This window comes from Streptococcus entericus DSM 14446, assembly GCF_000380025.1.
In the GTDB taxonomy this organism is placed as follows: domain Bacteria; phylum Bacillota; class Bacilli; order Lactobacillales; family Streptococcaceae; genus Streptococcus; species Streptococcus entericus.
The window spans coordinates 1-57,671 of record NZ_KB904187.1; the positions used below are offsets into that span (position 1 = coordinate 1).

Consider the following 57,671-nt stretch of genomic DNA (forward strand, 5'->3'; position numbering starts at 1 on the left):
AAAATGTTACAACCGCAACGAACTACCTTGAAAAAGAAAAAGTCCAAAAATCACTTCGCATTTTATCAAAGTTTACCGATAATAAACAGATAAATATCATTTTTTATCTCCTTGCTGTTGAAGAACTCTGTGTCTGCGATATAGCCTGTTTACTAAATCTCAGTATGGCATCTGCCTCCCACCATCTTCGTAAACTAGCCAATCAAAACATCTTGGACACCAGAAGAGAGGGGAAAATTATATATTATTTTATAAAAGATGAGGAAATCAGAGATTTTTTTAATCAACTAGGATAACAATCGCTCTATTCCAGTTCCTTTATCTATACTTGAAGAACTTCGAGATTTTCACAATGAAATGAACGAGTATCTTAAATTACACAATAGACCTGAAACAAAATTGATTTTCCCAACAATATACGGAAACTATATGTGTGATAGAAACGAGCGAACAACTCTCAAGAAAAGATTAGCTGGTCTAGGATTACCAGATTATGGTTTCCATTTATTCCGACACACTCATGCTTCAATGTTGCTTAATGCTGGCACAAATTGGAAAGAGCTTCAAGTGAGAATGGGACATAAATCAATTTCAACCACAAAGGATACTTACGCTGAATTAGCACCTCAACGAAAGTTAGAAGCTGTTGGTATTTATCTTGATAAGATTGCTGAACTAACGCAATAACTACTCTACCTTTTACTCTACCTTTTTTAGGTAGCACTCAATAAACGTTGATACATCAATGTTTCTAATAGCTAAAATAGAAAATACTTAACCTTTACTGAGGTAAAATAATTGAGATAAGAAAAGCCCTTGAAATCAACGTTTCTAGGCTTTTTTCTTTTGAATTTAGCAAAACAACTGAATTTTATTTGTTCTATCAAATCAAAAAGCGATAACACTTTTCAAAAATGGCATTATCCGCTATAATGAAACTTATGAAAAAACGCATATTTTTGAAGATTTTAGGAGCTCTCTGTGTCGTAGCAGTTTTGGGCTCAGTCGCTGCTAGCTTTTACTTTTTTGATGTCGCACAGGTGAGGGGCGAAAAATCGTTTGTGTCTAGTGATGAGACCCCTGCGGATAGCCCCCTTTATGCCTACCAAGAGGCTTTTGATAAACTGCCCAAAGAAGAACGCCAGATGACCCATCAAAATTTGAAGCAGGTGGCCTGGTATGTTCCAGCAGCGCAGGAAACAGATAAGACCGTTATCGTTGTTCATGGATTTGGTCAGACAAAGGCGCGGATGAGACCTTATGCCTACCTCTTTCATAAGTTAGGCTACAATGTTCTGATGCCGGATAATATCGCTCACGGTGAGAGTGACGGGCAGCTTATCGGCTATGGTTGGAATGATCGGTTGAATGTGATCCGATGGGCAGAGCTTCTGGTTGAAGAAAATCCGACGAGTGAACTGGTGCTGTACGGTTTGTCTATGGGGGGTGCAACTGTTATGATGGCAAGTGGTGAGAGCAGCTTGCCTGAGCAGGTAACAGCAATTATCGAAGATGCGGGTTACACCAGTGTTTGGGATGAACTTGTTTTTCAAGCCAAAGACATGTATAACTTACCAGCTTTTCCGCTCCTGTACCAAGTTTCAGCCTTGTCTAAGTTACGGGCAGGCTTTACTTATGGCGAAGCTAGCGCAGTCAAGCAACTTCAGAAAAATACCTTACCAACCCTCTTTATCCACGGTGATCGTGATAACTTTGTCCCAACTCACATGGTTTATGACAACTATGAGGCGACAGCAGGCGATAAAGAACTCTATATCGTGAAGGGGGCAGATCACTCGGAGACCTTCCAAACAAATGTCGCAGCTTATGAGGCGAGGATTGAAGCATTTTTGAAAAGTGTGAATTAAACCGGGCTGAATAGTCGCGATGACACATTGAAAATCCGCACAAGCACGCTGTTCTAACTATTTTTGCTAAGTGAGTTAGTTTTTGGGAACGATTGCGCTATGCTTCTCAGGGGATTATGTTAGGCTTGACCAACATTCTCGTCTAAGTTAGAGTAAAAGAAGAAAACTGATTGTTTTGGTGGAACAGTTAAGCCATAAAAAAATCAGTTTAACCCCTTGCCAAGTCTCTTCTTTTTTGGTAGAATGGTTGGGTATGTGGTGCTAGCACATCCTTATATATTCTACGTAGGAGGAAACACAAATGGCTAAAGTATGTTACTTTACAGGTCGTAAGACTGTATCAGGCAACAACCGTTCACACGCGATGAACCAAACCAAACGCACTGTAAAACCAAACCTTCAAAAAGTAACTGTCTTGATTGACGGTAAAAAGAAAAAAGTTTGGGTTTCAGCTCGTGCGCTTAAATCTGGTAAAGTTGAACGCGTTTAATAAAAAAGTCCGTTAGGGCTTTTTTATTTTTGCCTCATAAGGTTGAATTTGTGGTAAAATAAAAGGGATACTAGTGGCTTGATACAAAGTTGAGGGTGGTTTTGGGGCAATAGCAGAGCAACTGCCTTGACCTTTGTAGCAAACCTAGTATCAGACCTTGTCCTCAATGGAATTGACTTCTTAAGCGGCTACGTTATAGCTAGCCGTTGTATTGGAACCGGTCTATTGAAGGGCGTGTCTTAATACTACATTTATAAGGAGACACTCATGTCCAAACAAGTTTTTGAAACAACCTTTGCTGGTCAGCCACTCGTGGTTGAGGTTGGTCAGCTGGCCAAGCAGGCCAATGGTAGCGTGGTGACCCGCTACGGTAACTCAACTGTCCTGACCGCTGCAGTCATGTCCAAGAAGATGTCCACAGGCGACTTTTTCCCTCTCCAAGTCAACTACGAGGAAAAAATGTATGCGGCTGGTAAGTTTCCAGGTGGCTTCCACAAGCGCGAAGGTCGTCCGTCAACGGATGCAACCCTGACTGCTCGCTTGATTGACCGTCCGATTCGCCCAATGTTTGCCGAAGGCTTCCGCAACGAGGTGCAGGTCATCAACACGGTCCTTTCCTATGATGAAAATGCTAGCGCTCCAATGGCAGCCATGTTTGGTAGCTCGCTGGCTCTGTCTATTTCAGATATTCCTTTCAATGGGCCGATTGCTGGGGTACAGGTGGGTTATGTCGATAGTCGCTTTATCATCAACCCGACCAAGGAAGAGCAGGAGAAGTCTCTGCTTGACCTGACCGTTGCTGGCACCAAAGAAGCCATCAACATGGTGGAGTCTGGCGCTAAGGAATTGTCAGAAGACATCATGCTGGAAGCTTTGCTATTGGGCCACCAAGCCATCCAAGAACTGATCGCTTTCCAAGAGCAAATCGTGGCTAGCGTCGGTAAGGAAAAGGCGGATGTGGAGCTCTTGCAGGTCGATCCTGAACTTCAGGCTGAGATTGTCGCTGCCTACAACGCCGACCTCCAAGCTGCTGTTCAAGTTGAGGAAAAGCTGGCGCGTGAAGATGCGACCAACGCCGTCCGTGAGCGTGTGACAGCTGTCTATGCGGAACGCTACGCTGACCATGAGGACTACGACCGCATCATGCGTGACGTGGCGGAAATCTTGGAGCTCATGGAGCATGCCGAAGTGCGTCGTCTCATCACCGAGGACAAAATTCGTCCAGATGGTCGTCGTGTCGATGAAATCCGTCCGCTGGATGCGGAAGTGGACTTTTTACCACAGGTACATGGTTCTGGTCTCTTTACGCGTGGGCAGACCCAAGCCCTGTCCGTCTTGACCCTTGCTCCGATGGGAGAGACCCAAATCGTTGACGGTTTAGAGCCTGAATATAAGAAACGCTTCCTACATCATTACAACTTCCCGCAGTACTCTGTCGGCTCAACTGGACGTTACGGTGCACCTGGTCGCCGTGAGATTGGTCACGGGGCACTTGGTGAACGAGCTCTGGAGCAAGTCTTGCCGAGCCTTGAGGAGTTCCCTTATGCCATTCGTTTGGTCGCAGAGGTCTTGGAATCCAACGGTTCCTCCTCACAGGCCTCTATCTGTGCAGGCACGCTGGCGCTCATGGCTGGTGGGGTGCCGATTAAGGCACCTGTCGCAGGGATTGCCATGGGGCTGATTTCAGACGGGAACAACTACACCATCTTGACCGACATTCAAGGTCTGGAAGACCACTTTGGCGATATGGACTTCAAGGTGGCGGGTACACGTGAAGGGATTACAGCCCTGCAAATGGACATCAAGATTGAGGGCATTACGCCGCAAATTTTGGAAGAAGCTCTCGCGCAGGCTAAGAAAGCTCGCTTTGAAATCCTGGATGTGCTGCACGAGGCTATCCCAGCTGTTCGTCCAGAATTGGCGCCGACTGCACCGAAGATTGACACCATCATGATTGATGTGGACAAGATTAAAGTGGTCATCGGTAAGGGTGGTGATACCATCGACAAGATTATCGCTGAGACAGGTGTGAAAATTGACATCGAAGAAGACGGTTTGGTGTCCATCTTCTCTAGCGATCAAGCTGCCATCAACCGTGCCAAGGAGATTATTGCAAGTCTGGTGCGTGAAGCCAAGGTGGGTGAGGTCTACAAGGCCAAGGTTGTCCGCATTGAAAAATTTGGTGCCTTTGTGAATCTCTTTGAGAAAACAGATGCCATGGTGCATATCTCTGAGATGGCATGGAACCGCGTGAACCGTGTTGAGGACTTGGTGGAAATCGGTGACGAAGTGGATGTCAAGATTATCAAGATTGACGACCGTGGTCGTGTGGATGCCTCTATGAAAGCCTTGCTGCCACGTCCGCCAAAACCAGAAGGCAAGGATGGCGAACGCAAACCACGCCGTGAAAAAGCTGACCGTCCTGCAACTGGCTCTGCTGAAAACTAAACTCATTACCAAGATAAGGGAAGTTGGGCATGTTCGTTCTGTTGACCGTTTCTGTTTAGCTGGCTTTAGCGTCATCGTTAGTGAACAGATAGGCTTAATCGTGTCGAACCAGTTTCTGATGACTGAACTCCGCCCATTTCCCGCCTTTTAAGGAGAATATGATGAAAATAAAACTAACCAAGGAACTAGATAAGCGCCTGCGTGCCTTTATCGCTGACCCGACTAATTTTTTGGATGCCTTGGGTTTGGTCAATGCTTTTCATGGTGAAACTGTACTTGCCAGTGATAAACCCTATGCTATCGAGGTTGAAGGTCAAAAGGTCGTTCCGGTTTTTACAGATGTCGCTGACCTGAATCAATTTAAAGCCCTGCAAGCCAGTGCGAACCAACAGAACTGGGTCGATTGTTCGGCGCTGGATGTCTTGCGTGAAGCGATTGAAAAACAGCTGGCAGGACTGGCCTTCAACTTGAAGAAGTCAGGCGACGGAGGCAACTCCACATTGATTAAGACTAGTGATATGATTACTTTTGTCAATCACCACACGCAGGTTCTGAATCGGGTGCTAGGAGAGGACAATCAGGCTGCTGATAAACTGGATAAGACCTACCTAATCCCTGCCTATCATCGCAAGGACGAGGATGGTAATCTGGTGCGGATTTTTGCCATGATGACCAATCCAGAAGGGCAGCACTACGTCCCTGTCTTTTCTAACCTTGTCAGCTTTGCGAGATGGTACAACGATGAGAATTTTGGTGGCTTTTTCCGTCAACAAGAAGGTGTCATTATGGTCTGGGAATTGAGTCGGTTTAAGACCCCGCCAGCCGGGAAAAATATCCTAGATGAGACGACAGGGATTGCCATTAATCCTTTCGACGAGGGGATGGAACTTTTGCTATGGGAACAGCTAGAGCCGAAATCTTAGTCTGGATATAAGTTTATCCAGCTCAATGTCAGAGTGAATAGCTAACATCCTGAAGCTCTCTGGTGGACGTTGTTCATTTTTGATACACGGTTTAAACTGATTACTGATATGATATTAAAGGAGAGGAAGATATGGGCTGGTGGGCAAAAACGATTGCGATCATCAAACAGCTAGATCCTGCGGCGAGGACAACGGCGGAGGTTCTTTTGACCTATCCTGGTGTCAAAGCTTTAGCTGCCCATCGCCTGTCCCACTGGCTCTGGCAACGTGACCTCAAGCTCTTAGCACGTATGCATAGTCAGTTCTGGCGGTTTTGGACGCAGATAGAGATTCATCCAGGAGCTGAGATTGCGGCTGGGGTCTTCATCGACCACGGAGCAGGTCTCGTCATTGGGGAGACTGCTGTCATCGAGGAAGGCGTCATGCTCTACCACGGGGTGACACTTGGTGGCACAGGCAAAGACACGGGTAAGCGTCACCCAACCATACGGCGAGGGGCCTTGATTTCGGCTCATTCGCAACTGATTGGTCCGATAGAGATTGGGGAAAATGCTAAAGTGGGAGCAGCTTCTGTGGTGCTTGCCGATGTTCCTGCTGATGTGACGGTTGTCGGTGTTCCAGCACGTGTTGTTCGGGTGCACGGTAAAAAAGATGATCAGGTCATTCATCAGATTGAGGAGGAGCGTGAGTCGCTCTATTACACGTCTAAGTTGGAACAGCTGAAAGAAAGCAGTCACCAGTCATCGGAGTTGTAAGATAGGGTAGATATGGAGGTATAGAAAATATGTTATTAACGGAATTTAATCCGATTCCTGCGGTTATCGAACCAGATAATCTGGGACTCAGCCATCGTGTGGATGAGGTCTGCTCGACCTTGATTTACTCGTTTAATGGGGAAATCGTGGAGCGGGTGCGTCAGATGGTAGGTGTCAGGCAAATTGGCTACATGAACAGTATCAACGGGCACAATCCCATCTACCTCTACGAACACGATGGGCTTCGGGTTGCTGTCATGATGGCAATAGTTGGAGCTCCGATGGCAGTTGGTCAGTTGGAGGAGTTAAAGGCATTTGGCTTTGAACACTTTATTGTCCTGGGTTCGTGTGGGGTCTTGGACAAGTCGCTCAAGGCTGACCGTATTATCTTGCCAGCCTCTGCTCTACGGGATGAGGGGACAAGCTACCACTATGCTCCTGCTAGCGATGAGATTGCCTATGACCCAGCTTTGCTATTGACCATGGAAAAGGCCCTGGATGCCGCAGGGATCCCACATGTGCGGGCAAAGAGCTGGACGACGGACGCTTTTTACCGCGAGACGGCAGACAAGGTGGCGAGGCGCTTGGCGGCTGGAGCGACGGTGGTGGACATGGAAGCCTCAGCTATCATGGCGTGGGCGCAGTATCGACAAGCCAAGGTCTACCAGTTTTTCTACACAGCGGACTACGTTGACCATACCAGCAACCAGTGGGATAAGCGGGCAGGCGAGCGCACCGCAGATGCCCTGACCTTCTTTGACGTGGCGTTGGTGATAGCGAGGGGGATAGATAAGGGCTAACTGTAATAACAGTTGGCTTTTCCTTTGGTTTATTTTTGCTGGGATATGGTATAATAGAGGGTATGAAGCAATCTTTACAACCATTTACAAAATGGACAGGTGGGAAACGTCAGTTATTGCCTGAACTTAAAAAAAAATTACCAAGATCATATAATCGATACTTTGAACCATTTGTTGGCGGTGGAGCTTTATTTTTTGAATTAGCCCCTAAAGTGGCTGTTATAAATGATTTTAATGCAGAGTTGGTCAATTGTTATGAGCAAGTCAAGAAAAATCCTAAGCAACTGATAGACTTGCTGGAGGTACACCAAGAGAATAATTCTAAAGAGTATTATTTAGACATAAGATCCCTAGACCGTCAGGATAACTTTGATGAGTTATCAGCGGTTGAACGTGCAGCTCGAATTATGTATATGTTACGTGTCAATTTTAACGGTCTTTATCGCGTTAATTCTAAAAATCAATTTAATGTACCTTATGGACGTTATAAAAATCCTAAGATTGTTGACAGGGAATTGATTTTGTCTATTTCAGATTATTTGAATAGCCATGATATCAAGATTCTAAATGGGGATTTTGAGCAGGCTGTTGCAGATGTTCAAAGGCATGATTTTGTCTATTTTGACCCCCCGTATATACCGTTATCGGAGACGAGTTCATTTACTTCTTATACACATGAGGGGTTTTCCTATGATGATCAGGTTCGGTTGCGTGATACTTTCAAAACTTTAGATGATAGAGGCGCCTATGTTATGTTATCGAATTCATCAAGTCCCTTAGTTGAGGAACTGTACAAAGATTTTTATATTCATCGTGTCGAAGCTACTCGAACAAATGGTGCAACATCTGCTAGTCGTGGAAAAGTATCTGAGTTGATTATAACCAATTATGAATCCAAATAACGAATATCAGTATGGAGGAGGTTTATTAATGACCAAACCATACTATCATAAAGAACAGTCGATCTTAATTCATGCAGATACCTTTAGTTTTTTGGAAAAAATAAAACCAGAGAGCATGGATATGATTTTTGCAGACCCGCCATATTTTTTAAGTAACGGTGGAATTTCTAATTCTGGTGGGCAAGTTGTTTCGGTTGACAAAGGTCACTGGGATAAAATTTCATCTTTGGAAGAAAAACATGACTTCAATCGTCGCTGGATAAGATTAGCAAAACGGGTTTTAAAACCAAATGGGACAATTTGGATCTCGGGGAGTTTGCATAACATCTATTCTGTTGGCATGGCTTTAGAACAAGAAGGTTTCAAAATTTTGAACAATATTACTTGGCAAAAGACTAATCCAGCTCCAAATCTATCCTGTCGCTATTTTACACATTCAACAGAAACTATCTTGTGGGCAAGAAAAGCAGATAAGAAAGCCAAACATTATTATAATTATGACCTGATGAAAGAGTTGAATGACGGCAAGCAGATGAAAGATGTTTGGATGGGCGGTTTAACAGCCAAAGCAGAAAAGTGGGCTGGTAAGCACCCTACTCAAAAACCAGAATATTTGCTGGAGCGGATTATCTTAGCAAGTACCAGAGAAGGAGATTATATTTTAGATCCTTTTGTAGGAAGTGGCACAACGGGGGTTGTCGCCAAACGTTTAGGGCGTCGATTTATTGGAATTGATGCCGAAGAAGAGTATTTAAACATTGCGATTAAACGATTGGAGGCAGTTGGATGATAAAAGGCGGAATAGGTGGAGCAAACACTAATAAGACAGGTTTAAAATTTGAAAAGGATACTGATTTTTCAGAATTAGTTGATTTGTTGCCACAATACGATGTTCGGGAAATCATTTTTCACGATAAGAAAGCAACTAAAGGTTTTGAAGTTTACCGAGGCAATGATTTGGTCGGAAAAATTATGCCTCAGTACCGTTTCTATGATTTTTTAGCAGAAATTGGTATTAAAAATACAAATTCTAAACAATGGAAACCTGACGAAGTATTTATCAATTTTGAAAATCATACTGTTTATATTGTTGAGAAAAAGTGGCAAGAAACAGAAGGTAGTGTCGATGAAAAATTGTTGGGATTCGGCAACAAACGTCGATTGTATCAGCGATTACTAGATAAAGCTAAAACTCCTTTTTCAGTTCAGTTTATTTTTGTTGGTAATAGTAGTTTCTTTGGAAAAGACAAGTATCGAGATAGTTTTGAGATGTTACGTGGTGACGGCGTTAAAATTATGTTAGATAAGTATGATATGGCATTCTTTGGACTTTATTAGGAGTGGAAAAATGATATTAAAGGATTATCTAACAAAAGATCCGATAGATAGACTAAGTACTTTTCTATCCACCCTCTCAATCACCAACCGTACTCCAGAATATTATGTCAACTGGGAAAAGGTTGCACGTGAGACAGAAAAGTTTGAATTAGAATTGCATACGTTGAACTATTTGATTGGGAAAGATAATATCCGCGAAGAAGCTTTGGATTTATTTACGCGGCAGCCTCAGTTACTACGTGCCATCCCTAGTTTGATTGCCAGTCGTGATAAAGTTTTGGATATTTTATCTATGGATGAACATGATGAGATGACCTTTGACCATCTAAATTTTTCAACGATAGATACCAATCGTATTGTTGATTATGTTGATTTTATTGACAAAGCAGGGCTGTTAGAGTTTTTGCAGTGTAAAGCTAATCGTTCTCTGGTTGATTATGTTTATGGTGTTGAGACTGGTTTAGATAGCAATGGACGTAAAAATCGTAGTGGTGATACTATGGAAGGCATTGTTGGACGACATGTCCAAAAAATTTGTCAACAATACGTTTTAGAATTCAAGGCACAGGCCACTGCACCCTTTATCAGAGAGAATTGGGGAGTTACAGTTCCAGTTGATAAATCTGAACGTCGCTTTGATGTGGCAGTTTACTGCCCTATTCGTCATAAAGTTTGGTTAATCGAGACTAACTATTACGGCGGAGGGGGCAGTAAATTAAAAGCTGTTGCGGGTGAGTTTACGGAATTAAGTCAGTTTGTCACCAGTTCAGCAGATGACGTTGAATTTGTTTGGGTCACAGATGGGCAAGGTTGGAAAACAGCTCATTTACCGTTATCAGAAGCTTTTGCTCATATTGCCAATGTCTTTAATTTGTCTATGCTGAAGGAAGGTTACTTAGCTGAGCTATTTTACTTGTCTTCAATTAATGGAAAGGAGTAGCCATGACCCTAAAACTCTACGACACCATGACCCGCAGCTTGCGTGATTTTGTGCCCTTGGAAGAAGGAAAGGTCAAGATGTATGTTTGCGGACCGACGGTTTACAACTACATTCACATCGGCAACGCCCGCTCGACCGTCGCTTTTGACACCATTCGCCGCTATCTAGAGTACCGTGGCTACGACGTCACTTACATCAGCAACTTCACTGACGTGGACGACAAGATTATAAGGGCGGCTGCGGAAAGCCAAATGACACCAAAGGAGCTGGCTGATCAGTTCATCGCCGCTTTTAAGGAAGACACTGCTCAGCTCTTTGTCAAGCCTGCGACCAAGAACCCTCGCGTCATGGACTATATGGACGAGATTATTGCCTTTATCGAGGTTCTTTTGGGAAATGGCTGCGCTTATGAGGCAGATGGGGATGTTTACTTCCGTGTCGAGAAGGCTGCTAATTACGCCAAACTAGCCAATAAAACCCTCGCCGACCTCGAAATCGGTGCTAGTGGTCGAACTGATGAAGAAACAGCCCGCAAGGAAAATCCGCTGGATTTTGCCCTCTGGAAGTCTGCCAAGCTAGGTGAGATTTCATGGGATAGCCCTTGGGGAGCAGGTCGACCAGGCTGGCACATCGAGTGCTCGGTCATGGCGACAGAGCTACTGGGGGATACGATTGATATCCACGGTGGAGGAGCTGACCTTGAGTTTCCGCACCACACCAACGAAATCGCCCAAAGTGAGTGCAAGACAGGACACACCTTTGCCAACTACTGGCTCCACAATGGCTTTGTCAATGTGGACAATGAGAAGATGTCCAAGTCACTAGGTAACTTTGTCTTTGCCCGTGACTTGTTGGATAAGATTGATGGTCAGGTCCTGCGCTTCTTCCTAGCGACCCAGCATTATAGAAAGCCGATTAACTTTTCGGAGAAAGCGATCTATGATGCTGAAGTTAACCTTAAGTACCTGAAAAATGCCTATACCCAGCCTCTGACAGCTACAGCTGACGAGGCAATGCTGGCGAATTTTGTCACTCGCTTCACAGACAGCATGGATGATGACATCAATGCCGCCAACGGCATTACGGTTGTCTTTGAGCTGGCCAAGTGGATCAACTCAGGCAACTACACACCAGCTGTCAAGATAACCTTTGCCGCTATGCTGGAGGTCTTTGGCATCGTCTTTGAAGAGGAAGTCCTCGACAGTGCTATCGAAGCGCTGATTGCCGAGCGGCAGGAAGCCCGTGCCAACCGTGATTTTGCTACCGCAGACCGCATTCGGGACGAATTGGCTAACAAAGGCATCAAGCTCCTTGACACCAAGGACGGGGTGAGGTGGACGCGTGACTAGACCAGTAGATGTCAATCTGATCAACGGGATTGCCTTGGCTTTTGAGGGAGATGCGGTGTACGCCATGTATATTCGCCGTCATCTCATCATGACTGGGCAGACCAAGCCCAACCAGCTGCACCGCCTAGCGACCCACTATGTGTCCGCCAAGGCACAGGCCATGCTGGTTCAAGCCATGTTAGAAGCGCAGCTATTGACCGAAAAAGAAATCGAGATTTATAAGCGAGGGCGCAACGCTAACAGCCACACCAAGGCTAAGAACACCGACATCGTCACCTACAAGGTCTCGACGGGCTTTGAGGCGGTGATGGGCTACCTCCACATGACTGAGCAAATCGAGCGCTTGGAGGAGTTGGTGGCGTGGTGTATTGCGACCGTTGAGCGCCATCGGTTGACCGAAAAATAAAATCAAACAGGGAGCGTTTCTGCTTCCTGTTTGATTTTAAGCTATAATCGTTTGCGCTTGGCTAGGTCAACAAACTTGAACTTTTCCAGTTTATGGCGGCTCTCGGTGAATTGGAACTGTTGTCCATCTGCCAAAAAGACCTGTGACTTGACAGAAACGACGTGGGCATCCTTGCCTAAGTCAAGCAACCGTTTATCACTGTCGGTCACATGATCGATGGTAATCTCTTTTTGGGCAGAGGCAATGTCAAGGTTTAATTGATTTTCCAGATAGGCATAAATTGACCGCTCGGCTATTTCTCGTGTCATCTCAGGGACTAGGCGCTTGAGGAGGTAATCGATGTCGACCACTGCGGCAACACCATCAACGATGCGCTGGCGAGTGACCCGCCAGATGATGGTGTGTTTTGGAAAGCCTGTCAGTGAGTGGAGTTTGTCGTCAATGATGACCTTGTCGATACTAACCAGCCGTGTCGTTGAATTGATGCCAAAGTTTGTGACCAATTCTTGGTAGCTGATGAGATCAGATACCGGAAAGTTGAACCGCTCTCGCTTGCTGACCTGGGTCCCACGACCCTGCATTTTTTGGATGAGACCAGTATCGGTGAGCAATTGCAGAGCTTTCCGGACGGTGTCTCGGCTGGCCTGATGGTGCTGGCTGAGTTCGATTTCTGTTGGTAGATAATCTCCTGGCGCTAGATGGCCTGTTAGAATGTCTTGTTCCAACTTTTTGAAAATAATTTCATATTTTTTCATAAATGTAGCATTCTCTTTCAAATGTTGTTGTTTTTCCAGACAAGTTATCTTATTTTAACAAAAAAGTCAAAAAATAGCACCAAACAACTTGCAGACAATTTTGTTGTCGGTTACAATGAGGGTGTAAAAAGTTGTACGACCTTTTTCAAAAAAATAGGAGGAGCTAGTTATCTAGCGCACAAAGATAATGGGAAAATTCCAAGAAGACGCGAAACAGCTGTTAGCAGCTGTTGGCGGTAAAGAGAACATCACAGCGGTTACCCACTGTGCCACCCGTATGCGCTTTGTTTTAAAAGATGATAAAGCAGCAGACATCAAGACTATCGAAGCTATCCCAGCGGTCAAAGGAACCTTTACCAACGCTGGTCAGTTCCAAGTGATTATCGGTAATGATGTGCCGATTTTCTATAACGACTTCACTGCCGTATCTGGTATCGAAGGCGTTTCAAAAGAAGCTGCTAAATCAGCAGCTAAAAGCAACCAAAACGCTATCCAGCGTGTCATGACCATGTTGGCAGAGATTTTCACCCCAATCTTACCAGCCATCATCGTCGGCGGTTTGATTTTAGGTTTCCGTAACCTGCTTGAAGGTGTCGGCATGGAATGGCTAGGTCAAGCCATGGCAGACGGCAAGCCTGTATTTGACGCAGATGGCAATCCTGTCTGGAACACCATCACACAAGTTTCTCCATTCTGGAATGGGGTTAACCATTTCCTTTGGTTACCAGGTGAAGCGATTTTCCACTTCTTGCCTGTAGGAATTACTTGGTCTGTTACGCGTAAGATGGGAACCTCTCAAATCCTTGGTATCGTCCTTGGTATCTGTTTGGTATCACCTCAATTGCTCAATGCCTACGCAGTGCCTGGCACAGATGCTTCTGTCATTGCGGAGGAGTGGGTATGGAACTTTGGTAGCTTTACGATTAACCGTATTGGTTACCAAGCTCAGGTTATCCCAGCTCTCTTGGCTGGTTTGTCCCTATCTTACCTTGAAATTTTCTGGCGTAAACGTATCCCAGAAGTGATTTCTATGATTTTCGTGCCATTCTTGTCCTTGCTTCCAGCGCTTATCTTGGCGCACACCGTATTGGGACCATTTGGCTGGTGGTTAGGTCAGGGCTTGTCAACCATTGTTTTAGCTGGTTTGACTGGTCCCTTGAAAGCCTTGTTTGGTCTTATCTTTGGTTCGCTTTATGCACCGTTTGTCATCACTGGTCTTCACCACATGACCAATGCCATCGACACGCAGTTGATTGCAGATGCTGGTGGTACAGGTCTCTGGCCGATGATTGCATTGTCAAACATTGCGCAAGGTTCAGCAGTGCTTGGTTACTACTTCATGAACCGCAACAATGAAAAAGAAGCTCAAATTTCGCTTCCAGCAGCTATCTCAGCCTACCTTGGCGTGACTGAACCAGCCCTCTTTGGTGTTAACGTCAAGTACGTTTACCCATTTGTTGCAGGTCTTGCAGGTTCTGGTCTTGCGGGTCTCTTGTCAACAACCCTAGGCATTCAGTCTAATTCCATCGGTGTCGGTGGTTTGCCAGGTATCTTAGCGATTAAAGCGCAATACTGGGGAGCTTTCCTCGTAGCAATGGCTGTTGCCATCGTTGTCCCAATTGTGTTGACCTTCTTCTTCCGTAAGGCTGGTATCCTGACCAAGTCAGAAGACGAGGCTAAGGCAGATCGTGAGGTGACTGTAAAAAAGCCTAGTCCTGCTAAGGTTGCAAGTAAGGACATCCTTGTCCAAAGCCCCTTAGCAGGTCAGGTCAAAGCTCTTAACACGGCAACTGATCCTGTCTTTGCCCAAGGGCTAATGGGACAAGGTGTGGTGATTGAACCGAGTCAAGGTCTGTTGACAGCACCTGTAGCTGGTACGGTATCTGTGCTCTTTCCGACCAAACATGCCATTGGTTTAACAACCGATGATGGGATTGAGTTGCTTATCCACATCGGTATGGACACGGTTAGCCTAGATGGTAAAGGATTCGAGGCCCACATCAAGCAAGGCGACCGAGTCGCAGTTGGAGATAAACTCATCAGCTTTGACCAAGAGGTCATCTCATCAGCTGGTCTGATTACAGAAACGCCGATCATCGTGACCAATACAGAGCAGTTTAACATCGCTGTTATTGGTGACTTGCCGCGTGACCTTGCTCATGGTGACCAGCTTCTCATGGTGCAGACCAATTAAGCTTAACACAAGAAAAGAAGCAACTTTTGGGAGATCAAAGGTTGCTTCTCCTCACTTATGGATCGAAAATTAGATGCCCCAATCCCCAACTCAAGGGAAAGGATAAGATCAAAATCAAACCGAATATGGCTAATTTGACTTGTCTACTTAGAAGAGCCAGTAGTATATCAATAATCCCCAAGATGGGAAAGACAATGAGATAGATAAACCAGACGACATCTGACTGTCGGTCACCCAGAATATTCCAAATTGGGGTAAAAAGACTGAGCCAGAAGGCTAGGGTTATTAGGATGAGATGCCACGAATAGATGGTGATGACTGTTTTCAGTTGCTGCATGGTTTTTCCTCCTGATAATCAATAATGATGCGTTCGTTGCTTGCTCCTGATATAGCCTCCTTTCCCATCAAGCAACTAGTAATTTTTGTCAATGGTTTATTATAACATTTTTTTGCTACTGGTCAATAATTTATCGGTTCATTGCTGTAAGTTCTAAGAGCTTCCTGCATTATCATGTTGCTCTGCTATTTTTCAAAAAGAAAGGACACCTCATGACACTGGACAAGACAAAGGTGGTCTACCAGATTTACCCAAAATCCTACAAAGATACGACTGGTAACGGTATCGGCGACCTGCGTGGCATCATCGACAAACTCCCTTATTTGGCGGAGCTGGGCATTGATATGGTCTGGCTCAATCCCTTTTACCCTAGCCCTCAGCGGGACAATGGCTATGATGTTGCTGACTACACAGCAGTTCATCCGCTTTTTGGAACCATGACCGATTTTGAGGAGATGGTTGCTAGAGGTAAAGAGCTGGGCATCGACTTTATGCTGGACATGGTGCTCAATCATTGCTCGACCGAACACGAGTGGTTTCAGAAAGCCTTGGCTGGCAATGCTTTTTACCAAGATTTCTTTATCTTGAGAGACCAGCCGACCGACTGGGTATCGAAGTTTGGTGGTAATGCCTGGGCACCTTTTGGTGACACAGGAAAATACTACCTCCACCTCTTTGACGAGACACAGGCTGATCTCAACTGGCGCAATCCCCATGTCCGCAAGGAGCTGTTCAAGGTGGTCAATTTCTGGAAGGACAAGGGCGTCAAAGGCTTCCGCTTTGATGTCATCAACCTCATCGGCAAGGACGAGGTGCTAGAGGACTGCCCGATAAACGATGGCAAACCTGCCTACACTGACCGCCCCATTACCCACGACTACCTCCATGCCCTCAACCAAGCTAGCTTTGGCACTGACCCCAGCTTTATGACGGTGGGCGAGATGTCTGCGACCACCATTGACAACTGCATCCTCTACACTGCCCCAGAGCGGGAGGAGCTGGCTATGGCCTTCAACTTCCACCATCTTAAGGTGGACTACAAGGACGGGCAAAAATGGACCATTATGGACTTTGATTTCAAGGCCTTACAAGAGCTCTTTCACAGCTGGGGAGAAGGCATGAGTGCAGGCAACGGCTGGAATGCCCTCTTCTACAACAATCACGACCAGCCCCGTGCCCTCAATCGCTTTGTGGATGTGGACAACTTCCGCGAAGCGGGAGCGACCATGCTGGCGGCGTCGATTCACCTCTCTCGTGGCACCCCCTACATTTACATGGGCGAGGAGATTGGCATGCTGGATCCTGATTATGACGCTATGTCCGACTACGTCGATGTCGAGAGCCTCAACGCCTATGCCATGCTCTTGGAAAATGGCAAGCTGCCTTCGGAAGCTTTTGCCATTATCAAGGCAAAATCCCGCGATAATTCACGCACACCGATGCAGTGGGATAGTAGTGAACATGCAGGCTTCTCCACTGCTACTCCGTGGCTAAAAGTCGGCAAGTCCTATAAGACCATCAATGTTGAAACCGAGAAAAATGGCAAAATCTTCCCCTTCTACCAACAACTCATTCAACTCCGAAAAGCATACCCTATCATATCAGAGGGGGATTACCGAGCCGCCTACACCGACAGCGACAAGGTCTACGCCTTCGAGCGGCAGCTGGACGGACAGCGCTTGCTGGTGCTCAATAACTTCTTTGCTGAAAACGTGACCTTGGACTTAGCGGCTACTTATCAAGCAGGACGTGTCCTCATCAGCAACTATGAGCCGACCGAGCTCGGTGCACGCCTTACCCTGCAACCCTATCAAACCCTAGCTATTTTAACAGGAGAATAAAATGGATCTAACCGCTTTTTCATGGACACGAGAGCCTGAGAATTGGGCAGTTAAGGAGGGCAGCTTGACCCTGACCACCCAGCCCCACACCGATCTCTGGCAACGGACCTACTACCATTTCCAAAACGACAACACCCCACTCTTTCAGATGACAACGGATGACCCCTTTTTCTCCTTTACCGTCACCGTCGACTTTAAGGACAGCCATCACCGCTTTGACCAAGCGGGCATCGTCCTCTATCAGGACAGTGAAAATTGGTTAAAAGCGTCTGTAGAATATGAAAACGACGATTTTCAACACTTAGGCAGTGTCGTGACCAACGGCGGTTATTCCGACTGGGCAACCGCCGAGTTTCCAACCACGACCAAACAGGTCGTCTATCGCCTGAGCAGACGGCAGGACGACTTCAAAATCGAGTATTCTCTGGATGGCGTCCGCTTCCACCAGATGCGGATTTGCCACATGGCAGCTGCCAGCAAGCAGGTCTCCTTCGGCGTCTATGCTTGCAGCCCAGAAGACTCTCGCTTTACTGCCCGCTTTAGCAATTTCCAGCTGACCGACTGCCTCTGGCAAGCCCACGATGGACAGCAACCGGATTGATACGCTCTGTCCCTCTCGCCAGCCGTCGTCAACTCCCCTGTGACGGATAAGTGTTGAAGGCGACATTGCTTCAACGACTGAGTTAGCGCAATCTGTGGTGGATAACTTGTAGAATTTGACCTCGTCTGATGTTGATTTTCTTTGAGTATACACAAACTAAAAATCCGCTCTGTGGCAGATTTTTTGCAATCTAATCAAATCGGATGCTCAGATTTGATGTGTCCACGGTCACCTGCGCACCGATCCGCAGGCTAAAGAGCGGTTGGGTGTGGGCGAAATCCAAATCATAAAGCACTGGGATGGTTTTAAGGACAGGATGCTTGTCCAGGATGTAGAGAAGGGTCTCTTCCGTCATCTGACATTCCTTGGGAAAGCGTCCGATTAAGACGGCTTGAGGGTCAGGATAGGCTTGGAGAATGGCTGCCAGATGGCGATTAAATTCGATGTAATCATCACTTTCGGCCTCTTCTAAGAACAGCACATAGCGGTCTGGCTGCGGGGCATAAGGGGTGCCACGCAAGAGACCGAAGGTCGACAGGTTGCCACCGATGGCTGTGCCAGAAGCTCTGCCATGGGCATAAACCTTCCAAGTTGTTGGGAAAAACTGGCGTGGTAGGCTAGGGTCATACCAGGCATCACTGGACCACTCAGGACTAGGCGTTAGGTCGTAAGAGGCAAGGCTGGTCGCTGCTAGCCAAGACGCCGTTTGGTAGGGCTGTCCCTCCACCATCTTGAAACTCGAGTAGCTGGGTCCCATGATGGTCACCAGCCCTGTCTTGGCATAGATGGCATTGAGGAGGGCTGTTGTATCCGAGTAGCCACAGAGGATTTTGGGGTTCTGAGCAATCAACGCGTAGTCCAGATAAGGCAAGAGCTCATTGGCATTGCTGCCGCCGATCGTCGCCAGAATCGCATCCACCGACTCGTCAGCAAAGGCTTCGTGTAAGTCCGCCACCCGATCGGCAATCGGGACTGAGTCCAGCGCATCAGCAGGTACCAGATAATGGGATGAGAAGGACAGATGGAAGCCCAAGGCTTCCAAGCGCTCTTTAGCAGCTAGGTTTGCCTCAAAGCCCCCTAGACGATGGATAGAGCTAGACGGACTAAGCACGCGGATGTGGGAACCTTTTGTCAATGGTTTTTTAGGGAACATAGCAGAGCCTCCTTTTTATTTTGACTAGTATAGCAGATTGAGGAGGAAAAAACTAGCCTTTGTTTATTTATTTTCAAAAAAGACTTGACACTCACGTTGCGTCAGGGTGTAGAATGGGTATCAAGGAGGACATCTGTCATGAAAACAGTCAAAGAGGTCAGTCGACTGACAGGGGTGAGCGTACGCACCCTGCACTATTATGATGAGATTGGGCTTTTGCGTCCAAGTCAAGTGACTGCAAGTCTCTATCGGCTTTATGACGATAAGGCCTTGATGCGCTTGCAAGACATCTTGCTCTTTCGTGAGTTAGAGCTTCCTCTGAAAACCATAGCGGAGCTACTAGATGGCCCACCAGCGGTGAAGCGGGCGGTACTAAGGGAGCATGTCCGTCTATTGGAACTCAAACGTGAGCGCTTGGACAAGCTCTTATCGCTCACCAAGGACTTAATCAAAGGAGAAGATACCATGACACTAGACATTTTTAACCAAGAAGAACTCAAACAGCTTCAAGAAGAAGCTCAAAACCGTTGGGGCAATACTCAAGCCTACAAAGACTTTGTTGCCAAAACAGCCGCTGACGATTGGCAGAGCAGTCATCATGAGCTGATGACGATTTTTGTAGAGTTTGGGAAGCTGAGAGACTTGGCTGTTACAGCCCCTGCGGTGCAAGAGCAGGTTAAACGACTGCAAGATACGATTTCTGAACATTATTACCCTTGCACATCAGAAATTTTACGAGGACTTGGCATGATGTATGCCCAGGACAACCGCTTCACCCAGACCATTGACCAAGTAGCGGGTGCAGGGACTGCTCAGTTTGTCCACGAAGCGATTGAGGAAAGTCTAAGTTAATAAAAGGTTCGTGATTACTGTTTGACAACAAAAAAAGAAAGCGGTATAATCTCTGTATCAACAACATCAAACAAAGGAGATTTATCATGTCAGACAATCGCATGAACTACACCATTTCCAGCAACGAAAATTTTCCGCTGGTCGAAATTGCTCTCGAGCGCGGAGAGTCTGCCTATATTCAACGTGGCAGCATGGTTTATCACACCCCCAGCATCAGTCTCAACACCAAGCTCAATGCCCAAGGCAGTGGTCTTGGGAAGTTGATTAAGGCAGTGGGGCGTTCTATGGTGTCAGGTGAGTCCGCTTTTATCACGCAGGCAATTTCGTCGGCGGATGATGGCAAGTTAGCTATTGCTCCGTCGATGCCTGGTCAAGTGATTGCATTAGAATTGGGAGCAGAGCAGTACCGTCTCAATGACGGTGCCTTTCTAGCCATGGATGGCTCAGCGCACTATACCCTTGAGCGCCAGAGTATTGGTCGTGCCCTCTTTGGTGGGCAAGGCGGTTTCTTTGTCATGACCACACAGGGGCAAGGGATTTTGCTAGCGAATGCTTTTGGCTCTATCAAAAAAATCAGCCTAGCCAATCAAGAGATGACCATCGATAATGCCCATGTGGTTGCTTGGAGCACTAACCTTGATTACAATATTCACCTCGAAAACGGCTGGTTGCAGTCAGTCGGTACAGGCGAAGGGGTGGTCAATACTTTCCGTGGGACAGGAGACATCTACGTTCAAAGTCTTAATTTAGGCACCTTTGCTAGTCATCTAGGTACTTTTGTCGGCACGACCGAATCCAGCAACACATCGGGTATCGGTGGCTTGATTAACGAATTTCTCTGATAAACACATCAAACACAGAAGCAATAAACAATTGTTTCTGTGTTTTTAATTGCGACACCTAAAAACGAACATTATTTGATTGGTGTATCTGTTTTTTTAGTTATCTAGTCTTGTCTGGTGTCAGGAGTTGCTACTTTCCTGATCAGCAGTAGCGTTCTTTGTGTCTTCCTAAGGAAAACATTTGTTGGCGGTAATGCGTTTACAAAAGAGATATAGCGTGATTTAGACGATAAATGACTTGTAAAAAATGTTACAAGGTGCTATAATTTGAGTGAATAAATAAAATAATAATCATTATAGGAGAACCGATGAACAAGCGTTCACAACGGCATCGCCAAGCAAAGTCTGCAACTGGACTAACCAATCTGTTTAATTTATTTTTACTAGCTTTATACACTTTGGCGAGCGCTTATCTTGCTTTTTTAATAGTAACCTATAACTTTCTGGCCTTTCGGTCGGTCAACTGGATAGCCATAGGTCTTCTATTTCTTGTTTTTTGCCTAGGCTTGTTGCTTATTGTAACCAAAAAAGCCAAACTATTTAATAGTGTTCTCTTACTTTTGTCTAGCTTACTAGTTGGTGCAGGGATTTTCTTTGCCCATTCAGCTATTGACTTATCAAAACAATTAAATCAAACCGCGAGCTTTTCACAGGTTGAGATGACCGTTATTGTTGCAAACGATAGCCCGCTGACGGATATCAGCCAAGTCACAAGCCTCCTTGCACCTGCTAATGACGCGGCAAATCTTGATAAATTGTTAGCCAATCTCAAAGCTGAGAAGTCACTGACACCAAACGTTGACACGGTTGATGCTTATCAAACGGCTTACAACCAAATTATGTCAGACCACTCAAAAGCGATGGCGCTCAATCAAGCCTACATCCCGCTTTTGGAGGCAGTTGATCCCGAGTTTACAAGCAAGATTAGAACCCTTTACGGCACAAAAATTGAAACTCCGGCACCACCTAAACAAACAGTAACAAATGGCGATGCCTTTAACATCTACATCAGCGGCATCGACTCTTATGGGTCTATTTCAGGTGTTTCACGTTCAGATGTTAATATCATTATGACCGTCAATCGCCAAACAAAAAAAGTGCTTCTGACAACAACGCCGCGCGATGCCTATGTGCCAATCGCAGGTGGTGGAAACGGTCAGTCTGATAAACTGACACACGCAGGTATCTATGGTGTTGACTCCTCTGTTCAAACACTTGAGAACCTCTATGGTCTGCCGATTGATTACTATGTTCGTCTTAATTTCACCTCCTTTGTTGAGCTGATTGACTTAGTCGGAGGGATTGAAGTCGACAATGATCAGGAGTTTACTAGCTTACATGGAAAATATCATTTCCCAATGGGGCATATTACTTTGAACGCTGAACAAGCTCTATCTTTTGTTCGTGAGCGTTATAGTTTACAAGGTGGCGACAACGACCGTGGGAAAAATCAGATGAAGGTTATTTCAGCCTTAGTCAACAAGTTGGCTTCGCTGGAATCTATTGGAAAATATCAAAGTTTGATTGACGGCTTGAGCGGATCAGTTCAGACGGATATGCCACTGTCAACCATGATGGATTTGGCAAACGGTCAGTTGGATGCAGGTGGTCAATATCAGGTGACTTCTCAGGCAGTGACAGGTTATGGTTCAACGGGTCAGTTACCATCGTATGCCATGCCAAATGCCGCGCTTTATATGGTGAGTTTGGATGAAGCCAGTGTTGCTCAGGCTAAACAAGCAATGTTGGATGTGCTGGAGGGACGTTAATGATTGACATTCATTCGCATATTATCTATGGTGTTGATGATGGTCCTAAAACCCTTGATGAGTCATTAAATCTTTTAAAAGAAGCCTATCATCAGGGGGTTCGTCAAGTTGTTGCGACCTCTCACAGGCGAAAAGGCATGTTTGAAACACCTGAAGAAACCATATTGAGTCATTTTTTGGCGGTTAAAGCTCAGGTCAAAGAGCAGTTGCCTGACTTACAGTTGTTTTATGGTGGGGAACTTTATTATAGTCCCCAGATGATGGAGCAATTAGAAAAAGGCTATTTTCCGACCTTGAACGGGACACGATTTGCTCTTATCGAGTTTAGTTCTAATACGCCTTACAAGGATATTCACCAAGCAGTGAGCAAGGTTTCTTTGCTCGGTATCACGCCAGTTTTAGCCCATATCGAACGCTATCATGCGCTAGCTTTTGATGACAAAAAAGTCAAAGACCTGATTCAGATGGGCGCTTATACGCAAATCAACAGTGTACATGTCACTAAACCAAAATTATTTGGAGATGGTCTGAAAGAGTACAAGAAACGTGCGCGTTTCTTTCTCGACAAAAATCTGGTTCACTGCGTGGCTAGTGATATGCACAATCTAGACAGCCGTAAACCGTTTATGAAAAAGGCTTATGACATCGTTGCTCAAGCCTACGGAGCTGAGCGGGCAGAACATTTATTTATAACCAACCCGCAATCCTTATTAGATAATCAATACATTTAGGAGATACCATGGAAAATAATTCCTCAACCATTGAAATTGATGTGCTCTTCTTGTTGAAAAAACTTTGGGCGAAAAAATTTATGATTTTGTTTACGTCCTTGCTATTTGCCACGGCGGCTCTAGCGGTTAGTAGTTTTGTGCTAACGCCGAAGTATACGTCGACTACTCGTATCTATGTTGGTAACCAGCGAGGTCAAGCCGAAGGAAAAATCACGACTCAGGACCTTCAGGTCGGTGACTATCTCGTCAAGGACTACAAGGAAATTATCACCTCTAAAGATGTCCTGTTGACTGTCATTGAAAAGGAAGGGTTGAACCTCAGCAAAGAAGCTCTACTGGGCAAACTTTCAGTGTCTATCCCAACTAACACGCGGATTATCTCAATCTCAATTGAGGATGAGAACCCAAGCGAAGCGACTCGTCTAGCCAATGCTGTGCGCGAGGTCGCATCTGAGAAAATTATGGACATCACGCAGGTTGAAACAGTCAAGACAATGGAAGAAGCAGAGGATGCCTCTGCTCCGTCGTCTCCAAATCTCAAGAGAAATGCCCTTCTGGGTGCCTTGGCAGGTGGTTTTTTAGCTGTTGTCATCGTGATGTTGACTGAGATTTTGAACGATCGCGTCCGCCGTCCTGAAGATGTGGAAGAAGTGCTGGGATTAACCCTTCTAGGATTGGTTCCTGATACCGCTCAAATCAAATAGGAGATTATAACATGCCACAATTAGAACTAACTAGAAACAAGGCTTTAGACATCAAAAAAACAGAAGAATATTACAATGCTATTTGTACCAACATTCGCTTTAGTGGTGCTCATTTTAAGACCATTGTGCTGACTTCAGTGCAACCGAACGAAGGCAAGAGCACTACGGCGACGAGTTTAGCAGTGTCTTTTGCGCGTTCTGGCTTCAAAACGCTCCTGATTGATGCGGACACACGTAACTCTATCATGTCAGGGACGTTTAAGGCTAATGGTAAAATTGCAGGGCTAACTTCCTATTTATCAGGCAATAGCGAACTGCTGGAAGTCATCTGTGATACCAATGTGGAAAATCTATCCGTCATTCCAACAGGACCTTTCCCACCTAATCCGACAACGTTGTTGCAAAACAACAATTTCAAGGAGCTATTGACCAATGCTAGAAGCTGGTACGATTATGTCATCATTGACTCACCACCAATTGGTATGGTGATTGATGCTGCGATTATTGCACAGCAATGTGATGCCAGTATAGTTGTTACGGAAGCAGGCGAAATCAAACGGAAATTTATCACCAAGGCTGTTGACCAGATGAAGCAAAGTGGTGCACAGTTTCTAGGTATTATTCTGAATAAGGTCAAGCAGACCGTTGATAATTACGGCTCTTATGGGCACTATGGTGATTATGGGAATTATGGTAAGAAAGTGAAATAGACTACTTTTAAACATGAGGTAGGTTAAAAAAGGGGGGAATTTTGCGTCGTTTAATCAACAAAAAGATTAGATTAGGGAATGATTTGTTAAAGAATAATGAGCAAAATAATCAGGATGTTTTGTTAGGGGATTCTCTTGCTGAACTTAAATGCTCTCTTGCTCAACAAGAAATCACTAGAATAGTTATCCCTCAGTTTTCTAATGAGTTATTTAAAGATAATCAAGCAAAAATTTTATCCGCTGGTTTTCCTACCATAGTTTTATCACCTGATAACGAAGAAAATAGCTATAATATCCCTGAACAATCACTATCCCTTCTTTTTAAGCGCCTTATTGATATTGTTGTTTCGTGCTTGGGCCTTTTTCTAGTGGGTGCTGTCTATATCCTTATTTATCCAGTTGTTCAAAAACAGTCTCCAGGTCCAGTTTTCTTTGCCCAGACTCGTGTCGGAAAACATGGCAAGAGATTTAGCATGTATAAGTTTCGTAGTATGGCTTTAGATGCGGAGGAACGAAAGGCTGACTTATTACAGCATAACGATGTTAGCTCTGATTTGATGTTTAAAATGGAAAAAGATCCAAGAGTATTCCCATTGGGGCAACGCCTGCGAGACTGGTCGGTTGATGAGTTGCCTCAGCTTATCAATGTTTTAAGAGGGGACATGTCGCTTGTTGGGACACGACCACCTACAGTTGAAGAATATGAAAAATACGATTGGCACCATTTTAAACGCTTAGCCATGAAACCAGGTATCACAGGCATGTGGCAGGTCAGTGGACGGAGCAATATTCAGAATTTTGAACAAGTTGTTAAGCTGGATACAGCCTACATTGATAACTGGTCTCTGTGGTTGGATGTGAAAATACTGTTGAAAACAATTAAAGTTGTTTTGCTGAAAGAGGGGAGTCGGTAGGATGAAAGTTTGCTTAGTTGCTTCAAGTGGCGGACATTTGACACATCTTTATTTACTAAAATCTTTCTGGAGTGATAAAGAGAGATTTTGGGTAACGTTTGATAAAGAGGATGCTCGTAGTGTTTTGAAAGATGAAAAAATGTATCCCTGCCACCATCCTACCAATCGTAATATTAGAAATTTGTTTAAAAATACATTTTTGGCTTATAAATTATTGCGACAGGAAAAGCCTGATTTAATCATTTCTTCGGGTGCAGCGGTTGCTGTTCCGTTTTTCTACCTAGGCAAATTATTTGGAGCTAAGACTGTTTATATTGAAGTATTTGATCGGATTGATAGACCTACCTTAACTGGAAAACTTGTCTATCCAGTGACAGACCGGTTCATTGTTCAATGGGAAGAATTAAAAAAAGTTTATCCCAAAGCTATTAATTTAGGAAGTATTTTTTAATGATTTTTGTGACAGTAGGAACACACGAGCAACAATTTAATAGACTAATAGAAGAAATTGATGGACTAGTTGCTGAGGGGGACATTACAGAGGATGTTTTTATCCAAACAGGCTATTCAACCTATCAGCCTAAATATTGCAGATGGCAGTCAATGCTAGGTCATAATGAAATGAATGATTGTATTGAACGGGCTGATTTGGTCATTACACATGGTGGACCGTCGACATTTATGTCTGTTCTGTCTAAAGGAAAGAGGCTGATTGTCGTACCGCGTTTGAAAAAGTATGATGAACATGTCAATGATCATCAAATGGAATTTGTTTCTCATATATTAGAACGAATGAATTATAATTTTGAATTTATCTCAGATTGTTCAGATTTGAGTTTGGCTATAAAACAATCCATGACAGGGACAAAAAGAATAGAGACTAATAATATGCGATTCAATTCGTTATTAGAAGCAGTTGTAGAGACATTATTTTAGGATAAGGAGGAAATATGACAATTAACCTTCGTTTATTTTTTCAGAGTCTCCTTCAATTGCTTATATTGTTCTCGCTTAATGAGCAATTTTATAGTTCGGATCTTCCGACAGGGTATTATAATCTGATTTTAACTTTTGCTTACTTAGCATTCTCATTTATTTTTGTTGTTTTTGATAAACGTTATTTAAGATTTACTGATTTTCTTATCCCTGCCACAACTTTTTGTTATGTGCTCTATATGGGTGGAGGAGGCTATCATGCTCGTGTTTATGCTCTTACAACACTTCTATTTTTTTTAGCGAGTGTCTTATCATTTGAGAACTGTAAGCTCCTTTTTGGTGGTACCATTTGGATGGGACTGTTCTATTCGGTTAGACAATACTTGGATGGTATACCTCGAGTGACAGGTTTTTTTAATACTTCGCCAACCATTTTTTCTATGGTTTTGTTAATTGCTCTATGCTACTTTAACTTTTCTCCCTTAGTGACAAAAGGAGAGCGAGTTTTCTATTCGGTATTATCTTTAGGTCAAATTTATTTAACTTCCAGTCGTTCTACATTTTTTCTGGCTTTAATGCTGATATTTTGGGTCAGTATTATTCAACCATTACTGCAGACTAAGAGATTAAATACTCCTGCTAAAGCTATTCTTTTTATTACTATTACTTTGCTATCAAGTTTTCTTGTGTTCTTGCTAATCACATCATTTCAACTTCGAGAAGACGCGTTTCAAAGTAGTGAAGCTAGGCAACAAATATTTGAATATTTTTTTAGAGCGATCATTGAAAATCCTAAAGAATATATTTTTGGTAAGGGAGCAGGCTATACACTTTTTGAGACTGCTCGTCTGTTGCCGTGGATAAAAACTGAGACTTATCCTCTTCATCAAGATATACTTATGTGGTTAGTCGAGTATGGTTTTGTTGGTTTTGTCGTGCTCTATTTTGTTTTGTTCTTTAAAAAAACAATTCATTGGGTGATTTATTTGCTGTTTCTAGTAGGTAGCTTCCATAATTTATTCATTGCGCCAATATTAGTCTTATTGTTGACCATTCTTAACAACCAACTAGTACGGGAAAGGAAGCCAAATGTCTCAAATTAGTGTGATTCTCCCTGTTTATAATGTTGAGAACTATCTTATGGAAATGTTGGATAGCATTGTTTCTCAGACTATCTTTTCTAATCTTGAAATTCTTTTGATTGATGATGGTTCTTCAGACAATAGTTTAGAGATTTGTCGAGCCTATGAGGGTGTTTATAAGAATATCAAAGTTTTTCATCAGGAGAATGGTGGTGTTTCAACAGCGAGAAACAAGGGACTAGATGAAGCGACTGCACCTTATGTCATGTTTTTGGACGCAGATGATAAGATACTGCCAGATATGTGTGAAAGTTTGCTAACTTATATTAGTTCAGAACAAGCTGATTTAGCCATTACAGATTTTTCTTTTGTCACGGCTAGTAGTGAACAAAAAAAACATAGTGCAATTGTAGCAAGGTTAACAGGTCGGACTGAGATATTGATATCTTTTTTAAAAGGGAATGTGATAGAGAACACTCTCTGTGATAAAATATTTCGTCGTGACATTATTAGTAGTCTTCGTATGCAAGAAGGTTATGCCATCGGCGAGGACATGTTTTTTGTTTTCGAGTACCTATTACGTTGTAAAAATATTTTTATCAACACCGAAAAGAGTCATTATCGATATATTATTCGTGAAGATTCAGCAATGACCTCGCCATTTTCAAAAAAATATATCGATGCGGTGACGCTATCGAAACGCATGGAAACAATGGTTGGTAGCAGTATATATCCGTATGCTCAAGCCCATACCATTTATGAAATAGCAAAGCTACTTGGTCAATTATTGATAAAGAATGCTAGGCATGAAGAACAACAAATATACCGATTGTATCTATCGGAAATAAAAAACTACCCACTTGCTTCAGCTTATAGATATTTAGATAAAAAACAATTTATCAGTATTTTACTGTTAAAAATTAGTCCGTTGTTATATTTATTTGTTTGGAAACGGTTTAGAGGCTACTAATGAGTTTATAGAGGGACTAGAGTTGATGAAAGAAAAACTAAGAAAACTAGGTTTACGATTATATATAAAGTATATTTGTCCTATTCGTTTTCGCAAAGAAAAAAAGAGATTGATAAACAAAGACTTTACCATTGTGTCCGATAATTGCTGGGGAGCTAGAGTATACCAAGAGCATGGTTTGCCTTATCGTACTCCTTTTGTAGATTTATTTATTTATTCTGAGGACTATCTTAAACTAGTCAAAGATTTGAAAGGCTATCTAGGACAAGAATTAGTTTTTGTAAAAAATTCTCGTTACATTGGTGAAGTAAATTACCCGCTCGCCTTGCTGGGAGATGTAGAGGTACATTTTTTACATTATTCTACTGAGCGAGAAGCTTTAGAGAAATGGACACGACGTGTTCAACGGGTAAATTACAATAACCTTTTTTTCAAGATGAACGATAGTGATGGTGCCACTCGGTCTCTTCTGTATGAATTTGATCGCCTACCTTTAGAGAATAAAATTATCTTTACTGCTAAGGCGTATCCTGATTTAAAACATGCTGTTCAATTAAAATCGTTATCTCATCAAAATGAGATATTAAATGGTCAAGACATGAAAATTTATAGACAGTATTTTGATGTGGAGAGTTGGTTAGATCATGTGTAACATCTTAGATATTTAAACAGGAGAATTTTACAAGATGGAACATTTAATCAGTGTTATTATTCCAGTTTTTAAAGTTGAAGAGTATATCGAAGACTGTATTAATAGTGTTCTGGCTCAAACTTATACTAACTTAGAAATTTTAATTGTTGATGATGGAAGTCCAGATAAAAGTATTGAACTAGCTAAAAAAATGACTAAAGACGATAGTCGAGTAAGGTATCTTGTTAAACCTAATGGGGGCTTATCAGATGCGCGAAATATGGGGATAAAGGAAGCTAAAGGAGAGTTTATAACTTTTATTGATTCTGATGACTATATCTCACCAACCTATGTTGAAACTCTCCATAGATTGTTAACTGAACAGAAAGCAGATATTTCTGCTATCGCTTTACGTCAGGATGTTGATGGTCAGTTGAAGAGTCTTGTTGACGCTCGTAATTATCTTAGGGTCTTTAGTCCTAAAGATATCTTATTAGCCATGTACGAGAAGAAGGACTATTTTGTGGTCTCTTTAACGGTGGCTCAAGGGAAACTATATAAAAAAGAATTATTTGATAATATTTTATATCCTGTTGGGAAAAAATACGAAGACTCGTTCACAACCTATAAGTTGTATAAGGCTTCCGAAAAAATAGTATACTTGAACGAAGAATTGTACTATTATCGGATTAGACAGGGCAGCATTACCAATTCAGGGTTTTCTTTGTCTAATTTAGACAAATTGGAAATGTTTGAGGAAAAATTAGACTATCTTTCTGAGTATAGCGAAGTTATTAAGAAAGTTAGGTATGCCTACTGCATAGAATTGATTAGAGCAGCTTATTATTTACGGAACATTGAAGACGCTCAGGAGCGTAGAAACGATATTGTAGAGCGCCATAAACATTTATTTTGGAAGGTGTTTTCAGAATCTGATATAAAACAGCGGTTAAAACTGGTTGCATATCGCTATTTTCCGAGTATTGTAATTTATTTATCAAATAGGGGATAGTTAATTGAAAAAGGTCTATTTTTGCCACACGGTTTATCATCTACTAATCACACTCTGTAAAATCTCGGTAGAGGAGCAGGTAGAAATTATAGTATTTGATACCGTATCAAATCATGAGCTTATCGTTCAAAAAATAAGGGATGTTTTCGTAAATACGACAGTGTTATTTGCTGAGCAGAATACTGATTTCTCGATACTTGAGATAGATAGAGCGACGGACATTTATGTCTTTAATGATTGGACACCGATTGGTGCTTATTTACGCAAAAATAAGTTATTCTACCACCTAATTGAAGATGGCTATAACTATCATGAATATAATGTTTATGCCAATGCCCTGACCATGAAACGTCGTTTATTGAATTTTGTTCTAAGGAGAGAAGAGCCGTCAGGATTTTCACGTTACGTCCGTAGCATTGAGGTTAATCGTGTGAAATATTTGCCGAATGACTGCAGGAAATCCAAATGGGTAGAGAAGCCACGTAGCGCTCTTTTTGAAAATTTAGTTCCGGAGCATAAGCAGAAAATTATAACAATCTTTGGATTAGAGAACTATCAAGATTCTCTGAGGGGAGTTTTGGTACTGACTCAACCCTTAGTGCAAGATTATTGGGATAGAGATATCACTACAGAAGAAGAGCAACTAGAGTTTTACCGTCAGATTGTCGAATCTTATGGAGAAGGAGAACAGGTTTTCTTCAAAATTCATCCTCGAGATAAAGTTGATTACTCTTCTTTGACTAATGTGATTTTTTTGAAAAAAAATGTGCCGATGGAAGTCTATGAGCTTATTGCAGATTGTCACTTTACTAAAGGGATAACTCATTCATCGACAGCCTTAGATTTTCTGTCGTGTGTTGATAAAAAAATTACGTTAAAACAGATGAAAGCTAATTCATGAAAAAACAAACACTCATTAAATCTAGTTTAGTTTATACTCTAGGTACTTTGTTGCTACAAGGTCTAAATTTTATTACCCTTCCTATTTACACTCGAGTAATTTCTCAAGAGGTTTTTGGACAATATAGTTTATATACCTCATGGGTAGGTCTCTTTTCATTGGTCATTGGACTACAAACATCAGGGTCTTTTGTGACTGCTAAAATCAAGTTTGAAGAGGAGTATGACAGCTACGTTTCCCATGCGCTCACAGTGTCAACGGCCTTTGCCTTTGCTTGCCTGTCGCTAGTTGTTCTATTTAGGACAGCTCTGGCAGCTTGGCTCGGTTTTTCAGAATTGATTTTGCTTTTAATCGTGATACAGAGCTATTTTGGCTATGTGACGGGTTTGTTTGGTACTTATTTTATTACTTATCAGAAAGCGACAGCTAATTTCTTTTTATCAGCCTTCACAGCAGTCACAACGGTAGGTCTTTCTCTCTATTGGATAAGTAACTGGCAAAATCATCTCATGGCTCGGATTTTGGGAAATTTTATTCCCTTGTTTATCGCCACTTTTGTTGCAATAGTTTTCATCTATACCAAAGGGAAAACCCTTTTTCGCAAGGACTATCTAGGCTTTACCTTAAGAGTGTCCCTGCCTTTAATTTTCCATCACTTAGGGCATCAGGTACTAAACCAGATGGATCGTATCATGATCGGTAAGATGATGACAACTAAAGATGTGGCACTCTATAGTTTTGGTTATAATCTGGGTCTACTGATTTCTTTGGTTTTGCTAAATTTAAACACTGCATGGACGCCTTGGTTTTTTGAAGCCAAGAAAAAAGACTATGCTAAATTGAACGACTATATTTCACGTTATCTGGCAGTGGCAGTCTTTTTGACCTTGGGTTATTTGACGATTTATCCTGAACTGGCTCTTTTGATGGGGGGCAGTCGCTACGCGGAGAGTATACATTTTATTCCATTGATCATTGTTAGTTATTTTGTCTCGTTTCTCTATACTTTCCCAGTCAATATTCAATTTTATCATGCCAATACAAAGACAATTCCTGTTGGAACCTTATTTGCGGGGGTGGTTAATATTGGACTAAACTGGTTCTTGATTCCGATTATCGGTATTTATGGCGCTGCCTTAGCAACGGTGCTATCTTATCTGGCTTTGTTGGTTTTTCATCACATGATTTCAAGAAAGCGTTACGCCTATACTGATGTTAGACCCAAAACTTATATTTTCCTTATCTTGGGTGTAATAAGCTATGCAGGATTGATGGTGCTTTTTGTGCCGTTGCTTTGGTTACGTTGGCTGATAGGATTTGGTGTGATATTATTGTATATCTATTGGTTTAGGCAAGAACTAAGAGAAGGTTGGCAGAGTTATAAGCAAAGAAGAAATTGGATTAGTTAATATAAATAAGATAATGTCCTCAGAAAAAGAGGAATTTATAGAACAATTCGTTTGAGAACTCAAACCCAAGCCCGCTCTTTAGGTGACAGGATTTGCCTGTCGAAGTTGATGGCATGAGCCGTTAACTGATAGGGAAGCACTGGAATAAGTACGTACCAAATTAAGAATTAGTGTTGACGAACTTTGGTCAAGTGCTAACTCAAAATTTGTGTCTACAATCCTAAAAATAAGTTGCGGAATGCTTTTTAACTTGTGAGCCTTCTCGGAGGAAGTATGTCTTTGTCTGGTTACAGCGTCGGAATTAGTCTTTGAAGGTGCTAATGCAGTGGTGACTAAAGATGTTCCAGATGGCGCAACCGTGGTTGGCTATAATAAAATCATTCAAAAGTAAAGGAGATCTATGAAACCAATTTGCTTAATTCCTGCTCGAGCAGGCTCAAAGGGTTTACCCCATAAAAATATGCTGTTTTTGGATGGAAAGCCGATGATGTTTCACACGATTGATGCGGCAATCGAATCTGGCTGCTTTGAGCTAGAGGATATTTACGTCAATACGGATTCTGAGTTTTATAATGAGATTTGTGAGACAAGAGGGATAACATCTGTTTTGCGACCAGCTGAGCTGGCGACTGATTTCTCAACGTCCTATGACTTTACAGAGCATTTTTTGCAGGACTTTGATGATGATCAAGTGTTTGTCTTGTTACAGGTTACCTCACCCTTACGTACAGGTAAGCACATTAGAGAAGCTCTAGAACTATATCATCAGGGGATTGCTGAAAATGTTGTTAGTTTTTCAAAAATAGATAAATCACCTAAATTCTTTACAGAACTTTATGAGCATAATTTTGCCAAGGACATTTGCGGTGTTGATAAGGGTTACCGTCGGCAGAATGACCAAAAAGAGCTTTATGCCCCAAATGGTGCGATTTATATCACTACTAAAAAGGCTTATTTAACCAATAAAAGTTATTTCACAGAGAAAACACAGGCCTATCTCATGAGTAGGGAAGATTCTTTTGATGTGGATGAGCGAGCTGATTTTACCAGCGTCATCGGTCGTATTTTCTTTGACTATAAGCGACGTGAAGCCAAAAATAAAACATTCTATGCGACCCAGTATCAGTTATTATCCCAGACAACTCATCAAGATAAGCTGATTGTAGGAGATAGTCGCCTGCTAGGCTTCCAACAGGAAGGTTATGATAACTTTAGTCTCGGAGGCGTGACTCTGGCAACGATACTTGAAAATAGCGACCAGATACTGTCTCGTCAGATTAGTCATCTGGTATTAGCGGCTGGGGTCAACGATTTGATTACAGGTTATGCTTGGGATGATATTAGACAAAATATCGTCACATTGATTGAAAAAACACGGTCTAAACATATCACCTTAACCTTGGTTGAAGTGCCGTATACCTTGTTTAGGGATAGTGTAAATAATGATGATATTGCACGTTTGAATGCCTACTTGGTCGAATTAGCTGATAAGTATGGTCTTGAGCTGATTGCCACCAATGATAAACTCTCTCAGGATGGGCATCTTCGCTATGACTATACTTCAGATGGACTCCATTTTAATCTGAATGGTCAGCAGATTTATTTTGAATTAATTTCCAATTACTGTTTGCCAAGTGAGAAGTAATCGGTAAGCTCCTTAGTTTTAGCATCTTAGGTGACACGAGAAACTTTAATGGTAATTGTTGTTAAGTAATAAATAACCACAAGAGAAGACGGTTGCCGTTTTCTCTTTTTAGTATTACAAGCGAGACTCATCACAATGTAGAACAAATTTTAAGCGATAGCCTGCTTACCCTCAGCATTTCCTTGAAATTATAAGGTGATTATGATAAAATAAACTGATTGTATACTCGAAAGGAATCGACATGACAAATATCGTACGTAAGCTCGTTGAAAATGAAAAAGGCGAGTTGAGAAAACTAGAAAAACTAGCAAAAAAAGTTGAAGCCTATGCTGATGAGATGGAGGCTTTGACAGACGAAGAATTACAGGCAAAAACGATTGAATTTAAGCAGCGTTATCAGGCGGGAGAGACACTAGATCAGCTTCTGCCAGAAGCGTTTGCGGTGGTACGTGAGGGGGCCAGACGTGTTCTCGGTCTTTACCCTTATCGTGTGCAAATCATGGGTGGGATTGTCCTACACCATGGGGATGTGCCTGAGATGAGAACGGGTGAGGGGAAAACCTTGACGGCTACCATGCCTGTATACCTCAATGCCCTAGCTGGCGAAGGGGTACACGTGGTCACTGTCAATGAGTACTTGTCAGAGCGCGATGCGACTGAGATGGGGCAACTTTACAGCTTCCTAGGCTTGTCTGTGGGGATTAACCTTGCGGCGAAGTCTCCAGCCGAGAAACGCGAAGCTTACCTTTGTGACATTACCTATACCACTAACTCTGAGGTTGGTTTCGACTACCTCAGAGACAACATGGTTGTCCGCCAAGAAGCCATGGTACAGCGCCCGCTTAACTATGCCTTGGTCGATGAGGTGGACTCTATCCTGATTGACGAAGCTAGAACGCCGCTTATTATTTCTGGTGCGCAAGCCTCAGACGTCAGCAAGCTATACTTGTTGGCAGACCATTTTGTTAAGACCTTGACACCAGACGACTACATCATTGATGTGTCAACTAAGACCATCGGGATGTCAGATTCTGGGATTGATAAGGCAGAAACCTACTTCAAACTTGACAATCTCTATGACGTTGAAAATGTCACCTTGACACACTTTATCGATAATGCGCTTCGTGCTAACTACATCATGACCTTGGACATTGATTATGTTGTGAGCGACAAAGAAGAGATTCTTATCGTTGACCAATTTACTGGTCGGACCATGGAAGGTCGCCGGTTCTCTGATGGTCTTCACCAAGCCATCGAAGCCAAGGAACATGTTCCAATTCAGGATGAGACTAAGACCTCTGCCTCGATTACCTATCAGAATTTCTTCCGGATGTACAAGAAATTGGCAGGGATGACCGGTACGGGTAAAACAGAAGAAGAAGAGTTCCGTGAAATTTATAACATGCGGATTGTGTCTATTCCGACCAACCGTCCAATTGCTCGGATTGACCATGCAGACCTGTTGTATCCGAGCATGGTGGCTAAGTTCAAAGCAGTTGTCGCAGATGTCAAAGAGCGCTATGAAAAGGGGCAACCTGTCCTTCTTGGGACGGTAGCGGTTGAAACCTCAGAGCTCATCTCCCGTCTCTTGGTGCAGGCTGGTGTGCCACACGAGGTGCTCAATGCTAAAAACCATGCCAAAGAAGCTCAAATCATCATGAACGCAGGTCAACGCCATGCCGTTACTATTGCGACCAACATGGCTGGACGCGGAACAGACATTAAGCTGGGAGAGGGCGTTCGTGAGTTGGGTGGTCTTTGCGTTATCGGAACAGAGCGCCACGAGAGCCGTCGGATTGATAACCAGCTCCGCGGACGTTCTGGTCGTCAAGGGGATCCAGGTGAATCTCAATTTTACCTTTCTCTGGAAGATGATCTCATGCGTCGTTTCGGTTCTGACCGTATCAAGGCAGTCTTTGAGCGCATGAATTTGACTGAAGATGAAGCAGTTATTAAGTCTAAACTCTTGACCAGTCAGGTTGAGGCTGCGCAAAAACGTGTTGAGGGTAACAACTACGATACCCGTAAGCAAGTTCTTCAGTACGATGATGTCATGCGTGAGCAACGGGAAATCATCTACGCCCAACGTTATGATGTCATCACAGCTAATCGTGACCTCGGTCCTGAAATCAAGGGCATGATTAAACGAACCATCGCGCGTAATGTTGATGCCCATAGTCGTCTCGGACGCGAGGAAGCACTGGAGTCAATCATCAACTTTGCTCACACGGTGCTTTTGCCAGAAGATGCGATTAGCATTCAGGACATTGATGGCTTGAAATTCCCAGAGATTAAAACCTATCTTTACGACCGAGCGATTGAGGTTTATGATTCACAAATCGCTAAACTGCGCGATGAGGCTGCCGTTATTGAGTTCCAAAAGGTCTTGATTTTGATGGTTGTGGATAACAAATGGACAGACCATATCGACGGCTTAGACCAGTTGCGCAGTGCGGTTGGTCTGCGTGGTTACGCTCAAAATAACCCGATTGTTGAGTATCAGTCAGAAGGTTTCCAAATGTTCCAAGACATGATTGGTGGCATTGAGTTTGAAGTGACAAGAACCATGATGAAGGCTCAAATTCATGAGCAGGAGCGCGAGCGTGCACCTCAAGAAGCCCGGACAACTGCAACTAAAAACATTGCAGCTCAACCGATTGGGACAGTGGTGCAAGCGTCTGCAAACCTTGACTTGTCAGGGATTGAGCGCAATGCAAAATGCCCTTGTGGTTCTGGGAAAAAATATAAAAACTGTCACGCCCGACATACGGACGTGGTCTAAGCTGATACGATAGGGTGGCGAAAGCTGCTTTATCGTATTTTCGTCAGGAGGCAAGACATGATTGTTGGTCATGGCATCGATTTGCAGGATATGGGGGCAATCGCAGAGCTCATTGTCAAAAAGCCCGCCATCATTTCAAAAATTCTAAGGCCAAAAGAGCTCACCGTTTTTGAGCATCTCCCAGAAGCACGGCGTTTAGAACACCTAGCTGGGCGCTGGTCAGCCAAAGAAGCCTTTGCCAAGGCTTACGGAACAGGGATTGTTAAAGGCTGTGGTTTTCAAGATTTGGAAATTCTAGCGGATGAGAGAGGTCGCCCTATTTTTACCAAGCACCCTTTTGAAGGGAAGGTTCATGTATCGATCAGTCATTCGGGCTCGTTTGCCCAAGCCAGTGTGATTTTAGAAGGAGGAGAGCATGGTCACTAGTCTGCATCGTCCAACGTGGGCGACCGTAAATCTTAACCATATCCGTAGTAACATTCAGCAAATCATCGCCCACCTGCCAAAACCTGTCAAAACGTTGGCAGTTGTTAAGGCAGACGCCTATGGTCATGGTGCTGTTGCCGTCGCTCAATCCATTCGCGACTTGGTCTCTGGTTTTTGTGTCTCTAATCTTGACGAAGCGATTGAGTTGAGGCAAGCTGGCTTGCAGGAGATGATTTTGGTATTGGGAGTTGTGCTGCCTCAGCACGTGCCGTTGGCTATTGCTAACGATATCACCCTCACGGTGGCAAGCCTTGATTGGGTAATGGCAGCGCAGGAAGAGGGCGTTGACCTGTCGCAACTGACGGTACATTTGAAAATAGACAGTGGTATGGGGCGTCTGGGGTTCCGACAAGCGGCAGAGACCAAACAGGCGATGGCATGTTTATCAGTCGCTGGAGTGGCTATCTCTGGTATTTTCACGCATTTTGCGACAGCAGATGAAGCAGATGATCGCTACCTTAGGACACAATTATCAGAGTTTAAGGAGCATTTGAAACAGTTAGACTGGGTGCCAGAGTTTGTTCATGCCAGCAACTCAGCGGCAGCGATTTGGCAGGAAGAGACTATTTTTGATGCGGTTCGTCTGGGGGTCTCAATCTACGGGCTAAATCCGAGCGGAACTGCCCTGCCCTTACCTTACCCTCTCAAGCCTGCTCTTGGGTTAAGTTCTCGATTGGTACAGGTCAAACGTGTTGATAAAGGCTCAGCTATTGGCTACGGGGCAACCTATCACAGTGCTGGTGAAGAGGTGATTGGCACAGTGCCTATCGGTTATGCAGATGGTTATATCCGAGATTTGGCGGGCTTTCATGTACTGGTTGATGGTCAGGAGTGTCCAATCGTTGGGCGGGTGTCGATGGATCAGCTGACTGTTCGGTTGCCCAAGGCTTATCCCCTGGGGACTGAGGTGGTTCTGGTGGGAACTAGCGGTGAGCGAGAGATCACCCTCACGGAGGCCGCAGCCCACTGTCAGACCATTAACTACGAACTGGCCTGCCTGATTAGTGACCGTGTTCCGAGGGTTTATGATTAGCCTCAGACTAAATCTGGTAAGCTGTTTTGTCTAATCGTATGGAACTTCAAGGAGAAATCAATGAAACTAATCGTCATCGGTTGCCCAGGTGCGGGGAAGTCCACCTTGGCTAGAACACTCAGTAGGGAGCTAGGGTTACCTCTCTTGCATTTGGATAGGATTTGGCATGCGACAGATTATTCGCCCCAGGCCCGGCAGGCTTTTAGTCAGCAGGTCGAGACATTTATGGCTGAGCATGAGGCTTGGATAATCGATGGTAATTATGCCAATCGCCTACCTCAGCGTCTCCAGCAGGCGGATACGGTTCTCTGGCTGGACTACCCTCGCTGGCTTTGCCTTTACCGTGTGCTGGTGCGGACGCTTAAAGCGGTCTTGTTCGGGGCGAAGCGCCCCGACATGGCAGAGCAGTTCAGGGAGCGATTGGATAAAGAGTACTTGGCATTTTTACAGTTTGTTTGGCAGTTCCCGAAAACCACTTATCCAAAATTGGAACAAGCCCTGGCTGATTTTTCTGGTCAAGTTTATCGTTGCCGTAATAGTAAGCAAACGCAACAGGTTGTCCAGCTCATAAAGCAGCCACCTGCCTGACTGGCTGCGCTCTATCAGAAAGGAAATTCATGATTATTCGCCCTTACATTGCCTCTGATGAGAAGGGTTGGGTTTATACCAAAGCCCTCAGCTACCTCTTTTCCCCTTTTTTTGACGATCGTGAACCAACTAAGCCTGATCGTGACCAAACTGTTTTTGAAGATAGAATCGAGTTGGTAGTAGAAGAAGAGGGGCAGATTGTTGGTTTGTTAGACATTGATATCTACAATCCAGACTATAGCCGTAAATACCTCTATGCTCCTGCGGATAAGGTGGCGTATTTTACCAATCTAGCTGTTCATCCTGATTATCAGGGGCGAGGCATTGCTCAGGCTCTGTATCAAGAAGCCTACATCCAGCTTTTGGAAAAAGGGGTGGAAAAATTGGCTATCTTTACCCGTGAGGGTGACGCAGCCAATCACCTCTACCAAAAATGGGGCGGGCAGCTTGTCTGTCAAGATTGGTTGGTGGTCGGAGTTCCAAAAGACCTTCCCCAACCGAGCTTTGCGATTGACTTAAGGGCTCAGCAAATCCGTCTGACAGGTCAAGATGGTCAACCTCAGCCTTATTATCTCCGTGAGGGGATTTATATCGTGGCAAAAGAGGCAGATTTAGCCCATTTTACGATTGACACGATGTATAAGGAATACACGTATGTGATTGAATTGCCTAAAAAGAACGACTAATGATGGTATGAAAGGAAGAGAGCATGTCCCAAGAAACGGAACACATTACCCAAATGGAAAAACAATTAACCCAGCAGCTGATGTGGCTAAACGTCATGGAGCAGCAAGTAAGGCTTGGGTTTGAGCAGCTGACAAGAGCAGAAGAGCTCTTTGCCTACTATGGTAGCCAGCAGTGGAGAGAACACCTAGCCTTAGACGAGGCAGGAAAGTTACCATCTGGCCTCAAACGAGGGGTGCTGTCAGAAGACGGCATCTACAATGCTCTGCTTGATTACAAAGAATTGGCAGAAGATCTTATCGCACTCGGTCAGCAAATGCAAGAGGTACTAGCCAAAACAGCTGACCATGCTTAGCAAGTCTTAGGGGCCTCATCACTTACCATCAGCGCCAGTCCCAGTCAAAGAGAAAGATGTTGCTGAAAAAACAGGACATTTCACTTGACATGGGACCTTGCTTGAGTTACAATAAACTTGTATCAGATACAAGAACAACTAAAAAAGGAGGAGCTCTTGGATACTAAATTTTCAGTTGCCCTGCATATTTTAGCCTATATTTCTGAGACCAGTCGACAGGTCTCGTCTGAAGCCTTGGCCCAAAGTGTGGGCACCAACGCGAGCTATATCCGTAAAGTAGTCGCTCTGCTGAAGCGAGCAGACTTGATTGTTTCCCATCAGGGGAAAACAGGCTACCAGCTGACGCGTTTGCCAGAGGAAATCAGCTTATTGGACATCTATCGTGCGACCCAAGAAGTTGAACAGATAAGGCTATTTCACACCCACCAGCAGCCAAACCAAGCCTGCCCAGTAGGCAAGCACATCGAACAAGCGATTTCCCCCTTGTTTGCCAAGGTTGAGCGACAACTTGAACTGGAATTGGCTCATCAAACGCTGGCTCAAGTGATTGCAAATCTCTACCAGTCTGCTGGTCAGCAATCTGTTTGAAAGTAGAAGGGATAGGAAACCAGTTTTTTCTCATCTGGCTTTTGACAGCCAGATTGATTTTGGGGAGAAATGAACTTGTATCGGATACAAGTACAAACAAACCGATTTTTGTTCTTATTAGTTGTTATCAAGCTGATAGTTGGCAGGGTCTGGAGCATGCCTGGCAGAGCGAGCTTGAAATCTAGACAGCTAGTACCGTCTGAAAGCGATTAGTTGAAGCGGCAGGTTGACGAGAAATTTCCGTCATGAGGTTTTTTCAGCGGAGGAGCCTAGCGGATTAAAGGAGAGGGTTGCTGATTGTCATACTGTCCCTAACAATGTATCTGTATCAAGTACAAATCAAAGAGTGGTATTCTTCACCCCATTCTTAGAAATGAACAGGCTCATACTTAGCTAGACTGATGTGCGAATCAGTCCACAAAAAAATATTAGAAAAGAGAATATTATGAAAGCAGCACAACACACCACTTATAATAAGAAAAATATCACCTTAACCTTTGCTGAACTTGCCAAGCCAAGTATCACAGCTGACCAAGTTTTGGTCAAGGTCACTGCAGCGGGTGTCAATCCGTTGGACAACATGATTTCCTGTGGGGAAGTCAAGATGATTGTCTCTTATAACTTGCCATAGACCGCAGGCAATGAAGTGGTTGGTCTGGTCGAAGCTGTTGGAAGTCGTGTGAGCCAGTTTCAGGTCGGTGACCGTGTCTTTGCCCGTTTGCCGCTGGGTCAGATTGGCGCCTTTGCCGAGTATGTCGCAGTAGATGCCGCAGCTCTCGCTACCGTGCCTGACTACCTGACAGATGTCGAAGCGGCAGCGATTCCTCTGACTGCCCTAACCATCATGCAGGCCTTGGAGCTGATGGAGGCACAGGCTGGCAAGACGATCTTCATTTCTGGAGGAACAGGCGGTGTCGGTGGTATGGCTATTCCAATCGCTAAGGCCAAAGGCTTGACCGTTATCACCAACGGTGATGGGGCAAATGCGGAGTGGGTTCTAGCCTTGGGGGCAGACCGCTTTATCGACTATAAAACTGAGGACTACACCAAGACCCTCAGCCAAGTGGACTATGTGCTTGATACCCTTGGCGGGGCAGAGACAGAGAAGCAGATGAGCATTATGAAAAAGGGCGGTCAACTCGTCTCCCTGCGAGCGATGCCAAATGGCGCTTTCGCTAAACGCATGCATCTTCCTAAATGGAAGCAAGTCCTCTTTGGATTGGTTGGTCGTCAGTTTGACAAAATGGCAGAGCGGTACGGTGTGGCCTACCATTTCATCTTCGTCGAGAGCAATGGCAAGCAGTTGCAGGAAGTCGCAGACCTCTTTAGTCAGCTCCAGATTAAGCCATCTATTGATACGGTTTACCCCTTTGAAGAGGTTAATGCTGCTCTGGATAAGGTCGCTAATGGTCGCTCACGAGGCAAAACAGTCTTAACCTTTGAAGGAGGCAAGAAATGAGTTATGTACAGACAGGAAACCAGTACCTGACCGTTTTTGGCAACAAGATTGCCTACCGTGAATTAGGACAGGGGCAGTCTCCTTTGCCTCTCGTCATGCTGACGCACTTGGCTGCCACCATGGATCAATGGGATCCGAGACTACTGGACCTGCTGGCGGAGCAGCAGCATGTGATCGTGTTTGATTTACCCGGTGTCGGAGCTAGTCAGGGGAAGGTGGCTGGCACCATTCCCAAAATGGCAGCGCAGGCCATCGCGATTGTCAAAACCCTCGGTTATGACCGTATCAACCTCTTGGGACTGTCCATGGGTGGCATGATTGCCCAAGAAATGGTGCGTCAGGAAAGTGCCATGGTCAATCGCTTGGTCTTGGCTGGGACAGGTCACCGCGGGGGCCTTGAGATTGACCGTGTGACGGGTAAGACCTTTCGCTACATGGCAAAGGCGCTGCTAAATCGTGTCGATCCCAAACGCTATATTTTTTACAATCACGATGACCAAGGGCGTTTGGAAGCCGAAAAGGTCTTGGGGCGGATGGCGCAAAGAGCAGCTGCCTTTGCAGATGAAACCATGTCGGTTCAAGGCTTCTTGACCCAGCTCAGAGCCATCAAGCGGTGGGGAAAAGCCGCAGAAGATGACCTCAGTCACATCAAGCAGCCAACCTTGATTGTTAACGGCGACAAGGACATGCAGGTCCCAACCCAAAACTCGCTCATCATGCACGACAAGATTGCCAATAGCCAGCTGATTATCTACCCCAAGGCAGGGCATGGCTCGATTTTCCAATACGCCGAAGACTTTGCCAAAACGCTACAAGTATTTTTGGAGATGACAACGTAAGTCTTCGGATTAAAGAAGAGCAAATTTGATTTACCTCTGGTGTTTTCTAGATGGAATTGTGCTATAATCATCATCAGAAAGTGAGAAAATGTATGCACAAAAAAGTTGAATTGAGTGAGCTTTTTTATGATTTGGTTTACGTCTATGCAGTCAGTCAGATTACAGGCCTGTTGCACCACGGAGAGCTTTCTTTTGGAACGGTTTTTGCTTTTACGACGGGGTTAATCCTCTATGTGAACTCTTGGATGGTACAGATGGTCTTTACCAACCGTTTTGGGAAGAATTCCCTAACCAATATTGCCTTTATGTTTGCGCAGATGGTCTGCTTGCTCCTGTCGTCAAGGGCTATTACAGAAGATTGGTCAACACACTTTATCTGGTTTATTTTCCCGATGGCTGTGATTTCAGTCTTGCTCTTGCTTCAGTATATGATAGTATACAGCACTAGCCACAAGGACGCAGATAGGCGCCTGATTTGGCAATTCTTCATCGTCTTGGGATTGCGGTCAACAGCCTTATTGTTCGTCAGTTTTCTGCCTTACCAGTACGGTCTCCCGTTAGCAGTTGGTGGAATCCTCATCACTTGGCTCTTACCTGGTTTGCTGACACGGTCATTTTCAGGAAAAATCGAAGAAGGACTGACGCTCATTCGTTTTCCCCATCTTATTGAGTGCTTAACCCTTCTCGTCATCATTACTTTCGGGGAAATGATTATCGGCATTGTGCCTTACTTTAGCTCAGCTAACTTCTCCGTGACGTCACTAGTTGTATTTTTAGTGGTGATTAGTCTATTTATGATTTACATCATTGAGATGGATCATTTGATTGAAACAAAGCGAAGCGGTATCACCGGGAATGCAGCCATTTATTTGCATTACCTCATCTTTTTTGGTCTAAGTTTTGTGACCACTGCTTTGGGCTTATTTTTAGAAGACACAGAACAGCTAGCGACCCAGTTGCTTTATGGAGGGATACTGCTCTTGATCATCGGTATCATGGGGCATTTGCCCTATAATAAGCCACAGTACCGTCTGAACAAGAGTCAACTGGCGATGATGGCTGGTTGCCTTGGACTGGGGTACGTGACGAGTTTTGTTGGGCAGCTGGACGGACGAGATGTGCTCATGGTGACAAGCCTTGTTCTCATCAGTATCTTCACCCTTCTTGCTCGATTTTACATAAAATAAGGTCAACTAAGAGAAAGGTGATCGGAGGGAACCAAATTTCTCGTCTAGCCATTGCTCAGTTGGTGAAGCAAAATGTGTTAACCCTAAGTCCATATCGTCAAGCTAACTTGGGGATTGTGAGAGATTAGCGGGCTAGTTGTTTTGAATTTCCTACATCATTATCCGTTTATGCGAGTCACCAACTAAAAACATCTGACAAAATCCTCTTCGTTTGCTATGATAGAAATGAGAGGAGGACGTTGATGTCTAGTAATGAGCATAACAAGAATACCTATTTGATGCTGTCTAGTTTCCAGTACCTCTTTGCAATCGGGGTCTTGGTGGTGCATAGTGGCAGTCTCTTTGAAAATCCTGCTTATCATTTTATCGCTAAAAGTATTTTTGCTCGTCAAGCTGTCCCTTTCTTTCTTATCAGCTCGGCTTATTTTTTAAGGAAAAAAGCCATAAATTCGCCTCGAGCAGAAACGGTCTATTACCGAAAGCTTCTCAAAACCTATGTGATTTGGAGTATGGTTTATCTGCCTTACGCTTTCTTTTATTTTCAGCAACTTAGCTTGCCTATTTACCTTTTGCCTATCGGGCTCTTGGTCGGCTTACTTTATGTGGGGGTATGCTACCAGCTGTGGTACATTCCGGCTCTCTTGCAGGGCTTGTTTTTGGTCAAAGCAGGGCGGCGCTATTTACCAAGTTGGCTACTGTTTAGTCTCATCTTATTGCTTTACTTATTTGGGAGTATCGAGACCTATACAGGTTACTTAGAGGGGACGGTCTTTGATACCATTTATCGATCTTACGCCCAAGTTTTCCTCACCAGCAGAAACGGACTCTTCTTTGCGCCACTGTTCCTCTACCTTGGGCAAGTTCTAGCGGATAAGGAAGATCACCCTATCTTTGCAGGAAATCGTGGTTGGAAAGTCCTTATTAGTTTGGTGCTTTTTTTAGCCGAGGCCAGTCTGATTTTTACTCGTCAAGGACTAGATAAAAATTTCTTTCTGACTCTCCCCATCTTTAGCCTCAGTCTGTTTAATTGGTGCCTGCATTACCCGACCGCAGTGCCCTGGTCAGGTCGCTCATTGAAAGACCTGAGTATGATCATTTACTTTGTTCATCCAATCTTCATCGAGCTAAGCCTATTTGCCTTCAGGCAAGATGAGTTAAGCAGTTGGCAGCAAGGGCGTCTAGCTTTTACTAGTGCCCTCATCGGTAGTCATGTCATAGCTCTGCTATTTCTCAAATCAAAAAGAACGAAAAAGAACATCTAAACACAAAAAGATGTTCTTTATTTTTTGTTTTTTATAAAAACCCTTGACAAACCTTTCTGAAAGCGTTACAATAAAAAGGTGGTTATAACAAGTTGGGAGGAAATGTAATGCTTGAAACAACAGGTGACAAGCCTCTCTATCTTCAGCTGGTTGACGAACTGGAAACCACGATTCGAGAACAGATGTCTGTCAATGACAAATTACAGTCCGAGAGGGAGCTGACAGAGAAATATGGTGTGAGCCGAATCACGGTTCGTCTGGCCTTGCAGGAGCTTGAGAGTAGAGGTCTTGTTTATAAGCAACAGGGAAAAGGAACGTTTGTTTCAGAGATTAGTAGCTCGGTGGTCGATTTATCAGCTGCCTATAGTTTTACTGAGCAGATGAAAAAGATGGGCAAGGTGCCATCGACGACGATTATTTCCTTTAGCCAGAGTTTAGCACCGAGAGCACTGAGTGAGCAGATGGGACTAGGAGAGGGAGAGGAGGTCTACATTTTGGAGCGGCTCAGGCTAGCCGACCAAGTGCCGATGATGCTTGAAATCTCTTATATACCAGTAGCTTATTTTCCTGAGCTCAGTCAGGAACTGCTAGAGAAAAAGCCCCTTTACGATGTCTTTGCGGAAGATTATAAGCAACCGATACGCTTAGCAGAAGAAGAGTTTTTTGCTAGTTTGGCTCTGGATTATGATGCCAAGTGGTTGGCTATTCCAGAAAACAGTCCTGTTTTGCAGTTGCAACGGAAATCGTACAATGCCAAAAACAAGCTCATCGAGTATACTGTTAGCGTCGCCAGGGCAGACCAGTTCCGCTACAAGATAACCCATCGTCAACAGAAAAAACCATTTTTTGGTCTTAATTTTAATAAAAAGAAATAGGAGGAACTTAGATGTTTGAACTATCTAAAGACAAGCTAGAAGCTCTGGGAGCCGAAATCACGACGCGTGAAATTCGCCAGCAACCAGAACTCTGGCAAGAAGCGCTTGAGCTGTATACCGCAGCCCAAGAGAAAATCACCGCTTTCCTAGACAAGGTGCGTGAAACCAGCCCAAACAAGCGTGTTAAAGTAATTTTCACAGGCGCTGGAACGTCTCAGTATGTTGGGGATACGATTCTCCCTTATCTGAAGGCCAACGGTGACCGTAGCCGTTACATCTTTGAAAGTGTCGGCACAACAGACTTGGTCTCTGTCCCTTTCCACCACCTTTTTGCTGACGAAACTCTGCTTTTGGTGTCCTTTGCTCGTTCAGGTAATAGCCCTGAGAGTGTGGCAGCTGTTGAATTGGCTAACCAAATCGTGCCAAATGCTTTCCACTTGACCATCACTTGTGCGCCTGAAGGACAGCTGGCTAAGCGTGCTGAGGGAGATGAGCGCAACTGCTTACTTCTCATGCCAAGTCGCTCAAACGATGCTGGTTTTGCTATGACAGGTAGCTTTACCTGCATGCTCCTATCAGCACTTTTAGTCTTTGATGAGAGCAAAGATTTGGCAACTAAAACAGCTGTGGTCAAAGAGATTGCCCGTATGGCTGACGATATTGCTAGCCGTGAAGAAGATATCAAAGCGATTGTCGACTTGGACATTGAGCGGATCGTTTACCTGGGGTCAGGGCCGTTGGCTGGTCTGACACGCGAAGCCCAGCTCAAAGTGCTTGAGCTGACAGCAGGAAAATTGTCAACCATGTTTGATTCGTCTATGGGATTCCGTCACGGACCAAAATCATTTGTCAATGAGAAAACATTGGTGGTTGATTTTGTCAACAACAATCCGTATACACGTGATTATGACCTTGACTTGTTAGAAGAGGTTTATGGTGATAAGATTGCTCTGAAGACCCTAGCTGTTGCCCAAAGAGGAGAGCGTAACTTTAGCGGTGACACCTTTGAGTTGATTTCTGATCAACTGATTGACGATGCTTATCTCGCATTACCAATGGTGTTTGTGGCTCAGATTATCTCACTCTTGTCATCTGTTAAGGTGGACAATACACCAGATACACCATCGGCAACTGGTACAGTTAACCGTGTCGTAAAAGGTGTTATCATTCACGATTACAACTAAAAAAGCGGGGCTTCCCGCCCCGCTATGTTTGTTAATGTTTGTTTACTGAAATCTCAAATTTGTAGAATTTCCAGTGTTTGTGACTTTCGATGTATTCCAAGACTTCCTGACTGTCTTGACGTTTGGTTGTCCGAATTTGCAGAACAGTCGGTTCACCAGTTTCAAGTGCTAAAGCTTTAGTAATTTGCTCAGGTCTTGAGAGACAAATCTCATTAGTTTCAATGAATGGTTCCTCTGACAAATGCAAGTCAAAGTCTAGTTTGAAGCGTTGGTAAATAGACACATAGTGACTTTTCTTGGCATCAGGTTTGGCGATGTATTGCTCAGGAATATAAGACTCTTGATACATATAAGGCTCTGTTTTAGCCTTTCTGACACGAACAATCTTATAGTAAGATTTGGTCTTAGGAAGATTTAGTTTCTCTAAAATTTCAGGATTATTTCCTTTAGTCATTGACAAAACAGTAACGTTATCGTCAGCGATTGGGAAAAGTTCAATGTCTGAAAATGCTACAGCCTTACCTTTTCGGGAGCGTGAGACGAAGGTGCCTTTACCCTGATGACGCACGAGATAGCCGTCTTTAACCAAGTCGTTCAAGGCACGGATAACAGTGATGGAACTCACGTCGTAGATTTTGATTAGCTCAGCTTCGGTGTAAAAACGGTCGCCATTCTCAAATTTTCCAGATGTGATTTGTTTCTTTAAATCATTTTTGATGAGTTGATATTTAGGAAGTCTCATAAAAATACTCTCTTTCTACATATTAATGATGGTAAAAATTACTTCACAACAACATTATACTAAATAAACTAAAAAAAGACTAAAAAAAAGGCTAAAAACTTTAAAAAAAAAATAAAAAAAAGTTTTCAAAAACACTTGTCATAACCAGTTGGACGTGATATAATATTAGCATAGAAAAGGAAAGGGGTTTCAAATATGAGGTTCACTATCTCAGATGACTTCTATTTGAACGACCAGCCCTTCAAAATATTGTCTGGGGCGATTCACTACTTTAGGGTTCATCCAGATGATTGGTATCATTCTCTTTATAACCTCAAGGCTTTAGGCTTCAACACTGTTGAGACTTATGTTCCTTGGAACATGCATGAACCATCAAAAGGCCAGTTTACCTCAGAAGGTATCTTGGATGTCGAACGGTTCTTGGATATAGCAGCAGAGCTTGGGCTCTATGCCATTGTCCGCCCGTCTCCCTTCATCTGTGCGGAGTGGGAATTTGGTGGGTTACCAGCTTGGCTATTAGAGGAGGATGTTAGGGTTCGGTCACGAGATGAGAAGTTTCTCAAACTCGTTGACGACTACTATGCTTGGCTTTTGCCAAAGTTAGCCAAACGTCAACTCGATCAAGGTGGGAACATTCTAATGTTTCAAATCGAAAACGAGTACGGTTCTTATGGTGAGGACAAGGTTTATCTTCGTGAGATGAAACAGCTCATGACAAAACATGGCATAACAGCTCCGCTATTTACATCAGATGGTAACTGGCGAGCAACCTTGCGAGCTGGGAGCTTAATCGAAGATGATGTGCTAGTTACCGCTAACTTTGGCTCAAGAGCACGTGAACGCTTCAAAGACGTTCAGGATTTCTTCGATGAGCATGGTAAGAAATGGCCACTGATGTGCATGGAATTCTGGGACGGTTGGTTCAACCGCTGGGGCGAAGAAGTGATTCGGCGCGATCCAGAGGAACTGGCTGACAGTGTGATGGAAGCCTTGGAGCTTGGCAGTGTCAACCTCTACATGTTCCACGGTGGGACAAACTTTGGTTTCATGAATGGTTGCTCAGCCAGAGGTCAAAAAGATTTGCCACAGGTAACGTCTTATGACTACGACGCGATTCTTGACGAGGCGGGCAATCCAACGCGTAAGTTCTACGAACTGCAAAAACGGTTGAAAGCCACTTATCCGAGTCTCACGTTTGCAGAACCTTTGGTGAAAACAGCTAAAGCTCATCCGAGTGCCAGTTTGGTTCATAAAGCGAGTCTCTTCTCCATCTTGGAACAATTACCGAGTGTTCAGAGCTTTTATCCGAAAAACATGGAAGCTCTGGGGCAAAATGTCGGTTATATTCTTTATGAGACGAACATTGAACGTGACAAGTTAGAGGATGAACGTTTCCGTGTCATCGATGCCAGAGACCGCATCCAAGTTTATGCTAATAACCAGCATGTGACCACACAATATCAAGATGAGATTGGTGAGGATATTCCCCTACCACAGGAGAAATCTGAGAACAACATCAAAATTCTGGTGGAAAACATGGGTCGGGTTAACTACGGTCATAAGCTAACAGCGCCAACTCAGCGCAAAGGAATCGGTCGTGGGGCGATGGTGGATCTCCACTACATCGGCAACTGGACGCAGTACCCGTTGCCACTAGACAACGTTGACCAACTGGATTTGACAGGGTCTTGGTCGGAGGGAGTGCCTAGCTTCTACCACTATCAGGTAGAGTTAGATGATTTAGCCGATACTTACCTTGATATGACAGGTTTTGGTAAAGGTGTTGTCTTCATCAACAATGTTAACATCGGTCGTTTCTGGGAAAAAGGACCAATATACTCTCTCTACCTACCTAAGGGATACTTAAAACAAGGACGCAATGACATCGTTGTCTTTGAGACCGAAGGCCGTTATCGAGAGCATATGACCTTCTCAGATAGACCAATAATAAAAAATTTATAGAAAAGCGAGGAACATGTTTCTATGGCAATCATCGGAACACGTATCGACGGCCGTCTCATCCACGGTCAAGTAGCTAATTTGTGGACAGCTAAGTTGCAAGCTAGCCGTATCATGGTTATCGACGACGAAGTGGCACAAAACGACATTGAGAAGCAAGGCTTGAAGTTGGCTTGCCCTCCAGGTGTTAAACTGTCTATCCTTCCAGTGGCTAAGGCAGCTGAAAACATTCTGGCTGGTAAGTATGACTCACAACGTCTTTTCATCGTTGCACGCCGCCCAGACCGTTTCTTGAAACTAGTTGAGCATGGGGTGACCATCCCAGAACTCAACGTTGGTAATATGTCACAAAGCCCTGAAACAAGAGCTGTAACACGTACCATTAACGTTGTTGACAAAGACATTGCGGACTTTGATGCTCTCAACGCAAAAGGTGTTAAATTGATTGCTCAGATGGTGCCAAACGATGCTGCTAAAGATTTCTTGCCATTGCTTGACAAGGTAAGATAAACTAAAATTGTTCAAAAAATATTAATAAATTTTTAGGAGGATGACATCATGATTCAATGGTGGCAAATACTTTTACTCACGTTGTACTCATTCTATCAAATCTGTGATGAGTTGACGATTGTTTCATCAGCTGGTTCACCAGTTTTCGCTGGTTTCGTATCAGGCTTGATTATGGGAGATGTTAAAACTGGTCTCTTGATCGGTGGTGGTCTCCAGCTCATGGTGCTTGGTGTTGGTACTTTCGGTGGTGCGTCTCGTATCGACGCAACATCTGGTGCGGTTTTGGCGACAGCTTTCTCAGTTGCACAAGGCATCAAACCTGAACTTGCCATCACAACCATCGCGGTTCCAGTAGCGGCTCTCTTGGTTTACACTGATATTGCAGGTCGTTTCTCAACAACATTCTTTGCACACCGCATTGACGCTGCGATTGAGCGCTTTGACTACAAAGGAATTGAGCGTAACTACCTACTCGGTGCCCTTCCTTGGGGTCTCTCACGTGCCCTTCCTGTTTTCCTTGCCCTTGCTCTCGGTGGTGGCTTTGTTGAAAGCTTAGTAGCAACTATCGATAACTACAAGTGGATTGCAAACGGTTTGGTTCTTGCTGGTCGTATGCTTCCTGGTCTTGGTTTCGCTATCTTGCTCCACTACTTGCCAGTTAAACGTAACTTGCACTACTTAGCAGCAGGTTTTGGTTTGACAGCTATGTTGACTGTTCTCTACGGTAACATCTCTACTTTGGGTGGTGCTGTATCTAGCTTGGTTGGTGTTGCTAACGAAGGTCTTGCAGCAGATGCCGCTATTGCTTTCACTAACAACTTCAAAGGCTTGTCAATGATTGGTATTTCTATCATTGGTATTCTCTTGGCTGTGCTTCACTACCAAAACGCTCGTCGTACAGTGGTGGCTGCACCAGTATCTAACGTAGAAAGCGGGGAAATCGAAGATGACGAATTCTAATTACAAACTTACAAAAGAGGATTTTAATCAAATCAACAAACGTAGCTTGTTTACTTTCCAATTAGGTTGGAACTACGAGCGTATGCAGTCTTCAAGTTACCTCTACATGATTTTGCCACAATTGCGCAAAATGTACGGAGACGGTACACCTGAGCTCAAAGAAATGATGAAATTGCACATGCAATTCTTCAATACTTCTAACTTCTTCCACACCATCATCACAGGTTTTGACCTTGCCTTGGAAGAAAAAGAAGGTGTAGCTTCTAAAGATGCGGTTAACGGTATCAAGACAGGTCTTATGGGACCATTTGCTCCTCTTGGAGACACTATCTTTGGTTCCTTGGTGCCAGCTATCATGGGTACTATCGCTGCGACAATGGCGGTTGAATCTGGTAGCCCAATCGGTATCTTCCTCTGGGTAGCTGTAGCTATGGCGATCAACGTCTTCCGTTGGCACCAACTAGAGTTTGCCTACAAAGAAGGTGTTAAACTCATCACCACTATGCGCGATACGCTTACTGCTATCGTTGATGCCGCTTCTGTTCTCGGTGTCTTCATGATGGGTGCTTTGGTTGCAACCATGATTAACTTTGAAGTAACATGGGCTCCAACGATCGGTGAGAAAGTGATTGACCTTCAAGACATCTTGAACTCGATCTTCCCACGTTTGGTACCAGCTATCTTCACTGGTTTCCTCTTCTGGCTCTTGGGTCGTCGTGGCATGAACTCAACTAAGGCTATCTTGATTATCATCTTCTTGGCTCTTGGTTTGTCTGCTCTTGGTCACTTTGCATTTGGTATGGCATAATGGGAAAACATTTAGTATTAGTTAGCCATGGTCGTTTCTGTGAAGAATTGAAAAAATCCACAGAGATGATTATGGGGCCTCAAGAAAATATCCATACAGTCGCTCTTCTTCCAGAAGAAGGTCCAGAAGATTTTCGTGCTAAGTTTGATGAGACCATTGCAGGTTTAGAAAATGTGGTTGTGTTCGCTGATTTACTCGGTGGTACACCAGCAAACGTTGTGTCAAGAGCCCTGTTAGAAGGTGCTGATCTAGATATCTATGTTGGCATGAACATGCCGATGGTTATCGGTTTCTTGAACGGTGTTCTTCTTGACCAAGATGTTGATTTGATTGAATTTGGAACAAGCAACATTCAACGTCTCAATGACCTCTTCAACAACGATGAAGACGAAGATGAATAACCTTTACTACTGGTTTTAAGTATCCCAGCCCTGCGATTTCGCAGGGCTGTTTTTGTGCGTCTATTGATAGGGCTAACGATAAAATCGTAATAGCACTCGTGATGAACCAACATCGTCTGTTTAACTTGCCTCAGTTGAGACGAGTAAAAAAAGATGTCCATAGCATGACGCTCATTGAGCAAGCTATGGACACAGTTTTAGGAGAGGCTGAGATAGATTGTTTTTTATCTTTTAGTGAATTAAGGTAAAGATGGCACGGCACTTGCTTTTGATTAGCAGTGCCTAGATCCTTGGCTTTTGAACTGAGGTGGGCTGTGACAGCCGATTGTTTTTACTAACGGTTAACCTGAGGCTAAATCAGATTTTAATTTTCTTGCGATTGATCACAAAATCGGAACTAATAACCTCATCAATGTTGAGGATGGATACAAACGCATCTGGGTCTATCTGAGCGATAATCTGCTTAGCTTCACGGACTTCCGTCGGATTTAAGGCAACATAAATGACTTTCTTACTTCTTCCAGAATAAGCACCTTCGCCTTCCAGATAGGTCACACCGCGCTCAAGGTTATCAAGAATTTTTGTAGCAATAGCTGGCGCAAAGTCGGAAACAATCAGCATGCCACGAACCTGATAGCCTCCGTTTTCGATGATTGTAATCACTTGGCTATAAACAAAACTGGCAATTAGTGTGTACATCATGTGCTGGATATTGATATAAGTGAGTGATAGGAGGAGAATGACGATATCAACAAGCAACAAGGTTTTTCCAATTTGTGCATGCAATACCTTTTCAACGATACGAGCAATGATATCGGTTCCCCCTGTCGTTCCACCGAAGCGAAAAACGAGGCCGCTACCGATACCAGCACATAAACCGGCAAGCAGTGAAGCAATGAGCAAATCATGATTGACATCAATAGTCAGTGCAATCCTCTGAAAGAGCCAGATAAAAGCAGACATTGTCAGAGTACCGTAGATACTCAGCACCATACTTTTACGTCCTAGGATTCTTGCCCCGAGAATAAAGAGGGGAAAATTAATCAGTAATGTGGTATAGGAAGGATCTAATCCTGTTAGGTTATAAATAATCAAGGTGAGACCTGCGACTCCTCCTTCAGCCAGATGGTTGGCCATATTAAATTGAACAAAGCCAAAGGCATAAATGGCTGTTCCTAGTGCAATCATGAAAAGGTCGCGCAGGCTAGTTTTATTCAGTTGAAACATTTCTGTTCCTTTCTCAAAGGTAAAGGTCTGTAGCTGTGGGTGCTGGTCGTCAGTTAGCTAGTATGTTAAGTGACTTGGCGATACTTACTGCGTTTGATGACAAATTCTGGACTGACAACTTCTTCGACATTGGAGACGGACAAGAAAGCTTGTGGGTCAGTTGTTGTCACAATACGCTTGGCGTCACGTACCTCATTAGGGTTCAAAATAATGTAGAGCACCTGCTTATCCTTGCCTGAGTAAGCCCCTTTGCCTTGGAAATAGGTCACGCCTCGTCCTAGGACCTGCATGATTTGTTGGGAAATGGCGTCAGGCTGGTCTGTAATGACCATCATTTCACGGACAGAGTACCCACCACGCTCGACAATATTGACCACTTGGCTATAGATAAAACTGGCAATCAGGGCATAAGTCATTTTTGGAATAGAGACGTAAGTCAGAGACAATAACATGACGATGACATCGATGCCAAGCAGGCTTTTTCCAAGCGGAATACCTAGTTTGTCTTCCAGGGCTCTCGCGATAATATCTGAGCCCCCCATGGTTCCACCGAAACGAAAGACCAATCCCCCTCCTAAACCTGCTGTGACACCTGCTAGAATAGCGATGATGGTGTTGTCTCCTTGCAGGTCAACGGCAATACCTGATAGTTGCCAAAGCCAAATAAAGAGGTAGAGCATGACGGTGCCATGGAGGGTATAGATGACGGCATTGCGACCGAAGAGCTTAGCCCCTAAGATAATCAACGGAAGGTTGATCAGATAGCCTGTGATAGTGGGATTGATGCCAAAGAGAGCATGCAAAATCAATGCGACCCCTGACATCCCGCTGTCAGCAATTTGATTGGGCATTTTGAAAATAACAAAGCCAAAGGCATAGATTGCACATCCTAGGGCAATCAGTAGGAAATTTTTAGGATGAAAAACGTATTTGTTTGACATGAGTTCTCCTTAATCCACATCCACGAAACGTCCGATAATTTGGACATTTTCAGCAACCGAGACAAAAGCATTTGGGTCAGCTTTTTTCATACGGTATTTGAATTCGTGAAACTCGGCGCGAGTGATGATCGTGATCAGCACCGCTTTTTTGCTGCCTTCGTAGGTGCCTTGAGCATCGTTGATAGAGGTCACCCCTCGATGGAGTTTCTGGTGAATCATTTTGATGACACGGTCAGGCTGGCTGGTCACGATGGTCGCCTGCATTTTTTTCTGTTTGGTGTAGATGGCATCAGTGACACGGCTAGACACAAAGATGGTCACCATGGAGTAAAGGGCGTATTGCCAGCCGAACAAGAGGCCTGCAAAGATCATGATGACACCATTTACAATCAGGGAAATACGTCCTACATCCCGCCCAGTTTTACGTCGGATCGTTAGACTGATGATGTCCGTTCCACCACTTGAAATATTGGATTTGAGACCATAACCGATACCAGTTCCCATGACTAGACCACCAAAAATCGCATTGACTAAAGGATCAGTCGTCAAGGTAATCTGGGGCATAAACTGGATAAAAAGCGAGCTCATGGTCACTGTGATAAAGGTGAAAATAGTGAACTTTTGCCCGATGGTCCGCCAAGCCAAAACCAGGAGAGGTAGGTTAATGGCGTAGAAAATCACTGCCACAGGAATGTTCATTCCTAAGGTGCGGAGACTAAGTGCTGACAAAACTTGGGCTAGACCTGTCACGCCACTGGCGTAGACATTGCCGGGTTCAAAGAAAAAGTTGACAGCGATACTAGATAGCAAACCATAGAGCAAAGACGCTGAAAATTTTTCAGCGTACTTTTCTCTGGAAATGCTACGGAGGGTCTGAAATAGACCGACCTTTTTCGCCAAACGCTTTATCGCAAAGCGACATTTTTTAGGAAGACTTGCTTGTTTAACCATTATTCTTAATCGTGAGGGTGAGCTCGTCCAGCTGTTTCTGGGCAACTGGGCTTGGAGCCTGGGTCATCGGGTCAGAGGCTTTGTTGTTTTTCGGGAAGGCGATGACTTCGCGGATGTTGTCCTTACCAGCTAGGAGCATGACCAAGCGGTCAAGACCGATAGCCAAGCCACCGTGCGGTGGGAAGCCATAGTCCATCGCCTCTAGCAAGAAGCCGAATTGCTCCTGTGCCTCTTCCTTGGAGAAGCCAAGCGCTGCAAACATTTGTTCTTGGAGGTCTCGACGATTGATCCGCAAAGAACCACCACCTAGCTCGTAGCCGTTGAGGACAATGTCATAGGCGACAGCCTTGATTTGACTGAGGTCGCCACCATTCAAGAGACCTGCTGTTTCAGCTGTTGGCAGGGTAAACGGATGGTGCGCAGACATGTAGCGCCCTTCTTCTTCCGAATACTCAAAGAGTGGCCAGTCGATGACCCAAAGGAAGTTGAACTGGTCTGGGTTGATGAGACCGAGCTCCTTACCCAGACGGCTACGAAGAGCGCCGAGGGTGTTGTTGGCAACATCAAGACTGTCTGCAACAAAGAGTACCAAATCGTTTTCAGCCAACTCCAGATGAGCTATCAAGTCACCCTCAATAGCTGGCAAGAATTTGGCAATCGGTCCATTGAGACTAGCTTCTGTGTACTTGACCCAAGCCAGACCCTTGGCGCCAAACTGCTTGGCAAACTCTGTCAGCTTGTCGATGTCCTTCCGCGAATAACGGTCGGCTGCCCCCTTGACCACAATAGCCTTGACCACTTCTGCTTCCGAAAAGACTTTGAAGTCGACGGTTTTGGCTAGCTCTGAGACATCCTGCAAGAGCATGTCAAAGCGGGTGTCGGGCTTATCTGACCCATAGCTGTTCATAGCGACATCATAGCTCATGCGTGGGAAAGGCAGGCTGACGTCGATACCTTTAGTCTCCTTCATGACACGAGCCAGCATCCCTTCAACGATGTCTTGGATTTCTTGGTCAGATAGGAAAGAGGTCTCCAAGTCCACTTGGGTAAATTCAGGCTGGCGATCCCCACGCAGGTCTTCGTCACGGAAACACTTGACAATTTGATAGTAGCGGTCAAAGCCAGCATTCATCAAGAGCTGCTTGGTAATCTGTGGGCTCTGTGGCAAGGCGTAAAAATGACCCTCGTGCACACGGCTCGGCACCAGATAGTCACGCGCCCCTTCTGGCGTTGACTTGGTCAACATCGGCGTTTCCACATCAATAAATTCCAGCTCATCCAGATAGTTGCGGATGGCGTGTGTGGTCTTGGCGCGGAGTTTGAAATTGTCCAGCATTTCTGGGCGGCGCAGATCAAGGTAGCGGTAGCGCAGGCGCGTATCGTCACTGACTTCAACACCGTCTTTAATCTCAAACGGGGTCGTCTTAGCCTCGTTCAGCACACGAAGACTGGCAACAGCCATCTCTACCTCACCTGTTGGCAAGTTCGGATTCGCCTGCTCACGGGCTAAAATCTCGCCTGTCACTTCGATGACAAACTCACTGCGCAAGCCATTGGCGATAGCCACCACATCGCTAGACGCTGTCTCAGGGTTGACCACCAGCTGCATGATGCCCTCGCGGTCGCGCAAATCAATGAAAAT

At 44.2% G+C, this 57,671-nt stretch carries 56 protein-coding genes and 3 pseudogenes (1 of these 59 running past the window's edge); 51 read left to right on the forward strand and 8 right to left on the reverse strand.

Annotated features, from left to right (window positions below):
• The 14 genes and pseudogenes from cadX to A3GW_RS0110285 form a co-directional block, all read left to right on the forward strand.
• On the forward strand, positions 1-296 hold a 296-nt coding region (cadX, locus tag A3GW_RS0110220; protein ID WP_018369197.1), incomplete at its 5' end, for a Cd(II)/Zn(II)-sensing metalloregulatory transcriptional regulator CadX.
• 1 nt (position 297) lies between these two features.
• Positions 298-687, forward strand: a pseudogene (locus A3GW_RS0110225) (tyrosine-type recombinase/integrase); the annotation flags it as partial.
• Between the two features lie 254 nt (positions 688-941).
• Positions 942-1,868 carry an alpha/beta hydrolase gene (locus tag A3GW_RS0110230; RefSeq protein ID WP_018369199.1) on the forward strand — a complete coding sequence of 309 codons (927 nt, stop codon included), beginning with the start codon at positions 942-944 and terminating at the stop codon, positions 1,866-1,868.
• 301 nt (positions 1,869-2,169) lie between these two features.
• The gene (gene rpmB, locus A3GW_RS0110235) at positions 2,170-2,358 is read left to right on the forward strand and encodes a 50S ribosomal protein L28 (protein WP_018369200.1); all 189 of its coding nucleotides are present in this window, start codon (positions 2,170-2,172) and stop codon (positions 2,356-2,358) included.
• 267 nt (positions 2,359-2,625) lie between these two features.
• Complete coding sequence (gene pnp, locus A3GW_RS0110240; RefSeq protein ID WP_018369201.1) at positions 2,626-4,806, forward strand: polyribonucleotide nucleotidyltransferase; 2,181 nt, start codon at positions 2,626-2,628, stop codon at positions 4,804-4,806.
• A gap of 161 nt (positions 4,807-4,967) precedes the next feature.
• Positions 4,968-5,729, forward strand: coding sequence for an SseB family protein (locus A3GW_RS0110245; RefSeq protein ID WP_018369202.1), 762 nt, complete (start codon positions 4,968-4,970; stop codon positions 5,727-5,729).
• 131 nt (positions 5,730-5,860) lie between these two features.
• Positions 5,861-6,484 carry a serine O-acetyltransferase gene (gene cysE / locus A3GW_RS0110250; protein ID WP_018369203.1) on the forward strand — a complete coding sequence of 208 codons (624 nt, stop codon included), beginning with the start codon at positions 5,861-5,863 and terminating at the stop codon, positions 6,482-6,484.
• Between the two features lie 29 nt (positions 6,485-6,513).
• Positions 6,514-7,284: a nucleoside phosphorylase gene (locus A3GW_RS0110255; RefSeq protein WP_018369204.1), complete on the forward strand. Its 771-nt coding sequence runs from the start codon at positions 6,514-6,516 to the stop codon at positions 7,282-7,284.
• Between the two features lie 62 nt (positions 7,285-7,346).
• Entirely contained in the window at positions 7,347-8,186 is an 840-nt protein-coding gene (locus A3GW_RS0110260) for a DNA adenine methylase (RefSeq protein WP_018369205.1), read from the forward strand.
• Between the two features lie 28 nt (positions 8,187-8,214).
• Entirely contained in the window at positions 8,215-8,976 is a 762-nt protein-coding gene (locus tag A3GW_RS0110265) for a DNA-methyltransferase (protein ID WP_018369206.1), read from the forward strand.
• The gene (locus A3GW_RS0110270; RefSeq protein WP_018369207.1) at positions 8,973-9,524 is read left to right on the forward strand and encodes a PD-(D/E)XK nuclease superfamily protein; all 552 of its coding nucleotides are present in this window, start codon (positions 8,973-8,975) and stop codon (positions 9,522-9,524) included. Before A3GW_RS0110265 ends, A3GW_RS0110270 begins: the two co-directional genes overlap by 4 nt.
• A gap of 10 nt (positions 9,525-9,534) precedes the next feature.
• Positions 9,535-10,464, forward strand: coding sequence for a type II restriction endonuclease (locus A3GW_RS0110275; protein WP_018369208.1), 930 nt, complete (start codon positions 9,535-9,537; stop codon positions 10,462-10,464).
• 2 nt (positions 10,465-10,466) lie between these two features.
• Complete coding sequence (gene cysS, locus A3GW_RS0110280; protein WP_018369209.1) at positions 10,467-11,813, forward strand: cysteine--tRNA ligase; 1,347 nt, start codon at positions 10,467-10,469, stop codon at positions 11,811-11,813.
• Entirely contained in the window at positions 11,806-12,219 is a 414-nt protein-coding gene (locus tag A3GW_RS0110285; RefSeq protein ID WP_018369210.1) for a Mini-ribonuclease 3, read from the forward strand. Before cysS ends, A3GW_RS0110285 begins: the two co-directional genes overlap by 8 nt.
• A gap of 41 nt (positions 12,220-12,260) precedes the next feature.
• Here the strand turns inward: A3GW_RS0110285 and treR are convergent, their stop codons facing one another.
• A complete protein-coding gene (gene treR, locus A3GW_RS0110290) occupies positions 12,261-12,974 on the reverse strand; it encodes a trehalose operon repressor (protein ID WP_018369211.1) in 714 nt (237 codons plus the stop codon).
• 187 nt (positions 12,975-13,161) lie between these two features.
• On the opposite strand from treR, the gene treP reads away from it, so the two are divergent.
• The gene (gene treP / locus A3GW_RS0110295) at positions 13,162-15,168 is read left to right on the forward strand and encodes a PTS system trehalose-specific EIIBC component (protein WP_018369212.1); all 2,007 of its coding nucleotides are present in this window, start codon (positions 13,162-13,164) and stop codon (positions 15,166-15,168) included.
• A gap of 55 nt (positions 15,169-15,223) precedes the next feature.
• Here treP and A3GW_RS0110300 read toward each other — a convergent pair whose 3' ends face one another.
• Positions 15,224-15,505, reverse strand: coding sequence for a hypothetical protein (locus A3GW_RS0110300; protein ID WP_018369213.1), 282 nt, complete (start codon positions 15,503-15,505; stop codon positions 15,224-15,226).
• A gap of 212 nt (positions 15,506-15,717) precedes the next feature.
• Here A3GW_RS0110300 and treC point away from each other — a divergent pair, with 212 nt between their 5' ends.
• Both treC and A3GW_RS0110310 read left to right on the forward strand, forming a co-directional pair.
• On the forward strand, positions 15,718-17,346 hold the full coding sequence (gene treC / locus A3GW_RS0110305) for an alpha,alpha-phosphotrehalase (RefSeq protein WP_018369214.1): 1,629 nt from the start codon (positions 15,718-15,720) through the stop codon (positions 17,344-17,346).
• Between the two features lies 1 nt (position 17,347).
• Positions 17,348-17,947 (forward strand): DUF1349 domain-containing protein, encoded by a 600-nt coding sequence (locus A3GW_RS0110310; RefSeq protein ID WP_018369215.1) that lies wholly within the window; start codon positions 17,348-17,350, stop codon positions 17,945-17,947.
• 190 nt (positions 17,948-18,137) lie between these two features.
• On the opposite strand, the gene A3GW_RS0110315 is transcribed toward A3GW_RS0110310, so the two are convergent.
• Entirely contained in the window at positions 18,138-19,100 is a 963-nt protein-coding gene (locus tag A3GW_RS0110315; protein ID WP_018369216.1) for a S66 family peptidase, read from the reverse strand.
• A 138-nt stretch (positions 19,101-19,238) separates the two neighbouring features.
• On the opposite strand from A3GW_RS0110315, the gene A3GW_RS0110320 reads away from it, so the two are divergent.
• From A3GW_RS0110320 to A3GW_RS0110465, 29 genes and pseudogenes are all read left to right on the forward strand, one after another.
• Positions 19,239-19,952, forward strand: a complete 714-nt coding sequence (locus A3GW_RS0110320) for a MerR family transcriptional regulator (RefSeq protein WP_018369217.1) — start codon at positions 19,239-19,241, stop codon at positions 19,950-19,952.
• Positions 19,953-20,038: 86 nt separating this feature from the next.
• Positions 20,039-20,794: a TIGR00266 family protein gene (locus tag A3GW_RS11135; RefSeq protein WP_018369218.1), complete on the forward strand. Its 756-nt coding sequence runs from the start codon at positions 20,039-20,041 to the stop codon at positions 20,792-20,794.
• A 308-nt stretch (positions 20,795-21,102) separates the two neighbouring features.
• Positions 21,103-22,563 (forward strand): LCP family glycopolymer transferase CpsA, encoded by a 1,461-nt coding sequence (gene cpsA, locus A3GW_RS0110330; protein WP_018369219.1) that lies wholly within the window; start codon positions 21,103-21,105, stop codon positions 22,561-22,563.
• Complete coding sequence (cps4B, locus tag A3GW_RS0110335) at positions 22,563-23,294, forward strand: capsular polysaccharide biosynthesis protein Cps4B (RefSeq protein ID WP_018369220.1); 732 nt, start codon at positions 22,563-22,565, stop codon at positions 23,292-23,294. The genes cpsA and cps4B overlap by 1 nt, the downstream gene beginning before the upstream one ends.
• An 8-nt stretch (positions 23,295-23,302) precedes the next feature.
• Positions 23,303-23,998 (forward strand): Wzz/FepE/Etk N-terminal domain-containing protein, encoded by a 696-nt coding sequence (locus tag A3GW_RS0110340; protein ID WP_018369221.1) that lies wholly within the window; start codon positions 23,303-23,305, stop codon positions 23,996-23,998.
• Between the two features lie 11 nt (positions 23,999-24,009).
• Positions 24,010-24,708: a tyrosine-protein kinase gene (locus A3GW_RS0110345; protein WP_018369222.1), complete on the forward strand. Its 699-nt coding sequence runs from the start codon at positions 24,010-24,012 to the stop codon at positions 24,706-24,708.
• A 314-nt stretch (positions 24,709-25,022) separates the two neighbouring features.
• A pseudogene (locus tag A3GW_RS0110350) lies at positions 25,023-25,622 on the forward strand (sugar transferase); the annotation flags it as partial.
• 1 nt (position 25,623) lies between these two features.
• Entirely contained in the window at positions 25,624-26,073 is a 450-nt protein-coding gene (gene pssD / locus A3GW_RS0110355; protein ID WP_018369224.1) for a PssD/Cps14F family polysaccharide biosynthesis glycosyltransferase, read from the forward strand.
• A complete protein-coding gene (locus A3GW_RS0110360; RefSeq protein ID WP_018369225.1) occupies positions 26,073-26,558 on the forward strand; it encodes a glycosyltransferase in 486 nt (161 codons plus the stop codon). The genes pssD and A3GW_RS0110360 overlap by 1 nt, the downstream gene beginning before the upstream one ends.
• A 14-nt stretch (positions 26,559-26,572) precedes the next feature.
• The gene (locus A3GW_RS0110365) at positions 26,573-27,661 is read left to right on the forward strand and encodes an O-antigen ligase family protein (protein WP_018369226.1); all 1,089 of its coding nucleotides are present in this window, start codon (positions 26,573-26,575) and stop codon (positions 27,659-27,661) included.
• Positions 27,648-28,610: a glycosyltransferase family 2 protein gene (locus A3GW_RS11140; RefSeq protein WP_018369227.1), complete on the forward strand. Its 963-nt coding sequence runs from the start codon at positions 27,648-27,650 to the stop codon at positions 28,608-28,610. The genes A3GW_RS0110365 and A3GW_RS11140 overlap by 14 nt, the downstream gene beginning before the upstream one ends.
• 25 nt (positions 28,611-28,635) lie before the next feature.
• On the forward strand, positions 28,636-29,262 hold the full coding sequence (locus A3GW_RS0110375; protein WP_018369228.1) for a DUF1919 domain-containing protein: 627 nt from the start codon (positions 28,636-28,638) through the stop codon (positions 29,260-29,262).
• A 34-nt stretch (positions 29,263-29,296) separates the two neighbouring features.
• Positions 29,297-30,253: a glycosyltransferase family 2 protein gene (locus tag A3GW_RS0110380; RefSeq protein WP_018369229.1), complete on the forward strand. Its 957-nt coding sequence runs from the start codon at positions 29,297-29,299 to the stop codon at positions 30,251-30,253.
• 4 nt (positions 30,254-30,257) lie between these two features.
• Entirely contained in the window at positions 30,258-31,154 is an 897-nt protein-coding gene (locus A3GW_RS0110385) for a glycosyltransferase family 52 (protein WP_018369230.1), read from the forward strand.
• Entirely contained in the window at positions 31,151-32,563 is a 1,413-nt protein-coding gene (locus A3GW_RS0110390) for an oligosaccharide flippase family protein (protein ID WP_018369231.1), read from the forward strand. Before A3GW_RS0110385 ends, A3GW_RS0110390 begins: the two co-directional genes overlap by 4 nt.
• Before the next feature lie 400 nt (positions 32,564-32,963).
• Positions 32,964-34,208 (forward strand): cytidylyltransferase domain-containing protein, encoded by a 1,245-nt coding sequence (locus A3GW_RS0110395; RefSeq protein ID WP_018369232.1) that lies wholly within the window; start codon positions 32,964-32,966, stop codon positions 34,206-34,208.
• Positions 34,209-34,449: 241 nt separating this feature from the next.
• Entirely contained in the window at positions 34,450-36,990 is a 2,541-nt protein-coding gene (gene secA, locus A3GW_RS0110400; protein WP_018369233.1) for a preprotein translocase subunit SecA, read from the forward strand.
• 57 nt (positions 36,991-37,047) lie between these two features.
• Positions 37,048-37,416, forward strand: a complete 369-nt coding sequence (acpS, locus tag A3GW_RS0110405; RefSeq protein WP_018369234.1) for a holo-ACP synthase — start codon at positions 37,048-37,050, stop codon at positions 37,414-37,416.
• Positions 37,406-38,509, forward strand: a complete 1,104-nt coding sequence (gene alr, locus A3GW_RS0110410) for an alanine racemase (protein WP_018369235.1) — start codon at positions 37,406-37,408, stop codon at positions 38,507-38,509. Before acpS ends, alr begins: the two co-directional genes overlap by 11 nt.
• 60 nt (positions 38,510-38,569) lie before the next feature.
• The gene (locus A3GW_RS0110415) at positions 38,570-39,097 is read left to right on the forward strand and encodes an AAA family ATPase (RefSeq protein WP_018369236.1); all 528 of its coding nucleotides are present in this window, start codon (positions 38,570-38,572) and stop codon (positions 39,095-39,097) included.
• Positions 39,098-39,126: 29 nt separating this feature from the next.
• Positions 39,127-39,783, forward strand: coding sequence for a GNAT family N-acetyltransferase (locus A3GW_RS0110420; RefSeq protein ID WP_018369237.1), 657 nt, complete (start codon positions 39,127-39,129; stop codon positions 39,781-39,783).
• Between the two features lie 23 nt (positions 39,784-39,806).
• Positions 39,807-40,136: a DUF4298 domain-containing protein gene (locus A3GW_RS0110425; RefSeq protein ID WP_018369238.1), complete on the forward strand. Its 330-nt coding sequence runs from the start codon at positions 39,807-39,809 to the stop codon at positions 40,134-40,136.
• Positions 40,137-40,292: 156 nt separating this feature from the next.
• On the forward strand, positions 40,293-40,724 hold the full coding sequence (locus A3GW_RS0110435; protein WP_018369240.1) for an Rrf2 family transcriptional regulator: 432 nt from the start codon (positions 40,293-40,295) through the stop codon (positions 40,722-40,724).
• 445 nt (positions 40,725-41,169) lie between these two features.
• Positions 41,170-42,183: pseudogene (locus A3GW_RS11145) on the forward strand (NADP-dependent oxidoreductase).
• Positions 42,180-43,022 (forward strand): alpha/beta fold hydrolase, encoded by an 843-nt coding sequence (locus tag A3GW_RS0110445; RefSeq protein WP_018369243.1) that lies wholly within the window; start codon positions 42,180-42,182, stop codon positions 43,020-43,022. The pseudogene A3GW_RS11145 and the gene A3GW_RS0110445 overlap by 4 nt, the downstream one beginning before the upstream one ends.
• Positions 43,023-43,114: 92 nt before the next feature.
• Positions 43,115-44,209: a low temperature requirement protein A gene (locus A3GW_RS0110450; RefSeq protein ID WP_018369244.1), complete on the forward strand. Its 1,095-nt coding sequence runs from the start codon at positions 43,115-43,117 to the stop codon at positions 44,207-44,209.
• A gap of 242 nt (positions 44,210-44,451) precedes the next feature.
• Positions 44,452-45,471, forward strand: coding sequence for an acyltransferase family protein (locus A3GW_RS0110455; protein ID WP_018369245.1), 1,020 nt, complete (start codon positions 44,452-44,454; stop codon positions 45,469-45,471).
• Positions 45,472-45,578: 107 nt separating this feature from the next.
• Positions 45,579-46,346 (forward strand): GntR family transcriptional regulator, encoded by a 768-nt coding sequence (locus A3GW_RS0110460; RefSeq protein ID WP_018369246.1) that lies wholly within the window; start codon positions 45,579-45,581, stop codon positions 46,344-46,346.
• 11 nt (positions 46,347-46,357) lie between these two features.
• Positions 46,358-47,530: an SIS domain-containing protein gene (locus tag A3GW_RS0110465; protein WP_018369247.1), complete on the forward strand. Its 1,173-nt coding sequence runs from the start codon at positions 46,358-46,360 to the stop codon at positions 47,528-47,530.
• 31 nt (positions 47,531-47,561) lie between these two features.
• Here the strand turns inward: A3GW_RS0110465 and A3GW_RS0110470 are convergent, their stop codons facing one another.
• Positions 47,562-48,272: a GntR family transcriptional regulator gene (locus A3GW_RS0110470; protein WP_018369248.1), complete on the reverse strand. Its 711-nt coding sequence runs from the start codon at positions 48,270-48,272 to the stop codon at positions 47,562-47,564.
• Positions 48,273-48,467: 195 nt separating this feature from the next.
• Here A3GW_RS0110470 and A3GW_RS0110475 point away from each other — a divergent pair, with 195 nt between their 5' ends.
• From A3GW_RS0110475 to A3GW_RS0110495, 5 genes are read left to right on the forward strand one after another with little or no spacing between them, the layout of a single operon-like run.
• Complete coding sequence (locus A3GW_RS0110475) at positions 48,468-50,234, forward strand: glycoside hydrolase family 35 protein (protein ID WP_018369249.1); 1,767 nt, start codon at positions 48,468-48,470, stop codon at positions 50,232-50,234.
• A gap of 21 nt (positions 50,235-50,255) precedes the next feature.
• Positions 50,256-50,741, forward strand: coding sequence for a PTS sugar transporter subunit IIB (locus A3GW_RS0110480; protein WP_018369250.1), 486 nt, complete (start codon positions 50,256-50,258; stop codon positions 50,739-50,741).
• A 48-nt stretch (positions 50,742-50,789) separates the two neighbouring features.
• A complete protein-coding gene (locus A3GW_RS0110485; RefSeq protein WP_018369251.1) occupies positions 50,790-51,701 on the forward strand; it encodes a PTS mannose/fructose/sorbose/N-acetylgalactosamine transporter subunit IIC in 912 nt (303 codons plus the stop codon).
• Positions 51,688-52,509: a PTS system mannose/fructose/sorbose family transporter subunit IID gene (locus tag A3GW_RS0110490; protein ID WP_018369252.1), complete on the forward strand. Its 822-nt coding sequence runs from the start codon at positions 51,688-51,690 to the stop codon at positions 52,507-52,509. Before A3GW_RS0110485 ends, A3GW_RS0110490 begins: the two co-directional genes overlap by 14 nt.
• The gene (locus A3GW_RS0110495; RefSeq protein ID WP_026216702.1) at positions 52,509-52,910 is read left to right on the forward strand and encodes a PTS sugar transporter subunit IIA; all 402 of its coding nucleotides are present in this window, start codon (positions 52,509-52,511) and stop codon (positions 52,908-52,910) included. The genes A3GW_RS0110490 and A3GW_RS0110495 overlap by 1 nt, the downstream gene beginning before the upstream one ends.
• Before the next feature lie 357 nt (positions 52,911-53,267).
• Here the strand turns inward: A3GW_RS0110495 and A3GW_RS0110500 are convergent, their stop codons facing one another.
• From A3GW_RS0110500 to aspS, 4 genes are all read right to left on the reverse strand, one after another.
• On the reverse strand, positions 53,268-54,137 hold the full coding sequence (locus A3GW_RS0110500; RefSeq protein ID WP_018369254.1) for a YitT family protein: 870 nt from the start codon (positions 54,135-54,137) through the stop codon (positions 53,268-53,270).
• Positions 54,138-54,202: 65 nt separating this feature from the next.
• On the reverse strand, positions 54,203-55,078 hold the full coding sequence (locus tag A3GW_RS0110505) for a YitT family protein (RefSeq protein ID WP_018369255.1): 876 nt from the start codon (positions 55,076-55,078) through the stop codon (positions 54,203-54,205).
• A 9-nt stretch (positions 55,079-55,087) separates the two neighbouring features.
• Positions 55,088-56,029: a YitT family protein gene (locus A3GW_RS0110510; RefSeq protein ID WP_018369256.1), complete on the reverse strand. Its 942-nt coding sequence runs from the start codon at positions 56,027-56,029 to the stop codon at positions 55,088-55,090.
• Positions 56,022-57,671, reverse strand: the 3' portion of a protein-coding gene (aspS, locus tag A3GW_RS0110515) for an aspartate--tRNA ligase (RefSeq protein WP_018369257.1). It continues 102 nt past the right edge of the window; 1,650 of the gene's 1,752 nt are visible here — the last part of the coding sequence; its start codon lies off the right edge, out of view — the gene reads right to left on this strand; its stop codon occupies positions 56,022-56,024. The genes A3GW_RS0110510 and aspS overlap by 8 nt, the downstream gene beginning before the upstream one ends.

Bases quoted from the DNA above. Each gene is read 5' to 3' on its own strand.
- A3GW_RS0110230 (WP_018369199.1), top strand. From the start codon at position 942: ATGAAAAAACGCATATTTTTGAAGATTTTAGGAGCTCTCTGTGTCGTA.
- rpmB (WP_018369200.1), top strand. From the start codon at position 2,170: ATGGCTAAAGTATGTTACTTTACAGGTCGTAAGACTGTATCAGGCAAC.
- pnp (WP_018369201.1), top strand. From the start codon at position 2,626: ATGTCCAAACAAGTTTTTGAAACAACCTTTGCTGGTCAGCCACTCGTG.
- A3GW_RS0110245 (WP_018369202.1), top strand. From the start codon at position 4,968: ATGAAAATAAAACTAACCAAGGAACTAGATAAGCGCCTGCGTGCCTTT.
- cysE (WP_018369203.1), top strand. From the start codon at position 5,861: ATGGGCTGGTGGGCAAAAACGATTGCGATCATCAAACAGCTAGATCCT.
- A3GW_RS0110255 (WP_018369204.1), top strand. From the start codon at position 6,514: ATGTTATTAACGGAATTTAATCCGATTCCTGCGGTTATCGAACCAGAT.
- A3GW_RS0110260 (WP_018369205.1), top strand. From the start codon at position 7,347: ATGAAGCAATCTTTACAACCATTTACAAAATGGACAGGTGGGAAACGT.
- A3GW_RS0110265 (WP_018369206.1), top strand. From the start codon at position 8,215: ATGACCAAACCATACTATCATAAAGAACAGTCGATCTTAATTCATGCA.
- A3GW_RS0110270 (WP_018369207.1), top strand. From the start codon at position 8,973: ATGATAAAAGGCGGAATAGGTGGAGCAAACACTAATAAGACAGGTTTA.
- A3GW_RS0110275 (WP_018369208.1), top strand. From the start codon at position 9,535: ATGATATTAAAGGATTATCTAACAAAAGATCCGATAGATAGACTAAGT.
- cysS (WP_018369209.1), top strand. From the start codon at position 10,467: ATGACCCTAAAACTCTACGACACCATGACCCGCAGCTTGCGTGATTTT.
- treR (WP_018369211.1), bottom strand. From the start codon at position 12,974: ATGAAAAAATATGAAATTATTTTCAAAAAGTTGGAACAAGACATTCTA.
- treP (WP_018369212.1), top strand. From the start codon at position 13,162: ATGGGAAAATTCCAAGAAGACGCGAAACAGCTGTTAGCAGCTGTTGGC.
- A3GW_RS0110300 (WP_018369213.1), bottom strand. From the start codon at position 15,505: ATGCAGCAACTGAAAACAGTCATCACCATCTATTCGTGGCATCTCATC.
- treC (WP_018369214.1), top strand. From the start codon at position 15,718: ATGACACTGGACAAGACAAAGGTGGTCTACCAGATTTACCCAAAATCC.
- A3GW_RS0110310 (WP_018369215.1), top strand. From the start codon at position 17,348: ATGGATCTAACCGCTTTTTCATGGACACGAGAGCCTGAGAATTGGGCA.
- A3GW_RS0110315 (WP_018369216.1), bottom strand. From the start codon at position 19,100: ATGTTCCCTAAAAAACCATTGACAAAAGGTTCCCACATCCGCGTGCTT.
- A3GW_RS0110320 (WP_018369217.1), top strand. From the start codon at position 19,239: ATGAAAACAGTCAAAGAGGTCAGTCGACTGACAGGGGTGAGCGTACGC.
- A3GW_RS11135 (WP_018369218.1), top strand. From the start codon at position 20,039: ATGTCAGACAATCGCATGAACTACACCATTTCCAGCAACGAAAATTTT.
- cpsA (WP_018369219.1), top strand. From the start codon at position 21,103: ATGAACAAGCGTTCACAACGGCATCGCCAAGCAAAGTCTGCAACTGGA.
- cps4B (WP_018369220.1), top strand. From the start codon at position 22,563: ATGATTGACATTCATTCGCATATTATCTATGGTGTTGATGATGGTCCT.
- A3GW_RS0110340 (WP_018369221.1), top strand. From the start codon at position 23,303: ATGGAAAATAATTCCTCAACCATTGAAATTGATGTGCTCTTCTTGTTG.
- A3GW_RS0110345 (WP_018369222.1), top strand. From the start codon at position 24,010: ATGCCACAATTAGAACTAACTAGAAACAAGGCTTTAGACATCAAAAAA.
- pssD (WP_018369224.1), top strand. From the start codon at position 25,624: ATGAAAGTTTGCTTAGTTGCTTCAAGTGGCGGACATTTGACACATCTT.
- A3GW_RS0110360 (WP_018369225.1), top strand. From the start codon at position 26,073: ATGATTTTTGTGACAGTAGGAACACACGAGCAACAATTTAATAGACTA.
- A3GW_RS0110365 (WP_018369226.1), top strand. From the start codon at position 26,573: ATGACAATTAACCTTCGTTTATTTTTTCAGAGTCTCCTTCAATTGCTT.
- A3GW_RS11140 (WP_018369227.1), top strand. From the start codon at position 27,648: ATGTCTCAAATTAGTGTGATTCTCCCTGTTTATAATGTTGAGAACTAT.
- A3GW_RS0110375 (WP_018369228.1), top strand. From the start codon at position 28,636: ATGAAAGAAAAACTAAGAAAACTAGGTTTACGATTATATATAAAGTAT.
- A3GW_RS0110380 (WP_018369229.1), top strand. From the start codon at position 29,297: ATGGAACATTTAATCAGTGTTATTATTCCAGTTTTTAAAGTTGAAGAG.
- A3GW_RS0110390 (WP_018369231.1), top strand. From the start codon at position 31,151: ATGAAAAAACAAACACTCATTAAATCTAGTTTAGTTTATACTCTAGGT.
- A3GW_RS0110395 (WP_018369232.1), top strand. From the start codon at position 32,964: ATGAAACCAATTTGCTTAATTCCTGCTCGAGCAGGCTCAAAGGGTTTA.
- secA (WP_018369233.1), top strand. From the start codon at position 34,450: ATGACAAATATCGTACGTAAGCTCGTTGAAAATGAAAAAGGCGAGTTG.
- acpS (WP_018369234.1), top strand. From the start codon at position 37,048: ATGATTGTTGGTCATGGCATCGATTTGCAGGATATGGGGGCAATCGCA.
- alr (WP_018369235.1), top strand. From the start codon at position 37,406: ATGGTCACTAGTCTGCATCGTCCAACGTGGGCGACCGTAAATCTTAAC.
- A3GW_RS0110415 (WP_018369236.1), top strand. From the start codon at position 38,570: ATGAAACTAATCGTCATCGGTTGCCCAGGTGCGGGGAAGTCCACCTTG.
- A3GW_RS0110420 (WP_018369237.1), top strand. From the start codon at position 39,127: ATGATTATTCGCCCTTACATTGCCTCTGATGAGAAGGGTTGGGTTTAT.
- A3GW_RS0110425 (WP_018369238.1), top strand. From the start codon at position 39,807: ATGTCCCAAGAAACGGAACACATTACCCAAATGGAAAAACAATTAACC.
- A3GW_RS0110445 (WP_018369243.1), top strand. From the start codon at position 42,180: ATGAGTTATGTACAGACAGGAAACCAGTACCTGACCGTTTTTGGCAAC.
- A3GW_RS0110450 (WP_018369244.1), top strand. From the start codon at position 43,115: ATGCACAAAAAAGTTGAATTGAGTGAGCTTTTTTATGATTTGGTTTAC.
- A3GW_RS0110455 (WP_018369245.1), top strand. From the start codon at position 44,452: ATGTCTAGTAATGAGCATAACAAGAATACCTATTTGATGCTGTCTAGT.
- A3GW_RS0110460 (WP_018369246.1), top strand. From the start codon at position 45,579: ATGCTTGAAACAACAGGTGACAAGCCTCTCTATCTTCAGCTGGTTGAC.
- A3GW_RS0110465 (WP_018369247.1), top strand. From the start codon at position 46,358: ATGTTTGAACTATCTAAAGACAAGCTAGAAGCTCTGGGAGCCGAAATC.
- A3GW_RS0110470 (WP_018369248.1), bottom strand. From the start codon at position 48,272: ATGAGACTTCCTAAATATCAACTCATCAAAAATGATTTAAAGAAACAA.
- A3GW_RS0110475 (WP_018369249.1), top strand. From the start codon at position 48,468: ATGAGGTTCACTATCTCAGATGACTTCTATTTGAACGACCAGCCCTTC.
- A3GW_RS0110480 (WP_018369250.1), top strand. From the start codon at position 50,256: ATGGCAATCATCGGAACACGTATCGACGGCCGTCTCATCCACGGTCAA.
- A3GW_RS0110485 (WP_018369251.1), top strand. From the start codon at position 50,790: ATGATTCAATGGTGGCAAATACTTTTACTCACGTTGTACTCATTCTAT.
- A3GW_RS0110490 (WP_018369252.1), top strand. From the start codon at position 51,688: ATGACGAATTCTAATTACAAACTTACAAAAGAGGATTTTAATCAAATC.
- A3GW_RS0110495 (WP_026216702.1), top strand. From the start codon at position 52,509: ATGGGAAAACATTTAGTATTAGTTAGCCATGGTCGTTTCTGTGAAGAA.
- A3GW_RS0110500 (WP_018369254.1), bottom strand. From the start codon at position 54,137: ATGTTTCAACTGAATAAAACTAGCCTGCGCGACCTTTTCATGATTGCA.
- A3GW_RS0110505 (WP_018369255.1), bottom strand. From the start codon at position 55,078: ATGTCAAACAAATACGTTTTTCATCCTAAAAATTTCCTACTGATTGCC.
- A3GW_RS0110510 (WP_018369256.1), bottom strand. From the start codon at position 56,029: ATGGTTAAACAAGCAAGTCTTCCTAAAAAATGTCGCTTTGCGATAAAG.